This is a genomic window from Halomarina rubra (assembly GCF_023699475.1).
GTDB classification, from domain to species: domain Archaea; phylum Halobacteriota; class Halobacteria; order Halobacteriales; family Haloarculaceae; genus Halomarina; species Halomarina rubra.
Map to the genome: position 1 here is coordinate 320475 of NZ_JALXFV010000008.1, position 56128 is coordinate 376602.

A 56128-nucleotide genomic window follows, 5' to 3' on the forward strand; every position below is an offset into this window, starting at 1 on the left:
CGGGTGCGACCGGCGTCACCATCAGCGGGGCCGGCCCGACGATGCTCGCGGTCTGTCGGCCCACGACCCAGCAGGACGTCGCGCTGGCGATGGTCGACGCGTTCGACGACAACGGCGTCGAGGCGACGGCGTTCCAGACTCGCGTCGGCGAGGGAACGACCGTCTACGACGACTGACCGCCCGACCCGCCGGTCTCCGGACCAGTCAGTGGGACGAACGTTTATGCGAGGCGGCGACGACTGCCGGCTATGGCCTACGAGTTCCCGAGCGAGGAGTGGATGGCGGCGTGGCAGGAGACGGTCAACGCCGACGAGGAGTACGGCGAGAAGGCCGCCGAGTGGGGCGTAGACTTCGACGGCGACATGGTGTTCCACCTGACCGCCGACGACCGCCTCCCCGACGACCGGTTCTACTTCGTCGAGTTGGCGGGCGGAACGGCGCACGACACCTACGAGGTCGACAGCCTCGACGACGCCGACTACGGCTTCGTCTTCCGCGGGACGTACACCGACTGGGTGCGCCTCACCCAGGGCGAGGTCGGGGCCATCGACGGCCTGATGTCCGGCACCTTCGAGCTAGACGGCGACATGCAGCGAGTCCTCCAGTACAGCGACGCTGCTGCCCGACTCGTCGACCTCGCCGCCGAGATCGACAGCGACTACTCCTACTGAGGCTCAGGCGGTCGTCGTCCCGGCGTCGGTGGTCGGCTCACTGGTCGTCGGGTCTGTCGTCGTGGGTTCTGCGGTCGGTTCTGCCGTCGTGGGCTCCGTGGTCGTCGAGAGCGTCGTCGTCTGCGTGGTGGTCGGTTCCGTCGTCGGTTCCTGCGTCGTTGGCTCTTGTGTGGTTGGTTCCTGTGTGGTCGGCTGCTGAGTCGTGGGTTCTTGTGTCGTGGGTTCGGACGTCGTCGCCAGCGTCGTCGTCCGACTCGTCGTCGGCTGCGTGGTGGTCGGTTCCGTCGTGGGCTGTTGCGTGGTGGGCTGCGTGGTAGTCGGTCGCGTCGTCGTCGGCTCGGACGTGGTGGGCTGCGTGGTCGTGGGTTCTGGCGTCGGCTCGGGTGTCGGTTCTGGCGTCGGCTCGGGTGTCGGTTCTGGCGTCGGCTCGGGGGTTGGCTCCGGAGTCGGTTCCGGCTCTGGTTCTGGTTCCGGTTCGGGGTCCGGGTCCGGTGCGGGCGTGGGTTCCGGAGTCGGTTCTGGTGTCGGCTCGGGTGTCGGCTCTTGAGTCGGTTCGGGGGTCGGCTCCGGCTCCTCCGTCGGTGTGTCGGGGTCCGTCGGCTCCCCGCCGCCACCCTCGGTCGGTGCTGCAGTCGTCGGAGCCGCCGTCGGCTCGTCGGTTGCAGTGTCGGGCGGGGTCCGCTCGGGGGCCGCCGTCGGGACGACGGTGGCGTTGGTGTCGTTCGGCGCAGCGGACGCGGGTTCGTTGACGTCGACGACGTCGCCGACGAGCGTGAACCCGAAGTACGCGAGCGGGACGACCAGCAGGAGCGCACCGAGGCCTACGACGGCCAGGAAGGTGATGTCGTCAGTTTCCATTGGTGAGGGACTCGTACCTCCTACGACACCGGGGAGACGCTTAACTCAGCGGCCCTTAACTCGAAGGTACAGACTTTCAGCCCCGTGTTAGTGTACGATTTTGGAGAACGTAATCGGAGGGTCGTCCGTCGAATTGCCCCGACGGCCATGTGGTTAAACATTAATACTCTCGCTATCCGACACTGACCAGTAGTGTCTGTGGACTCTCCCCCCTCCGACCGACCGACAGTCTATATGTATCCGGACTACTCGGAGAGCAACGCCTACCAACGCCACCTCCGCGACTCGATTAACGAACGCGGCTACGACGTGCGGATGATCGGTGCGGACCGGCCGCTCCCCCTCCTCGGCGCGGTTCGCGACTACGGGCGACCGGACGTGTTCCACATCAACTGGCTCCACCGCCACTTCGTCACGGACTCGTCGGTGCTCACCACGCTCCTCGCGTTCCGCCTGCTGTTCGAACTGGTCGTGTTGCGGGCGCTCGGCGTCGAAATCGTCTGGACGGTCCACAACCTCGTCGAACACAGCCGTCGGACGCCACGGCTGGAACTCGTCGTCCGTCGAGCGGCCGCGATGCTCTGTGACCGCATCATCGTCCACTGCGAAAGCGCCCGCGAACTCGTCGTCGACACCTACCGCCTCCCCGACTCGACCGCCGACCGAATCGAAGTGGTCCCACACGGCCACTACATCGACAGCTACCCCAACGAGGTCAGCGTCGAGGCCGCTCGCGAGGACCTCGGGTACGAGGACGACCACACGGTCTACCTCTACTTCGGCCTCATCCGGCCGTACAAGAACGTCCCCGACCTCGTCCGGACGTTCTCGACCATCGACGACCCCGACGCGCGCCTGCTCGTCGTCGGCAACCCGATGGGCGACGACCTCGAGTCGGAGGTCCGCGCGCTCTGCTCGCGGGACGACCGGGTCACCTGCGAGTTACGGTTCGTCCCGGACGAGGAGATCCAGCGGTACATGAACGCCGCCGACGCCGTCGTCCTCCCGTTCGAGGAGGTGCTCACCTCCGGGACGGCCATCCTCGCGATGTCGTACGGCAAGGCGCTCATCGCCCCACGCGCGGGCTGTGTCGCCGAACTCCTCGACGGCGACGACACGCTGGGGTACGCCCCGCGAGACCCCGACGGGCTCCGGTCGTCGCTGGTCGCGGCCTCGTCGGTCGACCTCGACGCCGCCGGCCGGTACAACCACGAACTGGCGGCGACGCTCGACTGGGAGGGCATCGCCGACCGCACCGTCCGGGCGTACGCTCGGGGGGCGCGCTGAGCCGACGAGGCCACTCTTCGCACCCATAACGACCGACTACCACGTGGTAGCCGCCGTATACTGATGCCGGCTCCGCGCCGTTCGCCGACTATGGGATATCGAGTCGCTATCATCGGCACCGGTGCCAATCCGGAGAAGAAAGACCGGACGGGCTACGCCATGGCGTACCGCCACGCACCGGGGTACCTCCGCCTCGACGACTGTGACCTGGTCGCCTGCGCCGACATCGTCCCCGAGAACGCCCGGGCGTTCGCCGACCACTTCGACATCGCACAGACCAGCGTCTACGAGGACTACCAGGAGATGCTCGACGAGGAGGACCTCGACGTCGTCTCCGTCTGCGTGCCCGCCGCGTACCACGCCGACATCGTCGTCGGCTGTGCGGAACACGGCAGTCTCCAGGCCATCCACTGCGAGAAGCCCATGGCGACGACGTGGGCCGACTGCAAGCGCATGGTCGAGACCTGTGAACGCCACAACGTCCAGTTGACCATCGACAACCAGCGCCGCTTCGGAGCGCCGTTCCGCAAGGCGAAGGAGCTGCTCGACGACGGCACCGTCGGCGACCTCGTCCGCATCGAGTGGTCCGAGGACAACCTGTTCGACGCCGGCGTCCACACGTTCGACCTCTGTCGGTACTACACCGACGACGAGGAGGTCGACTGGGTGCTCTCGGGCATCGACTTCAGCGAGGAGAACGTCTGGTTCGGCACGCACAACGAGAACCACGGCCTCACCCAGTGGAAGTACAAGAACGGCGTCTACGGCCTCGCCGCCACCGGCGACGGCATGGAGATGGTCGGCGCGTACTTCCGACTCGTCGGCGAGAGCGGCGTCATCGAGTTGGGCGTCGACGACGGCCCCGCCCTCCGGTACCGGAAAGACGGCGGCAAGTGGAACACCGTCAAGACCGACGACTCCATCCACGCCCCGGCGTACAGCCTCCCCCGTGCCGGCGCGCGGAAGGTCGTCAAGAAGCTCCCCGGCGTCTCGGACCGGACGTTCGCGAAGACGACGTTCTACGAGCGCGCCATCGAGGAGGTCCTCGACGCCGTCGACGAGGGGCGCGAACCGGAGATTTCGGGCCGGAACGCCCTCGCCGGGACGGAACTCGTCTACGCCTCGTGGGAGTCCTCGCGTCGCCGTGGCCGGGTGAACATCCCGCTCGACATCGAGGACAACCCGCTCACCGAGATGATCGAGGCGCGCAACGCCGACGACGAGGAGGGCGAAGAGGTCGAAGCGGCCGACTGACCCGCGGCGACGACCGTACCCGACCGGTCGCTACGTCGACGCTCAGTCGTCGTCTTCGTCGTCTTCACCGTCGCTATCGTCGCCGCGGTCGTCCTCGTCGTCGTCCTCATCGCCGCGGTCGTCGTCACTGTCGTCGCGGTCCGAACCGGCGTCGTTCGGTGGCCCTCGGTCGGCGCTCTCCTCGCCGTCGCTCTGGCCGTCTCCAGAGCCGTTCGGCCCCTCGTCCGCTGGTCCCTCGTCGGTCGTCTCGGGAGGCTCGACGGTCTCCGTCGTCGGCCGCTCGTCGGTGTCGGTCCCCGCCGTCGGTAGTGGGGTCGCCTCCGTCTCTCCCCCGTCGGTCGGGTCGGGCGTCACCGTCGGCAGCGGTGTGCTCGTCGTCCCGTCGGTCGGTGCCGTGGTCGTGGCCCCGTCTCCGGACGTATCGCCGTCGTCTCCCGGGCCGCCGTCTCCGGCCCCGGTGGTCTCGCTCGACGCGTCCCCGGCCGGCGGTTCGCTCGTCCCGGCGGTCGCTCCGTCGTTCCCCGTCGTCGGACCGCTCGTCGCGCCGCCCACTGCGTCGGTCTGGGTGTCGTCCTCGGTGACGGCGGGTGCGGCCGGTCCAGCGGCCGGGTCCGACCCGGCGTCGAAGACGCCGAGTACCGTCAGCGCGCCGTAGCCGAGGAGCACCGCGAGGAACGCTCCACCGACGGCGACGACCGCGAGGAACGCCTTGTCGTCGGAGTCCATCTCGTCGGGTCACGACGGCGTTCACCGGCATAGTTAGCCGCGGCTGAAGGCTCACGCACGCCGACGAGAAAACGGTTCGTAGCGTTCAGACCGACGGACTCAGACGCCGCGGCCCTGCAGTTTCTCCTCCTCGGGCATCGTCTCGTTGGCCTGGCCCTTCATCCCCCGGCCGATGTCCTTCGCGATCTCCTTGAGGGCCTCGGGGTCGTCGTAGTTGTTGACCGCTTCGACGACGGCCGTGCCCATCGCTTCGGGGTCCTCCGCGCCGAAGATACCGGAGCCGACGAAGATGCCGTCACAGCCCAGTTGCATCATGAGGGCGGCGTCGGCGGGCGTCGCGATACCACCGGCGGCGAAGTTGACGACCGGGAGCCGACCGCGCTCTGCGGTCTCGTGGACGAGGTCACGCGGGGCCTCGTTCTTGCGTGCCCACTCGTCACGTTCCTCGTAGGCCATGCCCGAGAGCTGTCGGATGGCGCGCTGGATGTTGCGCTGGTGGGTGACCGCCTGATTGACGTCGCCGGTGCCGGCCTCGCCTTTCGTGCGAATCATCGCCGCCCCCTCGTCGATTCGCCGGAGCGCTTCCCCGAGGTTGCGCGCGCCACAGACGAACGGTGCGGTGAACTCGCGCTTGTCGATGTGGTAGCGCTCGTCGGCGGTCGTGAGGACCTCGCTCTCGTCGACCATGTCCGCGCCCGTCGCTTCGAGGATCTGCGCCTCGGTGGTGTGGCCGATGCGGGCCTTGCCCATCACCGGGATGGACACCTCGTCGATGATCTCTTCGAGCAGTGCGGGGTCGGCCATCCGGGCGACGCCGCCACGCTTGCGGATGTCGGCGGGCACCGCTTCGAGGCTCATCACGGCGACCGCACCGCAGTCCTCGGCGATGCGGGCCTGGTCTCGGGTCACCACGTCCATGATGACGCCGCCTTTCTGCATCTTCGCGAAGCCGCGCTTGACGAGGTCGGTGCCTCGCTTCAGGTCCTCGATGTCGGTCGCCTCGCTCATACGAATGCTCGGGACGGGACCCACTTAACCCGTGTCCTTCCGGCCCGAAGCGCCCGAGGGGAGCGACCAGCAGCGTTTTGCTCGCCGCCTCCGACCCACCCGTATGACCGCCGCCGACTCGCCGGGCGAACACCCCTCGACCAGTGTCGAGCGGTTCCTCGCGTTCGTCCGCGACGGCTCGCTTCCCCCCCGCGACGACCTCCCGTGGTACCTCGCGCCCCTCCCGAAGCTCCTCGAAGACGTCGGCCTCCGGTTCGTCTGGCTGGTCGTCGTCGTCAACCTCGCGGGCACCGCGTTCGGCTTCTACTACTACGCCGGACAGTTCGCCGCGACGCCGACGCTGATGTGGCCGTTCGTCCCCGACTCGCCGATGGGGACGCTGTTCATCGCCGTCGCGTTCGGGTTGTGGGCACTCGGCAGACCCAACGAGTACGCCAACGCGTTCGCGCTGTTCGGCTGCATCAAACTCGGCGCGTGGACGCCCTACGTCCTGCTCGCGTTCTTCCCGGCGTGGGACTACGTCGGGTGGCCGATGTTCAACTTCCTGTTCTGGAGCCACGTCGCGATGGTCGTCCAGGCGTTCGTCCTGCATCGCATCGCCGACTTCCCGGTGAAGGCCGTCGCGCTCGCCACCGCGTGGTACACCGTCGACCTCACCGTCGACTACTTCTACTCGCCGGTGGGTGAGGTGACGCACACGTTCATCCCCGTGTCCGACGATGCAGGGTGGTTCCTCGACCCGACGATGACGAACCTCCAGATTGCGGCCGCGGGCGCGGTGGTGCTCACCATCGTCCCGCTGTTCGTCGGTCTCGCGACGCGCGTGAAGAAGTTCGAGGGCGGCGCACTGACGGCCGAGTAACTCAGACCAGCGCGTCGGGGTCGCCGTCGGCGTGTGAGCGCACCCACAGCTCCCCGATGCGCGACAGCCGCGTCCGGTAGGATTTGCCCTGTTCTTCCTGCTCGATGTACCCCTTCCCGCCCGGCCCGAGTCGGTCGACGTTGTAGATGACCTTCGAGCGAAAGGAGTCGGTGTACTCCTCGCCCAACTCGCGAGCGAGCGTCTGTGCCAGTTCGGACACCGACGCGAACACGCCGTGTTCGCCCAGCGTGAACAAGATGAGCTCCTCGAACGGCTTGACGTTCGAGAACGAGGCGACGGGGAGTTCGACGACGTGGCCGCCCTCGACCTGCTTCGCGCCGATGGTCGTCCCGCGCTCGTCGAACTCCGCGAGCAGTTCGCGGGCGTCGTCGAGCCACCCGCCGATACGCTCCTCCTCGACGGAGGAGTCACGGACCTCCGCGAGCAGGTCGAGACCCTGGCGCAACTCCTCGGCCAACTCGGTCTCCAAGTACTTCTCGGGGACCGTGTAGTAGGTGCGGATGCGCTCGCGGTCGCCCTGCCGTTCGACCATGATGGAGTGGGCGGCGGTCGCGAACGCGAACGAGACGGTGCGGGGCATCGAAGAGACGTTCACCCACACCTCGCCCTCTTCGCGGCCCTCGCGGTCGAGTTCGGTGTTGATGAGCCCGTACGCCTGCTCGAAGGCGGTGTCGTAGTCGTAGACGTCCTCGACGACGAACCGCTCGGTCTCCGCGCCGAGCAGGTTCCGGAAGTCCTTCTCCAGTTTCGTCGCGAGGTTGCGCGAGTACTCGACGTTGGCCTCGCTCCCCACCGCGCCCTCGAGGAGGATGACGCGGTCGACGTCGAGTTGATCTCTGACGAGCGGGGCGATGAGCCGGTCGTAGTCGAACCCGACCGGGACGATGTGGGTTTGCATACGTGATACGGTGGTCGGGTACTTATAAAACGTACCAGACTACCGACCCTTGAACTGCACATCATCACTGTGTGCGGCTACGCCGTCACGGGCTTCTGAAGAACCATACAAGGCAATCGGCTTAGAACTTGGTGTGCGAGCAACCGGCGCGACGACTGCTGCCCGCTGCCCCCGATGAATGAACCTGTCAAGGGAGTTGAGGAACTAACGGAGTGGCCAGTTGTTCAACTCGCCTGACAGTATAGTGGAACCAGCGGGAAGGCGCGAGCGACCACCCGAGCGCGTGGCCTCTGGCCCAAGCGAAGGGTGGGAGGGAGCAACTGACCGTTACTCTTGGGTGCGTACTCAGAAAGACAACCGAAAGTTGAGAAAACGACTTTCGACACCCCCAACTTCGTTGTACTGCATATAAGTATGCTTCGTGTGGACACCACTCACTGCTTGCTATTCATGGATTCTGATACAACTCACTTGGACACCTACTCCGCAATCCCCATGTAGAGCAATTAGGACAATGGAGAGAATCACTACGGTATATCTCGTTCTGAACCAGTCTGAGCTTCAAGCGATGCGTACAACCGAATCGCACTTCTGCAACTAACCGCACATTCAGTCGCACTTCTGCGACTCAGCTGGTCGTTTGGTTCGCACTTTTGCGAATTACTAACAAGTCTTATCCCTCGCAACGATTTACAGGATAATATGGCCGCTAATTGCGACCCGAAGAACCTCGACAGAGCCGGAACACCGGGACCGGAACGCACGCTCAAGAGCCGTGAAGTGTACGACCACATGGCTGAGAGCGACCCACTGGTGACGGCGAAAGGGCTGGCCGACGAGCTTGGTGTCTGCCACGCGACGACCCGCCGACGGCTTGAGGAACTTGCTGAACACGGCTACATCGGCAAGCGACGACTCCACGCCAAGACAGTCGCGTACTGGCATCCTGAAGCTTTGACTACCGACGTGTAAATGCAGACAACAAGAACAGCCTCAGCGAACCTTTCCTTTGGCGGGTGGGGTTCGCTGGCTACTGAAACGTTGGTTCCGCACGCTCATAGCATTTCCGACACATTCCCCGACGTCCTACGCAACGACGATGGGACCGCGAAAACGTGGCGTGAGGCAACAGGCGAGTACGCAGCGATTCAGCAGCACTGGCTCAATACGGAACCGAGCAAGTCGAAGTTGAAGGACACGCGAAGACACTACAGGCGGATGCTCGACGCCGACCGGCGATTCAGGGAGGAGTACGACATGACTGCTGTATTCTTGACTCTTGAACAGTCGCCGAGCGACGACATGGGCAATCGTATCGCTCCGTGGACACTTGCCGAAAACCTCGCTCACGCAAAGCGGTCGAAAATCCCGAAGGACGTCAAGCGGGCACTTGGACACAAGGACGTTGACCGCGTGGAGTGGTTCAGCGTAATGGGCGTGACCGACAACGGAACACCGCATGAACACTATACGTTCCTCGCAGACGACCCGGACAACGTGGTGACAGCAGACGACTTCATGCCCGCGCTGAACACGCACGTCAAGCATGTACCGACTGCTAACTGGGACAAGCATATGCACGATGGCCCTGCTGTCCAAGTCCAACACGCGCCCGAGAGAGCCAAGAACGGAGCGACGGCAGCAACAACCTATACGGGCAGGAACCTCGCTCACTGGAAGCTCCGTGGCTACGCGGATGACGACGGACCGAATCCCACCAATGCCGACTACCTCAGTGGGACACTCGCGTGGGCACGCGGCAAGAAGGAGCAGTGGGTACGCTTCAGTCGGGGAATCAAAGCGGAATAAGGGACCACCATGTGCTGAAACGTCAAGCACGTCGGATGTCGTGAACGTTTCCTGCTCACTGGTACGCTATCAACTCCCTACACAACTCATTGTGTCACCAGTAGCTCACCCGTTATTCATGCTCTCTTGTATGTCGCCGGCAACCCATGCGTGCGTCCGATGGCTGGCAAGCTGGCAAGCTCACTCGCGTACCGCCGCCTTCCCGCGTGTCCAACTCTGTTGTCCCACTTGTCGGTAGGCTTCATCCCTACCAGCACCACCCACGGGGCACTGCTCGACTCCCTGCGCCATTCTATGTCTGAAGCTAATGAATCATGCTCGCAAAACCACCCCTGCTCAGACGCCATGTGACGGACTCCGTGATCAAGGCCCTGTGTCACTCCGTGCGTCGGGAGGTAGACTGGTGGACATCCATCACTGCTTGGGTGTCCATACTTGCTGGTTGCCACGACACTTTGACGCCATGCACGCTTTGCCGGATTTGTTAGACACAGAGCGTGAGTGTATCAGTCCCGAGTAAAGCGACCCAATCGGGGGACAGTGTTCAACTTCTATACTTGTCGGCAGTCTTATGTGTGTCTGACACAGACCCGTGTGTAGGAGCACTCGTTAGAACGGACAACAGGTGGAAGAGGTGGGGACGGTTGTCCGTGCCCAGAACGACCTGTTCCTGACGACCGACGCCTCAGCCAAAGGCCTCTGACATCCTTCAAAGCGGGGTGTCGTCGTCGCTGTTTCCTACGCACCCAGTCTCACTTATACCTTTATTTTGACATAGAGAGTATCACACGCTCAGAGGCAACCTCCGCCAACTCACGCGATATACACGCGGCACACGTCTACCAGCTGCGTCACACCGAGCCGGCGTGAAAGAAAGGTGGTTGTCCAACATTGTGGAGCGGGCCAGTCGGGTTGGCTTCCCGCGTGATCCCGTCCGTGTTCACCGCGTTGCTCCATCATGTGATGGGCATGCGGTCCCATCACCGCCTCACTCAACTACAGCACCAACCACGCGCACAAACCACTGGCAACCTGTTGCTCGTACTCCATGGCAACCGAACCCCCTACCCCCTTTCTGACATTGACGACCTGACAAGGTGATGCACATGGGTAAGTTTCATAGAGAATTTCCCAGTTTTCAGTTGTCTCATAGGTGCTGTTCCCCGTCTTGGTGTCCACCCAGTTGCTCAATTGCGGGATGGCGGGGGTGACTGCGGGAAGCGGTAGGCGAAAGCCCGTGCGTTGAAGGCAACAGGAACGTGAAGGATAGGGCGACGTCCAAACCCACCTTTCTTGTGTTGTTCGCGGAGTTTTTGTGGGTTCGTTTATTCTATAGACTATGCGACAACTCAGTATGGACCCGCTGAGTGAGGAAGAAGCAATGTCAAGGAGTGATTCTGGTGAACAAGCTATATTTACTCCTAATGGCTCCCCTGCTTTTTCGAGCGACCCAGCAAGTGTCGAATATATCTGCCATGACTGTCAGTGCGTTTTAGCAAAGCTGTTTCAGACCATCTACCTGAATACAATCGTCCAATGTCCCAATTGCGAGTCATATAATGAGTTTCCTCACAGTCCCTAACGGTACAGGAACTTCCCAGATATTCACTTGGACAAACCTCGAACTGGTGCTTACCTTGTGCCAAGTTGGACTCACTGCTCTGATTGGTCTTACAGCCCCCTTGCACCCACGATTCTCCCGCTACAAGAACCAAGCAATAGAGGGGATAAATACACTCGAACAACCTGTATTTGACTTCGGTTCAATTCGTGTTGGCGTTGTTGAGTCCGGTGAGCGCGGGTTTGAGGAGCTTGAAGATGCAATTTCATCACATTATCCACTGTCCGGGCCTGTACGTCGTGTCAAAGTAGCACTTGGACACCCAGAGTCGATCAAGAATCAACTGGACATGGAACTCGGGGCGATGGTTGGACCTAATGCTGTGGTGTTTGTCGAATACGATGAAGACGTGGAACGGGAGCGCGACATCATCACGTTTCACCCATTTGACCCGGCACAGACGCTCAAGCTAACCGAACTGCGGCGTTGGGTCCAGTCACGAACACAAGACAGAGGCCATGCAATCATCGTTGCGTCCACTCTCCTTTGGACCGTTGTTTCAATGACCATCGCAGTCTGGTTTTGAGACTTGACGTTTGCACAACGGTGATACAACGCAGACTTAGCCTCAGGATAGAAATACTGGGCCGTCTTGCCTCTTGGTAGATCCCCGTTTTCACAAGCTCTGTAAACGACCTAAGACGAGTATGGGCTACCTGTACGAAACCTCGCCTACAACCCCTCCAAATACCCCCGGCGTTGCTCCACCTTCACCTCCTCTGACCGCCTATCGTAGTGCGCTTCCAGTACATCAGGACTCACGTTCATGCGGTCACTCACAACCTCAACAGGCACGTCCTCCGTCAAGTGATGCGTAATCGCTCCACGTCGCCATGCATGTGGACTCCGGGCAGATGGACAGGTGGACGGCGCTTTGTTCGGTGTCGTGAGTGCTTGGCAACTGTCCATCTCTTTCCCATGCGGGCACTGTCCACCGTTGTACTGACACGGGTGTGTCCACTTGTAGCACGTCGCCCGTATCGTTGACCGGGACACTCGACCAAACTGCGTGGTGAACAGCGGTTGCCGCCCGTCGTCGTCAACTACGTCGTCACGGGTGTGGTCAACGTAGTCGTTCAACACTTGGCAGGTGTCCGAGCTTAGGGCAATCAACCGCTCACCGTTCTCCTTGTTCTTGAGCGGTGTGCCTTCCCGATGGACAGCACGTAGCCGCGCGTTCTCCCGGTCGTAGTCCTGTACGTCAAAGGCGCGTATCGTTCCGGAGCGCACGCCACACCGCCAGAGAACCGACAGCAACGTGTGGTGCATAGAGGCGAACTTGAACCGAGCGAGGTAGGTCAGCACACGCTCCGCCTGCTCTTTGTCCACCAGCACGTCACGCTCCCTATCCCCTTGATTGAGCGAGGGCGAGAGTACCTTGTTGTGAAGGTCTTGCTCCACCGCGTCTATGGACTCACAGAACCGAACAAATGACCGTAGCGTGTCCAACTGCGCCTTGAGCGAGACAGGTGCGAGGTCTTGTGCGCGGTGTTGCTTGAACGCCAGTAGCCGCCTGCCCGTCAACTCGTTGAGGTTGCCGATGCCCTCGGACTCGCACCACTCGGTAAAGTGGCTCAGTTTGTACGCATACGAGTCGAGCGTCTGGCTTGCCAGTTCCGCTCGTCGGTCGGTCAGATAGAGGTCAACTGCATCGTCCGGTGCGATTGGTTCGAGTGTGGTTTCGGAGTGTGACATCTTGGCTCCGAAGCCCGGTATTCAGGGTAGCTGAACCCCCTGTGGGGCGATGAGCCGGTCGTAGTCGAACCCGACCGGGACGATGTGGGTTTGCATACGTGGTATGGCGCGAGACGGCGTATAAAATCCAGCAGTCGCTACCGGCCCAGGCGTCGAAAGAAAGGAGACGAGCGTGGGTTGGCCGCTCAGTGCTCCGCGTCGGGGAGGTCGACGGTGAAGGTGTAGGTGCCACCGTCGAGGGTCATGGTCTCGGCGTCGACCATCGTCTGGGTCTCGTCCCAGTCGAACGTCGCGTCGGGAGTCTCGTAGCTGACCAGCGAGAGGGTCAGGGACTCGCCATCAGCGACCGTGACCGTCACCTCGGCGGTCTCACCGTCCTCGCTGATTTCGATGTCGGACGCTTCGATGGCGTCGCTGTACTCGGGGTTCAGCGAGCTAGCGGTCGCAGAGGACGTCTCACCGTCGGCGGTGGTGCCGTGGAGGTAGCTGACGAGGCGACCCTCGGGACTGTAGAAGTCCTCGGTCGTCTCGCCGAGTTTCTCGTTGGGCTCGCCGACCACGAGGTCGACCTGGTAGTAGCGCTCCTCGCTCGAATCGTCGTTGTTCTCGTCCTGATTATCGTCGCTATCGTCGTTGTTCTGCTCGTCGTCGCTGTCGTCCTGATTGTCGTCCGGCTCGGTGAACGTCACTGTCGCCGTCGTGTAGGCCGTCCCGTTCGTGTCCGGAACGTTTCGCGTCCGGAGGATGATAGTGCCGTCACCAGCATCGAACCCGGAAGTGTCGAGTGAGACGTCGATGGTCGTCGATTCGTTGTGCTCGAGGCCCACACGGGAGCCCAGTCGCTCACTGTCGATCTCGCCATCGTCGTCGTAATCTGCACCGATTTCGACGTACTGGTAGTCGGTTCCGCCATAGTTCGTCAGCGTCGCCGAAACCTGAATCTCCTCGCCAATCACGGCTGTCTCGGGAACAGAGACGTTCGAGTACTCGAACAGGCCGGGATCGACGTCGTACGGGTCGTCCGCAGTCACCGGTCGTGAGTCGCCGTTCTGGTCACCGCGGACGATGAGCGTGTGCTCGCTGTCGACGAGATTATCGGTCGACAACTCGAACGTGACGTCCTCGACGCCCTCGTATGCGAGCGTCAGGTCGCGCTCGGTACCGACGTCGATCTGGGAGTCACCGTCGGTGTCGAACCCAGCTTCGAGGGTCTCGGTACCGTCGTCGCCCACGTTCGAGACCGTCGCGTTGACGGTGTAGGTCTCGCCGACCATCACGGTCTCGTCGTAGTCCGTGATCTCGACCATGAACTCGCTGGAGCCGGCGTCGCTCTCGGTGACGGTCAGGGTCGTCCGGACCATCTCCGACGGGGTCGAGACGACGACGTCGTACTCGCCGGGTTCGAGGTCGTCGGCCGATAGCTCGAACTCGACGGTCTTGCGCTCGCTGTAGTTGAGCGTCAGGTTCTGTGTCGCACTGACGTCGGTCGCGTTGTCACCGTCGTAGACGGTCGCGCTCACGGGCAGGGTGCCGGCGTTACCGGTGTTGCTGACATTCGCCGAGACGGTGAACGTCTCACCTTCGGTCACCGTGTCGGGTGCGTCCGGTTCAGTCGGGATGAACTCGCCGGGGTACTCGTCCCCGACGATCGTCACCGTCGTCGAAGCCGTGTCCGTGTCGGACTTGACGAGAATGGTGCCTTCGCCGAGGTCGAAGCCGACGGTCTCGACGGAGAATTCGACGGTCGTCGACTCGTTGGTGGCGAGCGTCAGCGACTCGCCGTCGAGTCCGCCGAGGCCGCCTTCGATGTCGCCGTCGTCGTCGGTGTCGGCACCCGCGTACACGTCCTGCGTGTCGTTTGCACCGACGTTCGTCACGGTCGCCGTGACGATCACCTTCTCGCCGGACTCGGCGGTGTCCGGTGCGGAGACGTCCGAGATGACGAAGTCGCCCGTGTCTGTACTGTCGTCCTGGAGGGTCACCGCTCCGACACCCGCCAACCCGGCCGAGGAGACCAGAAGGAGGGCCATCAAAGCAACAGATGTCTTGTAGAGTTTCTTCATGTTGCTGCGACTGGGCCAAATCGTGTCTCCCGATTAGTTAATGGTCAAACGGACGTTTGAGCGATAGAAACCTCTAACCGCTACAGTGTCTCTCCCGTGACTGTGTTCGTTACACCGTGTTCTCCGGTGGTTGTGGGCCGATACCTCCTCTCGCGGCCGTAATCCTCGTCTTACCGGACCGTACACTCCAGTTAACTGGACGTTCACACTGCTCCGACAGGACGTTCCGTGGCACCGTGGGACAGAGTCAGTGCCGCGCTATTCGCGGCGACAGCGCGTACTCCACCTGGCCCGCACCGTCGGCCGTCGCGAACGACAGCGAGAGCGGAACTTCGGTCCCCAATCGGAGCGTCACGTCGGTCCCGGCGGGAATCGGACGCACTATCGAGCGTAGGTAGTCGACGGAGTACAGCGACTCGGCCTCCCCCACCGAGCAGTCGACCAGTTCGTCGCGACGGAGTCGGTGAGCGACGTCGTCGGTGTCACCCGATGCGCTGACGACGAACGCGTCGGTGTCCGGGTCGACCCCGACCGTGGCGTGGGTCGACACCATGTCCGCGGCCCGGACCGACCGCGAGAGCGCCCCCGAATCGAGGGTGACCGACGCCGAGTACTCGAAGTCGAGTTCGTCGAGGTCCGGCGGCGACCTGATGGCGTCGGGGTCGACCAGCGCCATCGTGTACTCCAGGCCCGCGACCGCGACGTGTAGGCGTCGCGTCTCGGGGTCGAGCGTCAACGACACGAGGTCGTCGCCGCTCGCCATCGACAGCACGTCGTCGAGGCGTTCGAGGGGGACGCCGAGGCGCTTGTCCTCGACCTCGTACGTCTCGAAGGCGCTCGGCGAGAGGTCGAGCGACACCGACGCGACGGTCGCGGGGTCCATCGCCGCGACGTGCAGACCCTCGTCGTCGAACCGGACGCGACACTCCTCGACGAGTGCACCGAGTACGTCGGTGGCGGTTCGGAGCGTCGCGGCGGGGACGACGAGTCGGAGCGTCGAGTCGGCAAGTGGAGCGGTGAGCGTGGATTCGGACATGGTGAGTCGTCCCGACCGAGCGTAACGGGAGTGAAAAGCGTTGTGTCGCATTCCTAGCTGATAATCGGAATTGCAGTATCATTATAGGCGTGCAGCGCCATGCATAACCCGATACAAAGTATGAGTGGTGACGACGACCGCGGCCGTGGCATCCTCAGTCCGGCCGACCGACGATACCTGCGCGGGGCGGCGAACCTGTCGAGTGTCCAGTCCGAGCGAAACGCTCGGGCGCGCATCCGCGACCGGGTGTACGACGGCGCGCTGGACTTCGAGTTGCTGGTCGAACGCCTCTCCGAACGCGACCGACGACTCGTGTTCGAGAAGCGGTTCGGCGGGATGGCGGGGACCGACGCGTTCGACGCGCTGGTCTCGATGCTCGCGTTCTGCTATCTCGCGGTCGGCGACACGGACGTCGAGTTCGAGCGCGCCCTCCGCGAGGCTATCAACGTGGCCGAAGCGGGCGACGAACGCGCGGCGAGCGTCGACCTCGACGTGACTTACCACTCGCTGACCGTCCCGGAACTCCGGCGAAAACTCGACCGCGAGGAGTCGCTGTCGCTGACCGAACTCTCCTTCCTCCAGTCGAGCGAGGCGGTGAGTCTGCGCGAACTGGCGCGGTACTTCGGTGACGCCGACGCCGCCAGACGTGGCATCGACGACGGTCGCATCCAGTCGAAGGTGACGGAGTTCTGAGGTGGCGCTGCGGGCTGCCCCGCGACCGTCGCGTCCGAGGGCCTTCGAGGTCGTGACCTCGCGGCCGACTCCGCCGGAGACGTCCGAGAACTTCACCACCGGAACGACTCCGCCTCAGAACCCACTACGGACGCGTCCCCGACTGACAAACCCTTTAGCCGAAACCGCCCCAGTCGCGCGTATGGAGAGTCTCAATCGGATGGCGCTGGAACTCGTCGACGAGGCCATCGAGTTCGCCGACGAACTCGCCGTCGACGCCTACGAACTCGACAACGGCGCGACGGTCGTCGACTTCGGTATCGACGCACTGGGCGGGGTCGAAGCCGGCCTGTTGCTCGCCGAGATCCAGTCGGCAGGTCTCGCGACGATGTCCGCACGCATGGGCGAGGTCGCCGGCACACCCCGTACCGTGGTCGACGTCTCGACGGACAACCCCGCGCTCGCGCTGCTCTGCTCGCAGAAGGCGGGTTGGGAGGTCACCGTCGAGGAGTTCGAGGCGCTCGGGAGCGGCCCCGCTCGCGCGCTCGTCGCCGAGGAAGAGGAGTTCCAGCGCGTCGGGTACGCAGACGCGTTCGAGTTCGCCGTGCTCGCACTGGAGACCGACGACCACCCCACAGAAGCCGTCGCCGAACACGTCGCGGACCTCGCGGACGTCGACGTAGGCAGCGTCTTCCTCCCGACGTACCCGACGGCGAGCATCGCCGGGAGTGTCGCGACGGCGGCCCGCGCGGGCGAACTCGCTACGTTCCGCCTCTCGGAACTGGGTTACGACCCGCTGGACGTCCTGTCGGTGACCGCGAACGCCCCCGTCGCCCCCGTCGCCGAGGACGAGCGGGTCGCGCTCGCCCGGACGAACGACGCGCTGGCGTACGGCGGGCGCGCCCACCTCGTCTGTGAGACGCCGTTCGACCGGTTCGAGGAGGTCGCCTCGACCGCCGGCGAGGAGTACGGCGAGTCGTTCGCCGACGTGTTCGAACGCATCGACTGGGACTTCTACGAGGTGCCGACGAGCGTGTTTGCCCCCGCACAGGTCACCGTCGACGTTGTCGGCGAGGGGGCCACCAGCTACGGCGAACTCGACGAGGACGTCCTCGCGACCTCGTTCGGGCTGTGAGGGCAGCGCGATGAAGTTCAAGGTCGTCCCCGAACCGCGGTCGCTGACGTTCGTCAGGGAGGCGACGCTCGCGCTCCCGCTGGTGCCAGGTAGCGAGGACGACTGCTGTGCGCGGCTGATGGCCGACGCCGACGTCGCCTCGCGGGACGCCGCCAAAGAGTGGCTCACGTTCCTCCGTGCGCTGGGTCTGCTCGCCGAGAGCGACGGGAAGTACTACCAGACCCGCACGGACCCCGACGACGCCGAACTGGCGCGGGCGTTCCGCGAACGCGTCCACCCCGTCGACGACCTGCTGGCGGTTCTGGACGCCGCCGAGGAGAGCGGCGCGACGCCGCTGTCGCCCGAAGCCGCCTACGAGCGCGTCCGCCAGCGCGTGCCGCAGTGGGAGCGCTCGCGACGTACCGACTGGGAGGACGTCTGGCTGACCCGCGTCGAACGGGCGCTGGCGTGGGCCGAGACGTTCGGGTTCGCCGAGCGCGTCGACGACGGCTACAGCCCCGCCACCGACCCGCCGGTATGACCCGAGCGGGCGACGCCGAGACCGGCGTCGGCACGGTTCGAGCCGTGCTGTTCGACCTCGACGGCACGCTCTGTCGCTACCGGCGCTCGCCGGGCGAGGTGCTGGCGGTCGCGTTCGAACGCGAGGGCGTCGACCCGGTGTTCACCGTCGAGGCGTACCGCGAGGCGTTCGACCGCTTCGCCGAGGACGCCGACAGGATGGCGGACCTCCGCGAGCGCTGTTTCGCGGCGCTCTGCGCCGACCGGGGCCACGACCCCGAACTCGGCCGCACGCTCGCCCGGACGTTCGCCGACGAACGCGACCAGACGGACGTCGTCCCCACGCCGGGGGCGGAGGAGACGCTCGACTCCCTCGCGGGTCGCTACCCGCTCGGCGTCGTCACCAACGGCCCACGGGACGCCCAACTGGCGAAGCTCGACGGTCTGGGCCGCCGCGAGGCGTTCGACGTCGTCGTCTGCGCGGGCGACGACACCCCCGCGAAACCCGCGCCAGCCCCGTTCGAACGGGCGTGTGCGACAGTCGGCGTCGACCCCGACTCGGCCCTGTTCGTCGGCGACTCGCCGGAGACGGACGTCGTCGGCGCGAACGCTGTCGGTCTCGTCAGCGTCCTCGTCGGGGAACGGGACGCGACCGACCCGTCGGGAGTCGCCGCGCCCGACCACCGCCTCTCCTCGCTCGCCGACCTCCCCACCCTTCTGTCGGCGCGATACGGACACTGAGACGCGGTTCAGTGGGTGGGTATAACCACTCGCCGTGGCACGTTCTGCCATGACGACGTGTTCTCCCGACCGACCGCCGGCTCACGTTCGACGGACCGACGACCGACGGACCACCGGGCGAAGCGGGGGCGGATGATTCGCGACGGCGACGATTCGACCGACGACGAACCGAACACCGGCGCACCCTCGCTCGACACCCTCTTCGACCTGCTGTCGGTCGAACGACGGCGACTCGTCCTCTATCAGCTCACCGCCGAGCACGAGCGCTCGCTCGCGGACCTGACCGACGCCGTCGTCGCGGCCGAGCGGCGACGTGGCCGTCGCGGTGCCGACCGACGAACGGTGGCGGCCTCGCTCGCCCACGTCCACCTGCCGCGCCTCGTCGCCGCCGGGGTCGTCGAGTACGACCGCGAGGCGGCGACCGTCCGCTACCGACCGGAGCGGACGCTCACGGCGTGTCTCGACTGGGTGCGGCGGTACGAGGAACCGACGCCGACGTGTGAGTGACGACGGGGTGGTGGTGCTCGTCGGGGGCCTCAGACAGCGCGCCCGGTGATGCCCGAGGTCCCGAGCGAGAGCGTGCCGACGACGATGAGCGCCACCGACATCAGACCGATGAGTATCTGGAGCGGCATGACGAGCGGCGCGAACACGAGCAACGAGATGAGGAGCGTCCCGACGACGATGAGCAACGCTCCGCCGCGTATCTTCTGGCGCTCGCTCAACGAACGGTTGTAGTCGCGTATCTGCTGGCCGACCGTTGACATACCATAGATAGGGGCCGACCGCTCGTAAATCGCTCGCCGTGTCATGATTTATCGTGACACGACGGCCGCTCAGGAGTCGACCGGCGTCACGTCGGTGATGGTCCCCACCCCCTTCGACTGGCCCTCGCGGAAGACGAAGCGCTGGCCCTCCTCGACGTGGTAGGGGCGGAACTTGAACCGGACGCGGGTCCGTCCGTTGTCGCCGGGCAGCAGGTGGCCCGTCTCGGGGAGGAACTCCGCGGCCTCGCTCACCGTCTCGACGTGGACGACGGGTTCGTACCCCGACTGGATGCGTGTCGGGTGGTTGAGCACCATCACCTCGGCCTCGAACTCGCGGACGGCCCGCACGTCGGCGTCGCGAGGTAACAGGACCATCCCCCGTTCGACCTCCTCCTCGCGGACGCCCTTCAGCGCGACGCCGACGATACGCCCGGCCTTCGCCTCGTCGACGCGGTGGTAGTGCATCTCGATGCTCCGGACCTCGACCTCGCGGAACGACCCGTCGCTCATCGGGCCGAGCAGGAGTTCGTCGCCCGCGCTGACCGTGCCCGTCCGGACCGTCCCCGACGCGACGGCCCCGACGCCGGCGACCTTGTAGCTCCGGTCGACGTACATCGAGAACTCGCCCGCGCCGTCGGCCGTCTTTGGCAGTCGCTCGAACATCTCGTCGAGCAACGAGAGGCCCTCCATCGTCACGGCGCTCGTCGAGAGGATGGGGACGACCTTCTCGCTGATCTCCTCGATGGCCGTCTCGACGCCGTAGCGGTCGATTCGCAGCGGCGTCCGGTCGGCGTTCCGGAGCAGGCCTTCGACCTCGCGTTCGACCTCGGCCAACCGCTCGTCGCTCACCACGTCCGCCTTCGTGATGGCGACGATGGTCGGTAGTTCGGTCGCGAGCAGGATGCCGAGGTGCTCGCGGGTCGTCTTCGTCGGCCCGTCGTCCGCCGCGACGACGAGCAGGCCGTAGTCGAGTTTCTGGCCGACCAACCCTCGAATCGTCGTCCGGAGCCACGGCTCGTGACCGACGGTGTCGACGAACGAGACGAGGCGGTCGGCCGACTCAACGATGCCCGCGCGGTCGGTCTTTCGGTGGGGGTTGTCCATCCGGACGGGGTCGCCCTCGCGGAAGCCGTAGACGCCGTACGAGAGGTCCGCCGAGAGGCCGCGTTCGACCTCGTGGGGCTGGACGTCGAGGAAGCCGCGGGTGCCGCCCTCGCCGTCGTCGGGTTGGCCGGTGACGAGCGAACCGACGAGCGTCGACTTCCCGTGGTCGACGTGGCCCGCCGTCCCGACGACGATGTGCTCGTCGTCGACGTCGAGCATCGCCCCCTCGCGGATGGTGGCGACGCCGACGAGGCCGTTTCCGCCTTCGGTCCCCGAGGCGTCGGGGACGCCCCACGTCTGGACCTCGTCGATGTGGGCGCTGGCCTCCTCGGCCAGCAACGAGAGCACGTCCATCGTCTCGGAGAACTCCTCGGGAGTGATGCCCGCGAGACCGCCGTCGTCGGTGACGCCGACGACGTACGTCGCCTCGCCGTCGCCCGAGAGGACGCGGTGACGCAGTTGTGCCGCGAGGCTCTCCAGTCGGCCGTCCGCGAGGTGGAGGGTCCGGGTGAGGCGTTCTTTGAACTCCACACTCCCGCCCTCCTGCTCGCCGCGTTCGAGCGCGCGCTCCAACACGGCCCGGTCAGGGCTCATTGGCAGGTGCTAGTCGTTCACCCGTGAAAAGGCTTCCCGCGGGTGGTTATCGTTGTCACAGTAGGGCTCGGCCCGCCTCAGAGCGACCGAATCGCGTCCAGGGCTTCGAGGAAGCCGTCGGCGTACGACGCCTCCGTCTCGAAGTCGGCGGTCGCCTTCGCGGCGTCGTCTGCGTTGGCGACGGCGTAGGAGTGACCGACGCGTTCGAACGCCGCGGCGTCGTTCTCGGAGTCGCCGACCATCGCGAACTCCTCGACCGAGCGGTCGAGTCGGTCGCAGATCGCCTCCAGCGCGGTCCCCTTGTCGACACCCGGACTCGTCACGTGGTAGGCGTAGCCGGTGTCGAACAGGTTCATCCCCTCGGCGGCGGCGAGTTCCCGGAGCGGTTCGAGCGGCTGGTCGAGGCTGACGGCGAGTTCGGTCTCGCGCCAGCGGTTCGTCAGGTCGACGTCGCCGTAGCCGAGGTCGTACCCCCGCTCGCGGTAGGCGTCGACGACGCGCTGGGCGGCCTCGCGGTCCCCGACGAACACCAACTCGTCGTCGTCTTCGAGGTACGCCGCGCCGCCGTTCTCGGCGACGACGCGCGTCGGGATGCCGACGAAGTGACAGAGCGCGACCGGGTACGGCAGGGCCTTCCCGGTGGCGACGACGACGGGTTCGGGCCACTCTCGGAGCGGCGTCATCACGCGCGGGTCGAGCGCCCCCGTCCCGTCGGTGAGCGTACCGTCGATGTCGACGGCCAGTGGTGGGGTCATATCGAGGGTGGACGCGCCGAGCGAATCAAGGCACCGCTTGACGAACCACCGACATGGACCCGCCCGTCCGTCCGACCCGCGTCGCCCCCGACACGTACCTCGTCGACGCGCTGTTGCTCGACACGCCCGGCGCGCTGTCGTCGTACGTTCTCGACGCCGACCGGCCGGTCCTGGTCGACGCAGGGACGACCTACGGCGCGCGGCGCATCCTCGACGCCATCGACGCGCTGGGTATCGACCCGCCGGACGTCGCGGCCATCCTCGTCACGCACGTCCACCTCGACCACGCCGCAGGCGCGGGCTTCCTCGCCGACCACTGCGAGAACGCGACCGTCTACGTCCACGACCGCGGCGTCGACTACCTCACCGACCCCGAGAAGCTGACGCGCCTCCGCGCCAGCGTCGACGCCGCGACGGGAACGACCGACGCGTACGGTGTCCCCGAGGTCGTACCGGCCGACCGGACGGTCGCGGTCTCGGGCGGTGAGACCGTCGACTGTGGCAACCACGACCTCGCACTCGCCGACGCGCCGGGCCACGCACCTCACCACTTCGCCGTCTTCGACGAGACGACCGACGCGCTGTTCTCCATCGACAGCGCGGGCCAGTTCTTCGACGAGCGACTCTACCCGACGACGCCACCGCCGTCGTTCGACCTCGAACGGAACCTCGCGACCTGCTCGCGACTGCGCGAGTTGGCCCCCTCGGTGAACCTCTACGGACACTTCGGTCCGGGCGGTGACGACGCCGTCGGTGAACTGGAGACGTACGCCGCACTCCTGCCGGAGTGGGTCGACGTCGTCGAGGAACTGGCCGCGGAACACGGCGAGGACGTGGCCGCCATCGTCGGGGCGCTCGACGACCGGTGGCACTCGCCGACGGTCGGACGGGACGTGGCGGGCGTCCTCGCCGCGCGGTAGGCACGCGCCCGTCGAGCCATCCCGCGTCCCGTCGGGCGAGACTGACCGTCCGTGCCCGACGCGGCGGTCGGAGCGGGACCTACGAGGACCCGGTGACCTCGCGCAGCAGGTCGAGCACGTCGTCCATATCGGGTTCGTCGTCGCCGTCGCCGTCGCCCTCCCTACCCTTTCCGTTTCCACCCTTCCCGTTCCCGCCCGGTCCGTGGCCCTTCCCTGGGCCGCCACCGACGGGGAACCGGTCGTGGTCGTCGGTACTCCCGGTCGAGTCCACCGTGAGCGTGGTCGTCGGCCCGTCGTCGCCGACCGTCAGTTCGTAGTCGCCCGCCTCGACGACCTTCGGTGCGAGACCGAGGAGGTCGCCCGGGACGACCGCCAGCGCCGCGAGGTCGAGCGAGAGGTCGACGGTCGCCGTCTCTCCCGGCTCCAGCGAGACGCGGTCGTACCCCAGCAGCCGACGGAGCGGCTGGAGGACCGACCCGTAGGACTGTGTGTCGAACACCTCCACGACGTGGTCGCCGGCCCGGTCGCCGACGTTCGTCACGTCGACGTTGAGCGTCACCTCGTCGGTCTCCGAGGGGTCGACGCCCGACGCGGACAGCGACGGCTCGCCGTACTCGAAGTCGGTGTAGCTCAGTCCGTGACCGAAGCGGTACAGCGGGGTGTTGTCGGTCGCTCCAGTCGACGTCGGCGGATATCGGTAGTACTGGACCGGCGTCGTCCCGACCGGCGTGCCGGGGTTGCGCGGCCAGCTGAACGCGAGCTTCCCGGAGGGGTTGTACTCGCCGACGAGCGCCTCGGCGATGGCCGCGCCGCCGTCGCTCCCCGGTTGGCCGGCGAACAACAGCGCGTCGAGCTCGTCGTACGTCTCGGCGGAGCCACGGGGACTGCCCGCGAGCACGACGCCGACGACGGGGGTCTCCCCGTCGGTCTCCTCGGCGACGACGTCGACCAGTCGCTGCTGGGACTCGTCGAGGACGAGTTCGTCCCGGTCGCCGAACCCCTCGTTGTGGCTCCCCTCGCCGAGGACGAGCACGACGACGTCCGCGTCGGGGGCGGCCGACCGCATCGCCGACTCCTGTTCGTCGGTGAACGCGAAGTCGCCGTTCTCGTCGCTCTGCTGGTTCTCGCCGGTTCCCTGCCCGGCCCACCACGTCGAGTTGTCGTAGTACGTCGGGACGTGCGTGAGGCTCCCGACACGAGCCTCGAGTTCGTCGCTCAACAGCCGCTGTCGAGGGTACGGGCCGCCGTTGCTCGGCCCCTGCCACCCGAGCGTCCAGCCGCCGTGTTGCATCAGCGCGCGGGTGTTGTTGCCGTCGCCGTCGACGCCCGGCCCAGCGAGTAGGACGCTCTCGTCGCCCGACAGCGGGAGCGTCTCCTCGGCGTTCTCCAGGAGGACGAGCGACTGGCGGGCCATCTCCTCGGACGTCTCCCGTGCGCCGCCGAGGACGCCGCCGATGCGCGACTCGTCGACCGTCGGCGCTTCGAACAGGCCGAGGTCGACCTTCAGTTCGAGGACGTTCCGCACCGCCTCGTCGATTCGCTCTTCGGGAATCTCGCCGTCCTCGACGAGGCTCACGACCGTCTCGACGAACTGGACCGGGCCGGGGGCGGAGCCACCGTTGCCGATCATGTACATGTCGACGCCGGCGTTGATGGCCTCGCGCGTGCCCGCCCGGAAGTCCGGGACGTAGTCGTGGTTGGTCACCAGCCGGTGGAGGTCGTCGTAGTCCGAGACGACCAGCCCTTCGAAGCCGTAGTGGTCGCGCAACAGGCGGGTCAGCAGCCAGTGGGAGGCGTGGGCGGGCTTGCCGTTGACCGCACCGCTGTTGACCATCACTGTCCCCGGTTCGGCCTTCAGCGCCTCCCGGTACGGTGGCAGGACGTTCGTTCGGAGGTCGCGCAGCGACGTCGACGCCGGCGCGCGGTCGTTGCCGTTGTTCGGAATCGAGTACGCCGCGAAGTGCTTGACGCAGCTGGTGAGCCGGTCGTCGTCCTCCAGGCCGCGCGTGCGGGCCCGCGAGAAGTCGCCCTCCAGTTTCGGGTCCTCGCTGATACCCTCGAAGAACCGGCCCCAGCGGGGGTCGCGCTGGAGGTCTGTCGTCGGTGCGAACGTCCAGTGTGCACCCATCGACGCCGTCGAGTCGGAGGTGTGGCGCTCGGCCTCCTCAACGAGCGCCGGGTTCCGGGTCGCACCCATGTTCATCCGCTGTGGGAAGACGGTCGCTCCCTCCAGCAACCCGTTGCCGTGGGTGGCGTCGACGCCGTAGAGAAACGGGATGCCGTGGTCGCTCTGTTCGACGTTGTACTCCTGGAGCGCGTTGACGCCCTCGACGACCGTCTGGGCGTCGAACGACGGCGGGGCGGCACCACCGGACAGTATCGACCCGACGCCGAGTTCGCTGAAGTACTCGCCGACGGTGTCGACGCCGAAGCTGTCGGGCACGTTCGACCCGTCGGGCTCGGGGTCGAACGACCCGACGGCGACCTGAGTCATCTGCCCGACCTTCTGTTCGAGCGTGAGGTCGTCGAGCAACGCCTCGACGCGGTCGTCTCGGCCGTCCTCGTCACCGTCATCGTCGTCGTCGTCCGCCGCGGCAGCACCCGTACCGGCTCCCACCGCACTCGCCGTCGTGGCGACACCGGCCGCCTTCATGAACGTTCGTCTGGAGGTGTCCGATGCGTCACCGTCGTTCTCGTCTGAGTGCTCAGACATTGTGACAACTCACAATCGAGTTAACTTAATATCCATTCACGAAGTGGTGAACAATCTCATCGGCGATACTGTCGAAGCGCCGTGGTCAGGGGGGACGGTGTTCGAGGGTGGAGAATTCGCCGCTCGCCGGCGGCCTCGTCACTCCGAGAGTCGCTCGTAGGCCGCGGTCACGCGCTTGAACGCCTCCTCGCTCCCGCCGCGGTCGGGGTGGGTCTCCTTCACTCGCTCGCGGTAGGCGCGCTTGACCGCCGACTGGTCGGCCGACGGGTCCAGACCGAGGACGTCGTACGCCTCCGTCGCCGTCGGACCCGAGTCGGGTTTGGGCGGTCGTCGCCGCCGCTGGCGCGTGCGCTGGCGACCGGTCGCCTCTGCGCGTGCTCGTCGTCCCGCCGCCGTCCGACTGCGCGACTGTCGAGGGCCGGCCCCGAACCCGCCCCGGCCGCCGTCGGCTTCGGCGGTCCGGCGGGTCCGACGACCCGTCGCGCGGGCACGCTCGTCGACGCGTGCCTGTCGCTCGACGCTGGCGTAGACGCGCCGCAGGAGGCGACCCGACGCCTGGTACCACAGCAGGTACGCGACGACGGCGAACGGCACGGCGAGCACGAGCGCCAGCGGTTCGAGGAGGACGGCGAACAGCGTGAGGAGGACTGCCATCCCCCCGAACGTCGCGGCGAGCGCCGTCACGATGCGTGAACGGTCCACGGACACACTAACGGCCGGGCGTGCCTAAACCCCTCGGCGTGGCAGGCCGTACCGTTAACCGACGGTAGCCGGTACGGCCGGGTATGAGCGTCACCGGACTGTGCGAACTCTGTACGACGAACGAGGTCGTCGACGGCTGTGACCGCTGTGGCCGACTCGTCTGCGAGACCCACTACGACGAGCAGACCGGCCTCTGCACGGACTGTCTCAAGGAGGCCGGCGGCAGACCCGCTGGCGAGGAGGACGTCCAACCCGACGGTCCGGACGGGGTCGACACCTACCAGTTCTGAGCCGTCGTCGCCGCGACTATGGCCGCCGGCGAGACTCGTCGTATGGCCGCCTCTCCGACCCACACTCGCTCGTCTCGACGCACGGGTCCCGGTCGGTCCTAATCTATTAGGTGGAACCATCAGGTGTCACCCCGGCGTCTCCCGAGACGAAGCAGGCGGGGTCAATTCCGTTCGTGGGCACGAATATGGAAGGCTCACCTGCCTGCTTCTTCCTCACACCGTCAGTTCGCCGAGCGACGCCGCTCGGCACGACGCGCTATCACACTCATTGCGTGATACGACGGTCCGCGAAACACGACCAGCGACGACGCCGACCGGTCCGAGTCGGTCAGCGGTGACGATTCAGCCGTCCCGCGAGACGCTTCGCGGCCCGGCCCGCGGCCTTGTCGAACGTCTCACCCTCGCCCGCGAAGATGATGCCGCGCGAGGAGTTGACGAGGCCGACGCCGTCCGCGAGGCCGAACTCCACGGCCGCCTCCGCGTCGCCGCCTTGCGCACCGACGCCGGGGACGAGGAAGGGGAGGTCCGGCACCAGTTCGCGGACGCGTTCGAGTTCGTCGGGCGTCGTCGCACCGACGACCAGTCCGACGTTGCCTTCGACGTTCCACTCGCTCGCGCGCTGGGCGACGTACTCGTAGAGGTGCTTGCCGTTGCCGACTTCGAGGTTCTGGAAGTCCGAACCGCCGGGGTTCGACGTGCGACAGAGGACGAACACACCCTTCTCCGAGCGCGAGAGGAACGGTTCGAGCGCGTCGCGACCGAGGTAGGGGTTGACCGTGATGGCGTCGGCGTGGTCGAGCAGTTTCGCGTACTGGCGGGCGGTGTTACCGATGTCGGCGCGCTTGGCGTCGAGGAGGACGGGGACCCCCTTCCCCTCGGCGTAGGCGATGGTCTCACGCAGCGCACGCCAGCCGTCGGCGTCCTCGTAGAACGCGACGTTCGGCTTGTAGCAGGCGGCGTACTCGTGGGTCGCGTCGACGATGCGCCGGTTGAACGCCCACCGCGGTAGGTCGTGGTCCGCGAGGTGGTCGGGGAGTCGCTTCGGGTCGGGGTCGAGGCCGACGCTGACGACGCTGTCGACGGCGTCGATGCGCGCGCCGAGTCGCTCGAAGAAGCTCATTGCGAGCGGTGATGCGCCCACCGAATAGAGTGTTGCTATCTCCGCGCAGTTACAGCTAAGTGACCTGTCTTCTTTCGTGAGTGTATGTCGTCACGCCGTGCGGTCTGCTGGCGAGTCGTGAGCGATGTGGTTGTGTCCGTCCTGCGCGAGCGCGACCGCACGTGACGCGACCACACCTCCACCGGGCGCTGGTCGCTGCCTGGGTGCTCGCGTGGGCGTTCGGGGTCGCGATGGTGCTGGCGGTCCCACGCTGCGGTCACGTCTGTCCTGCACCCACGCTCGCCGTCGTCGCGTTCGTCGTCGGGACCGTGGCCATCCTCCTCGACGACGTGGTCGGCTGACCGAACCGTGACACCCGTCGACGTGACTCGTTTTCGCGAGGCTCAGTGTGTAGCCGGAACCCCTCTATACGGACAGGCCTCCAGTACCGACAGTCATGGGCCGCGAGGTATCCGTCGCGCTCGACCCACACGTCCACTCGGAGGGGTCGTACGACGGCCACGAACCGGTGGAACGGCTGCTCGAACGGGCGGTCGAGGTCGGACTGGACGGCATCGTCGTCACCGACCACGACACCATCGAGGAGTCGCTTCGCGCGGCCGAGTTGGCCCCCGAGTACGGCCTCGTCGGCATCCCCGGCGTCGAGGTGTCGACCGCGGACGGCCACCTGCTCGCCATCGGCGTCGAGCAGTGTCCCGCCGCGGGCGAACCGTTCGCAGACACCGTCGACCGCGTCCGGGAACTGGGCGGCGTCGCCGTCGTCCCCCACCCGTTCCAGCGGACCCGCCACGGTGTCGGCAAGGGCGTCGTCGAGGACTGCGACGCTGTCGAGGTGTACAACGCCTGGGTGTTCACGGGCTATCGGAACCACCGTGCCAAACACTTCGCCGACGCGAACGGCTACCCCGGCGTCGCCGCCAGCGACGCCCACTCTGCGGCGTACGTCGGGCGGGCGTACACCGAGATGCTACTCGAGGTCGACTCGTTCGACGAGTTGACCGCGGACCGTATCGTCACGGAGCTCGCGGGCGACGGCGCGTCTATCGCGGGTCATCGCCAACCGCTGTGGCGCAGCGCGAGCCACTACGCCGCCTGTACGGGGCGGAAGGCACGCGGCGTCGACCCGCGACGACCGTCGCTCCGGACGCTCGGCGCGCTGGCTGGTGGCGTCGTCGCCGGCAGCGTCGCCCGTCGCGGCGTCGGCCAGTTCCGCTCGTAGTAAGACGCGGCGTGGGGCGGAACTCGGAGTCCGACCCCCGACTCGTTCTCTCCTCTCGGTCGTAGTCAGTCGCGGTCGTACGCGCCCGCCCGCTCCAGTTCACCACGTTCGCGGAGCACCGACGGCGTCCGGCACATCCCCGGCGCACCGGTCGCCTGCGGGACGATGCAGTTGTTGCAGTCCGCACAGAGCGCCGCGCTCTCGGCGTCGGCCAGCAGTCGCGCCGGCAGTTCCGGTTCCGCGTAGAACGGTCGGCCGAGACCGACCGCGTCGGCGGCCGCCGGTGCCCCGCCGTTCCCGAGCAGGCGGTCGATCTGCCCGCGCTCGCGGACGCCACCCTCACAGAGCACGGGGACGTCGACGCGCTGGCGGACGCGCCGGCAGAGGTCGGCGTTCCACCCACGTGCGGGCGGGTTGCGGACCGCCTCGACGCGCGTGGCGGCGGCGACGAGACGCGCTCGCAGGCGACTCCCGAACGCCGCCTCGTAGCCCGACTGGAACTGGCTGGCGGCCCACCCGCGCCGTGGGTACTCCCCCCGAATCAGGCTCATGTCCCAGAACGTCGAGCCGTGGACGGGGACGAGCGCGTCGTAGCCGTACTCGGCGAGGCGGACCGCGAGGGCGACCGCGTCGTCGGTCGACAGCCCCGTCCGGACGAACGGCGGGCGGTGTTCTTCCGTCGGGACCTTCGTGAACAGCGGCACGTCGCCCGCCCGTTCGCGAATCTCGTCGTGGACCAGTTCGAGGAAGCGCCCGCCGTCCGCGAACTCGTCCTCGCGGCGGTTGTAGTACGGCGAGCAGAACTGCTGGACGATGCCCATGTTGGCACTGGAGAGGTGGACGCCGTCGTAGCCCACGTCGACGGCGCGACGGGCCGCACGACCGAAGTCGGCCGCCAGTTCGTACACCTCCGCCGTGGAGAGGACGTGTGCGTCGTACTCCAGAAAGCCGGTCTTCGCGGCGGCCCGGAGGTGGAACGGGACGGGCGAGACGGCCAACTGCTCGCGGTCGGCCGCGGCGCGGTACTCCCGGTGCCAGGTCTCCAGGCTCCGCAGGCCGCCGTGGTCGAGTTGGACGACGATGCGACCGCCCGCCTCGTGGACGGCCTCGGTGACGGCTCGCAGGCGTTCGGCCTTCTCGGCCGTGTCGATTCGCGTCATGTTCGGCGCGACGGCCCCTCCCTCGCCGCGGACGAGCGTCGCGCCCTGGAAGACGAGCCCCGCCCCGGCGCGCGCCGCGGGGACGAGTTCCTCGGCGAGACGTTCGCCGGCGTCGGCGTCGTCGCCCGCACACTCCAGCAGGGGCGCGCGATACAGTCGGTTCTGGAGGGTGAGACCGCCGATATCGAGCGGTTCGTCCAACGCCGCGGTCATGGCCGGAGCGAGGCGACCGCCGGGGAAAAGGGTGCGGACTACGACGGTAGCCGGTCGCTCGAGGAGCGCCCGGCGTCAGTCGTGGGCCGCGTCGTCGCTGGCCTCGACGGCCGCGTGGACGGCCGCGAGGACTCGCTTCACCTCGCCGCCGTCCTCGACGAACACGAGGGTGCGCGGCGGGTCGACGGCCTTCGGCCGGACACGGAGGTCGGCGTCCTGGGCGGCCGCGGCAACCGCGTCGACGCCGGCGCGGAACTCGACGCGGGCGCGGTCGTCGTGGGCGTACACGTCGGCGAGTCGGGTCCGCTCGCCGGTCCCGTCGCCTTTGCTCTCCGTCTCCTCGTCGGCAGCCACCGACTCGTGGAGGACGACGCCGTAGGCCAACTCGCCGAGTTCGTCCGGGTCGAGCGCGTCCGAGTCGGCGACGTCGACCAGTTCGAGACGGGCGAGCGGGCCGTCGGTCCGGGCGACGAGTTCGCTGGCGAGCAGTTGGGCGAGGCGGACGCCGAACGGCGGCGCGTCGTCGCTCATGCGGTCAGGTCCTCGCGCGCCCGCTCCGCGAACGTGGTCACGTCCAGACCCTGGCGGTGGGCGTAGAGCACGGCCGCGGCCTCGATGGTCAGGCCCGCCTCCGACTGGAGCGCGTTGATGGCCGCGACGGCCTCCTGTTTCTCCGTGCCCGCGTCGACGACGGCGTCGAGGATTCGCTGGAACGTCGAGCGCTCCTGGATGATGGACTCGTCGGGGGCGAACTCCTCGGGAATCCGCTCGTCGGTCGCGGGGAACTGCGCGATGAGGTCGCCCTCTTCGCGTGCGACGAGGCCCTCGCTGACGGCCACGTCGATGAGACGCTTTGCCTGGTCGGGGGAGAACCAGTCGCGGTCGAGACTCAACGCGACGACGAACTCGCTTTCGGCGATGCGCTCGCGCCCCTTCGCTCGGAACGGCGCGGCGACGGCCTGCCGGAGACTCATCGGCGGATGGGGGGTCGCGGGGGGCTAAAGCCCTCCGGACCGGGGCGCGGCCGCATCGAAGCCTTCTTGTCCGTCTCGGGGCTGGTTCACCGTATGAAATTCCAAGGGCGCTCGGAGACGAAGCGGACCGGGGGACGACGCCGTCCCATCCGGAAGAAGCGTAAACACCAGCTCGGCCACGCGGCGACGGAGACCCGCGTCGGCGACCAGAAGCTGAAGACCGTCGAGTCGTGGGGCGGCAACACGAAGGTCCGCGCCATCCAGACCGACGTCGCCAACGTCGCCACCGACGACGGCGTCGTCCACGCGACCATCGAGACCGTCGTCGAGAACGGCGCGGACCCGAACTACGCCCGCCGAAACATCATCACCCGCGGTGCGCTCATCGAGACCTCCGAAGGGAAGGCGCGCGTCACCTCGCGACCCGGCCAGGACGGGCAGGTCAACGCCGTCCTCGAAGAGTAACGACCGCGACCCGACCAGTTTTCTCACCCCGACCGCCGAGCGACGGCAGCGGTCGGGACCGATAGCTCGCCGCACCGACGCCGACGGACGGAGCGTTCGCTGTGGCGGTGGTACGTCCGGAAAACGGTGGTCGGGGGTCGGAGTCGAGGTGCAGGGTGGTGTTACGGTTTCGGTGCGGCCTTCTGCAGGGCGGTCTCGGCGATGTTGCCGCCGTAGTCGGCGGCCCGCGACAGCGAGTCGACGACGAGACCGAGCAGTTGGGCCTGCTGGGGGTCGAGGTCGCGGACCTCCTTGTCCACCTGGCGGGCGTAGTCGTCGACCTCGTCGACCTGTCTCCGTGTCGTGTTCGCCTGCCGGGTAGCGGTTTCGCTGTCGTCTTCGAGGAGCGCGTCCATCGACGTCTCGATGACGTCGTTGGCCTGCACCTGGAGCTCTTGGAGACTCTCGGCGGGCGTGTCGGGGACGTCCTCGAGGTCGAGGGCGAGTTCCGCGATCTTCGTCGCGTGGTCGGCGACGCGTTCGAGTTGCCGGGCGCTGGTGTGGTAGTCGAAACACACCTCCCGCGGGAGGCCGACCTCCGTCGCCGTCGACGGGTCACGGAGGACGCCGCGGAACACGCGCGAGGTCATGTACCAGAGGCGGTCGACGTCGTCGTCGCGCTCGACCACGTCGCTCGCGAGGTCGTCGTCGTTCTCGACGAGCGCCGTGATGGAGTCGGCGAGCATCGACAGCGCGACCAGTCGCATCCGGGTGATGGCGTTGACGATCGAGAGCTCCGAGGAGTCGAGGAGGTCCTGGAGCATGACCGTCTCACCGGTCTCACCGATGACCTCCAGGCCGACGAGGCGCTGGGCGGCCTCACGGATGGCGCGGCGCTGAGCGGCGGTGACGCGCGCCGTCTCCAGGTTGATGATGTCGAACCCGCTGACGTACATCGTCACGACCGCACGCATCAACTGCTCGCCGTCCAGGTCGGTGATGTCGAGCGTCCCCTCCGTCCGGTCTTCCTCGCTCTGGGGCGTCAACAGCAACGAGTCCTCCTCCGGGTAGAACTCGACGACGCTCCCGGCGCTGATGCCGTTGTCCGTCGCCCACGTCTTTGGTAGCGATACGGTGTACGTCGACCCGCCGGTCACCTGCACCTTCCGGGTTTCCATGGCAGAAGTTGTCCAGCGATAGCATATAAATCGATTCATCTCTATATACCGAATGCGAGGAGACCGGTCTCTCACCCACTCGACGCCACGAGACCCAATACGGACCCTGGGGTTCGGACTGCCATCGCGCCGGCCGCCAGCTCCACCGAGCGGCCATGACAGCGGTCCGCTCCGCACCGAACGTACTTCTATATATGCAAATTGTGCTAAATTGTACCATACGTTCGCATGAGTTAGTTATATGAATCTCCGTGGACACCGAACGAGTATGAACGCAGACGAGGTGAGCCACTGATGGCTCGACGGGGGTTCCAGGACCAACTCGTCTCGCTCGAAGAGGACGTCCTCTACATGAGCGAGTTGGTCTCGGAGCGACTCCGTATGGGGTTGAGCGCGCTCGAACAGAAAGACCGGGAGCTCGCGATGGAGGTCATCGAGGGAGACGACGAGATCAACAGCCTCTACCTCAAACTGGAGGGCGACTGCATCGACCTGCTGGCGCTCCAACAGCCAGTGGCGGGTGACCTCCGGTTCGTCGCGTCCTCGTTCAAGGTGATCACCGACCTCGAACGCATCGGCGACCTCGCGACGAACCTCGGGACCTACACGCTCGACGCCGAGCGCGACGTCTACCCCGACGTCGACGTCCAAGCCATCGGCGACATGACCGTCGAGATGATCGAGGACGCGATGACGGCCTACGAGAACGAGGACCCCGAGGCGTGTTTCGCCATCGCCGACCGCGACGACGAGCTGGACCGTCTCTGTGAACGAGCCTCCGAGATCGTCGTCCGTGACCTCATCGAGTCCGAGATAGAGGACGGCGAGGACGTCGAGAGTACGATGGCCGACGTCTCGCGACTGCTCCTGACGATTCGGGACCTCGAACGCGTCGGCGACCACGCGGTCAACATCGCCGCTCGAACCCTCTACATGGTCGAGAACAGCGACGAACTGATCTACTAGAACACCCAGGTTTTGCTGCGCTCACTCGCTCGCTGGCAAAACCTGGACTAAAAGCGCTCCCTCACTCCCTCACTCCCTCAGTCGCTACGCTCCTTCGAGGGTTCGGCCGGCCCGCTCGCTCGTTGCACTCGCTCGCGGTACTACAGAGAGCAACCGCTCGTCGGTGAGCGCGCGAGAACGAAGTCCGAGCGGGGGTGCCGCTCGTCGTGGTCGAGTGCGTTACTGGAAGCCGATGCGACCGGTCGACTGCTCCGGGCCGCGCGTGCCGCCGCGGAACTGGTCGGCGATCTCCTCGTAGTACGCCCGGATGTCGTCGTTGATGGTCGGGCGGACCGACTCCATGGCGGTGCGGAAGTGCCGCATCTCGACCTCGTCGGCGTCGTGGTCCTCGCGGAGCGCCTCGATGGCGGACTCACGCGCGATGGACTCGAGGTCCGACCCGACGTAGCCCGAGGTGACCTCCGCGAGTTCGCGCAGGCTCACGTCGGGAGCGAGCGGCGTCTTCTGCGTGTGGATACGCAGGATCTGCTCGCGACCCTCCAACTCGGGTTCGCCGATGAACACGAGGCGGTCGAACCGACCCGAACGGATGAGCGCCGGGTCGATCATGTCCGGACGGTTGGTCGCACCGATGACCATCACGTTCTCCATCTCCTCGAGGCCGTCCAACTCGGTCAGCAGCTGGTTGACGACCCGCTCGGAGACGTTCGACCCGACGTCGCCGCCCCGACCGGGCGCGAGCGAGTCGAGTTCGTCGAAGAAGATGACCGTCGGGGCCACCTGGCGGGCCTTCCGGAACGTCTGCCGGATGGCCTTCTCGGACTCGCCGACCCACTTCGACAGCAGTTGCGGGCCACGCACCGAGATGAAGTTCGCGTTCGTCTCGTTGGCGACGGCCTTCGCCATCAGGGTCTTCCCGGTGCCGGGCGGGCCGTAGAGGAGCACCCCGGACGGCGGGCTGACACCCATCCGTTCGAAGCGCTCGGGGGAGTTCATCGGCCACTCGACGGACTCCTGGACCTGCTGTTTGGCGTCGTCGAGGCCGCCGACGTCGTCCCAGGTGACCTTCGGGAGTTCGACGAGCACCTCGCGCATCGCCGAGGGGTCGACCTCGGAGAGCGCGCCGCGGAAGTCCCCCTTCTTGATGATCATCTTGTCGATGAGGCTCGGGGGGATGTCCTCCTGGTCGAGGTCGATCTCGGGGAGGTAGCGCCGCAGCGCCTTCATCGCGGCCTCCTTGGTCAGGGACTCGATGTCCGCACCGACGAAGCCGTGGGTCTCGTCGGCGAGGTGGTCGAGACTGACGTTGTCCGACAGCGGCATCCCGCGGGTGTGGATCTGGAGGATCTCCTTGCGACCCACCTCGTCGGGGACGCCGATCTCGATCTCGCGGTCGAACCGGCCCGGACGACGCAGGGCGGGGTCGACGGAGTCGACGCGGTTCGTCGCCGCGATGACGATGACCTGGCCACGCGATTCGAGGCCGTCCATCATCGTCAGCAGTTGGGCGACGACACGACGCTCGACCTCGCCGGTGACGTCCTCGCGCTTCGGGGCGATGGAGTCGAGTTCGTCGATGAAGATGATGCTCGGGGACTCCTCGCTGGCGTCCTCGAATATCTCGCGTAACTGCTGTTCGGACTCGCCGTAGTACTTCGAGATGATCTCCGGGCCGGCGATGGAGAAGAAACTCGCCGAGGTCTCGTTGGCGACGGCCTTGGCGAGCAGCGTCTTCCCGGTGCCCGGCGGCCCGTGGAGCAACACCCCCTGTGGCGGCTCGATGCCGAGTTTCTTGAATATCTGAGGGTGTTTCATCGGCAGTTCGACCATCTCGCGGACCCGCTGGATCTCACCCTGGAGGCCGCCGATGTCCTCGTAGGTGATGCCGCCGCCGGTCTTCTCGAAGCCCGAGATCGGCTCCTCGCGGAGTTCGACCTCGGTGTCCTCGGTGATGAGACAGACGCCCTCGGGTTCGGTCTCGACGGCGATGAGCGGAATCGCCTGTCCCGGGGAGCGCATGAACGGGTGGTTCGTAGAGGACATCACGGGCACGATGTCGCGCTCGACGACCGGCCGTTTGAGGATCTGGCGTTTGACCATGCCGGCGGCGTCAGAGCCGAACTGGACCGACGCCTCCTCGGGTGGCGCGAGGACGAGTTTCTCGGCTTTCGTGGCCTCGGCCTTCCGAATCGTCACGCGCTCGCCGATGCCCACGTCGGCGTTCTGCCGAGTGAACCCGTCGATGCGGACGGTGTCGGTGTTCCAGTCCTGTCGGTCGGCGCGCCAGACCTTCGCCGCGGTCGTGTCGCCGCCCTCGATCTCGATGATGTCTCCAGGACTCAGCTTCAGGTGCAACAGCGTATCCGGGTCGAGGCGTGCGATGCCGCGCCCCGAGTCGTTGGGGTACGCCTTCGCCACCTCTAGTTGGACTTCGTTCATTACGGGGGTATGGTGTGTCGTCCGGTACGGCCGGACATATCCCTTTTGCTCATGTGTCACACACGTACGCGAGTGCGACGGGCGATACCACGACCGACGGCCTCCGTCGCCCTTGTAATACGCCTGCTACTTCAAGTAGCTTGCCGGGTCGAACGGTTCCGACCGGTGGTAGGCCCATGCTACCGCGGAACATGACAGGTCGGCGCGGTCGCGGGGGCAGGTCCCGGACCGTTTTAGCCCACGCCGCGCCGAGCGATGCGCATGAAGACGCTCGCGTTCGACGGCCGGATGGGTGCCAGCGGCGACATGCTCCTCGGCGCACTGCTCGCCGCCGGTGCGGACTCGTCAGTCCTCGACCCGGTCGAGGCGGCACTGCCGGTCCACTACGACGTCGGCGAGGCCGAGAAGAACGGTATCGTCGCGACCCGGGTCGTCGTTCGACTGGACGACGCCGACGGTCACGGCGCGGACCACAAGAGCCACGACTCGTCCACCGACCACCCCCACGACGGCGACGGTCACTCACACCCCCACGACCACGACGACCACGGACACCAGCACCACCACGGCGACGAGAACGGCGGGCACGACCACCAGCACGACGACCACCAGCACGACGACCACCACCCCGACGACCACGCCGAGGGCCACGGCCACCTCCGGACGTACCCCGAAGTCGTCGAACTGGTCGAGGGGATGGGCCTCCCGCCGGCGGTCGAACGCGACGCGCTCGCCACCTTCGAACTGCTCGGGGAGGCCGAGGCGCGGGTCCACGGCACCGACCTCGGCGAGACGCACTTCCACGAGGTCGGCGCGGACGACGCAATCGCCGACGTCGTCGGCGTCTGTCTCCTCCTCGAGGACCTCGGCGTCGAACGTGTGGTGACGACGCCGCTCGCCACGGGCGGCGGCGAGGTGTCGATGAGTCACGGCACCTACCCCGTGCCCACGCCCGCGACGACGAACCTCGCCGCCGAGGCGTCGTGGTCGCTGCGCGGCGGCCCCGTCGAGATGGAACTGCTCACCCCGACCGGTGCGGCGCTGCTCGCTCACTTCGCCGAGGGCGTCGAGTCGCTGCCGACGCTCGGAGTCGAGCGCTCGGGCTACGGTGCGGGCGGCTACGACGTGTCCGAGTACCCGAACGCCCTCCGAGCAATCGTCGGCGAGTCGGTGGACAGCCTGCGCCGCGACCCCGTCCGAGTGCTGGAGACGAACGTCGACGACGTCGCTCCCGAAGTGCTCGGCAGCCTCCACGAGACGCTCGCCGAGGTCGGCGCACGGGACGTGTCGGTCCTCCCGACGACGATGAAGAAGTCCCGACCCGGTCACCTCGTGAAGGTCGTCGTGAGTGCCGAGGACGCAGACCGCGTCGCCCGGCGACTCGCCGAGGAGACCGGGACGCTCGGCGTCCGCGAGACGGGCGTCCGCCACCGGTTCGTCGCCGACCGTGCCTTCGAGACGGCGCGGGTCGAGGTCGACGGTGAGACCTACGAGGTGGCGGTGAAACTCGCCAGCGCGGGCGAGGAGCGCTTCGACGTGAGCGCGGAGTTCGACGACGCGCAGGCGGTCGCTCGCGAGACGGGCCTGCCCGTCCGCGAGGTGATGCGCCGCGCCGAGGAGTCCGTTCGGAGCGAGTAGTCTCCCGACTCACTCCTCGGTCGTCTCTCCGGCCTCGTCACCGCCGTTCTCGCGGTGTTCGGCGAGCGCCTCGTCCATCGTCAACTCCCCGCGGGCGACCCGGCGGGCGAGTCCCTCGGTGATGGTCCGGTCGCCCTCGCTGTGCTCTCTGGAGCGACGCTTGATGACCTGCAGTTCGCCCTTCGTGGGCGTGATGTCGCGTCCCTCGATGCGTTCGCCCGACCGGCGAGCGATGTTGACCGCCGCGAGGACGTCGCCCATCCCGCGTGCGCCGGTGCCGAGGTACGGGGTGGTGCCCGTCTCGTCGACGAGTTCCAGCGGTATCTCGGGGAGGTCGTCGACGATGCGCGACCCGTCGAGGCGTGCGCCGTCGCCGATGCGAATCGTGGGGTCGACGGCGTCCTCCAACTCCCGCCGGACGACGTCGCCGACGTCCGCACGCGGCACCTGGAACGCGGCGACGACGGTGTCGCCGACGACGACGGCGATGCCGGGGCGGTCGCCGGGGTCGATACCGACGACGGTCCGGGCGTCGCCGTCCCGGATGAGCGCCAGCGCCTCCTCGACCGCCGCTCGGGGGTCTTCGGGGTCCGCCCGGACCACGTCGACCGAGAGCTGTTCGGGGTACACCTCGTCGTCGGGGCCGGTGACGAGCAGCGTCGTCCCGTCGGGGAGCTCCTCGTCCACCTCCAGGGTGGTGAACTCGACGCTCCGCTCGCGGAGCTCGTTGACGACGCCGTGGTACACCTCGAAGTCCTCGGTGGCGACGACTATCACGAGCGACGTTGCCCCCCGATTCCCAAAAAACTCTCCCGACGTCCGCGTTCGACGTGACGGTCGCCGCGTCGTATCGATTCCACCCGTGTGACCCGCCAGCGCCGGGTCTAGGGTTCGTCCCCGGCGACGAGGCCGTCGTCGGTGATGCGGAACCGAACGTTGCCGCCCGCGGGTTTCGAGCGGTGTTTCTCCAGAGTCGCCCGGCGGTTGCCCCCCCGGAACCGTTCGAGGCGGACGACGGCCGCCGACCAGTGACTCAGCGTGTGTCCCCCCAGGCCGCGCGAGCGGTCGCTGTCGGGGTCGGTGAACACCTGGTTCGTGATGAGCACCGCGACGTCGTGGCGACGCGCGAGGCTCAGCAGGTGGGTGATCTGGCGGACGACCTTCCGGAGCGCCGCGCCCTCGTCGTCGTTGTCGCGTTCGAGGCGGTAGAACCCGGTCGCGCTGTCGAGGACGACGAGGTCGACCTGCGAGGCGACCTCCGCGGCGTCCTTGACGGCTTCCTCCTGTTCGGCGAAGTCGAGTGCCTCGCTGACGATGACCCGGGAGGCGATGTCCTCGACCTCGTCGTCGCCACTCGCCGCCCGCGCTAACTGTTCGAAGCGGTCGGGCGAGATGCCTTCGGTGTCGATGTAGAGGGCGCTCCCGCCTCGGGCGGCGACGCCGACGGCCGCCGAGAGGGCGAGGTTCGTCTTCCCGGCCGCGGGTGCCCCGTACACCTGGGTCACTGCACTCCGTTCGAGGCCACCGTCCAGCAGGTCGTCGAGGGGGGCACACCCGGTCGAGATGTGGTCGCTCACTGCGCGAGCGTTCGTGTGGCCGCAGTAAAACGTCCCCGGTACGCCGCGCCGTGACCGGTCGCGCTCGTCGCCGACCGCCGACCGAGACGCCGTCGACGGCGGAGACGCCACCCATATGAGCGTCGCGTGCGCGGGTCGCGCATGGAACCCCGACACACCCTCGCCCAGCAGATGGCCGGCGAGGTGGTGATGAGCGACGACCCCGGCGGCACGCTCCGGAAGTGGCGGACGGACTTCGACGTCCCCCAGACCGACCTCGCGGGCCACCTCGACGTCTCGCCGTCGGTCGTCTCGGACTACGAGTCCGGCCGCCGTCAGAACCCCGGCATCGGCGTCGTCCGTCGTCTCGTCGAGGGACTGCTCGACATCGACGAGTCCCGCGGTGGAGGGCGCATCCGCCAGCACGCCCGCGTCCTCTCGGCGGGGTTCGACAGCGACGCCGTCCTCGACCTCCGGGAGTACCCGACTGCCGTGCCGCTGTCGCGGTTCTACGACGCCATCGACGCGACCGAACTCGTCGAAGGGACGGCGACGACCATCGCCGGCCACACGGTCATCGACTCCATCGAGGCCATCACGCGCCTCTCGTCGGAGGAGTTCTACCGACTGTACGGCCAGTCGACGAACCGCGCGCTCGTGTTCACGAACGTGACGCGCGGGGAGTCGCCGCTGGTGGCACTGCGGGTCGTGACACCGACGCCGACGGCCGTCGTCCTCCACGGCATCGACCCCGAGGAGACGTGGGAGCACGCCGCCGACCTCGCGCGAGCGGAGGGCTACTCACTGGCGGTGACGGGTCTGGAGACGAACGCGATGCTCGACGCGACGCGCGAAGTCGCCTGAGAATTCCGCTACAGTGCGTCGAGGGCCGTCTCCTCGACGTCGAGCACGAGGCCGTCGGCGTCGGCGCGGACGTACCCCTCGTGGAGCAGTTTCGGCAGGTGGACGTGGTGGAGTGCGATCGCGACGGGCTTGGTCGCGTCCTCGGCGAGCGTGTCCGGTGCGCTCTGGGTCTCGCTGGCGGCGATGGCCACGACGAGTTCGTCGAACGAGACGGGTGCGTCACACTCCGCGAGATACGCCAACGCCCGACGACGCCGCCCGTCCGCGAACACGTCCAGGCGGCCGCCGCTTTCGGTCTCACTACTGAGCGGGCTGACTGGTGCCGCCGGGACTCCGGCGTGCTTCTCTATCTCCGACATCACAGTCCTGCCTTACGAGTAGAGGCCCCTGAACGCAAGGGCTAGACAGTTAATCACTGCTATTTTACATATCTGGTCTGTCGAGTAGCGCGCCGAAGATGCTACCCTGTGCACGTCTGAGGTGCTTGTGGACGGTCGGCGAGGAGACGCCGAGCGACTCGGCTATCTCCTCGGCCGTCGAGTCGCGAGGCCACTCGAAGTAGCCGGCGTAGTACGCTACCTCCAGGGTGGCCTGCTGGCGGTCGCTCAGCGTCTCCTCGACGGAGACGCGGGCACGGTCGGGGTGGTCGGAACGGGGTACGGTCCGCTGGGCGACGAGTTCGATGTCCTCGCGGCGCTCGCGGAGGCCGTCGACCAGCGCCCGAACGTCGGTGTTGTGGGGGAGTTCGGCGAGGATGCGGATGGCACCGTCCTCGACGACGGCCGACCGCACGCGCCCGCCGAACGTCGCGAGGTGGGCCGTGATGCTCGGACGGACGGCACGCAGTTCGTACACCGCCGGGTCGCCGTCGCGGATACGCCGGACCCCGTCACACCACGGGTAACGTTCGAGGATGGTCTCGAACCGTTCCGGCGAGATGTTCTCGACCTGGACGTACTGCAGGTAGTCGTCGCCGGTCGGGATGGTCCGCTCGAAGGTCACTCGCCCGTCCTCGCCGACCTCCTCGATGAGCGCCGGGACGTGCTCGCTGGTCTGTAACTCGACTTCGAGGACGGTGTCGCTCATCAGCGCGGTCTTCCGTTCGAGGGCGTTGAGCGCGTGGCCGACCGCGCGCCCGAGGTCCGCCAGCACCGCCCGCTCGCGCCCGTCGAACACGTCGCCCTCGTCGGCGTACAGCGTGAGAACGCCGTACGGACGGCCGTCGTGGACGACCGGGACGGCCGCACACGAGCGGAACGACTCCTCGAGCGCCTCCTCGCGCCACGTCGCCTCTGCCGTCGTCGCCTCGATGTCCTCGACGACCTGCACCTCGTGGGTCTCCAGCGCCCTGGCGGTCGGACAGTCCTCGTCGTCGGCGTCGACGGTCGTCCCCACGTCGACGAACCCCCCGCCGTCGCCAGCGTGCGCACGCTCGCGGACGACCGACCGACCCGGCGCGAGTTCGCCCACCCACGCGAACACGTAGGGTTCGGCGTCAACGAGTCGCGCACAGACGGTCCGTTCGACCTCCTCCCGGGTCTCGGCGTCGACGAGCGTCTGGACGATCTCGCGGATGACGCGGTTGACGCGGTTGAGTCGCGCGAGTTCGTCGCGGTGGGCGGCCAGTTCACGCTCGCGACGGCGGCGCTCGCTGACGTCCCGGAAGATGCCCTGGACGACGCTCCCGTCGGGGAGGTCGGTCACCCCGGCGTTGATGTCGACGGGGACTCGTTCGCCGTCGCTGCGGACGATCTCGACCTCGTCCTCCGCGAGGACGCCGCCCGTCTCGGCGTGGTCGGCGAAGAGAGCCCGGTACTGCTCGACGTTCTCTTCGGGGTGGAGGTCGGTCTGGTGGCGACCGATGAGGTCCTCTCGCGTGCGTCCGAACAGGTCCGTAGCCGCCCGGTTGACGTCGAGCACCTCCCCGGTCTCCGCGTCGGCGGCGACGATGGCGTCCGGTGCCGCGTCGAGGAGACGACGGTACCGCTCGCGGGGGGCACGGAGCGCCCTCGACTCGTGCTCGCCGTCCTCATCGTCCGAATCGCCGCCAGGGGCGGTTTCCTCGTCGTCTTCGACCGCGTCCGGCCCGTCGACGACGGACCGAACGGTCACGGTCGACAGTCGCTCGCCCTCTCGTTCGACCGTCCGGACGGTGAGTCGGACGGCCCGGCCGTCCCCGACGGCCGCTTCGCACTCGCCGGTCTCGGGGAGGTCCTCGACGTCGACGAGTCCCCTCAACGACTCGCCGACGACGGTCGCCGTCGACAGGCCGAGGAGGTCGCGGAAGGCGTCGTTGGCGAAGACGACCCGGCCCTCGTCGTCGAGGGCAGCGAGCGGGTCGCTCGCCGTCTCCGCGACGGTCCGGAAGAAGGTCGCCTCGTCGAGCGCGCCCGGCGGTGACCCCTCGGACCCCGACTCGTCGTCCGACGTCTCGCTGCTCACAGCGGGGTCTTGGCCTACTCTGGATTAAACGCGTTGGCCGCGGTGGGTCACAGTTCGCCACCTTCCACCCACGGCATTCGCGCACGCGGCCCGCGAGCGGACCTCTCTGCGAACTTTGTTATCGCAGTATACGATTTATATAGCGGCGGACGGCGTGGGCGCTCACCGATACGCGGGGCGTAAAAGAAGGTTCGGCGGGTGGTTCAGTCGATCTGTTCGGCGTAGGCGTCGGCGTCGAGCAGCGCGTCGAGTTCGTCCTCGTCGACGTCTTCGAGTTCGAGCATCCAGCCCTCGTCGTAGGGGTCCTCGTTGACGAGTTCGGGTTCGTCGAACAGCGTCTCGTTGACCGCGCTGACGGTGCCCGATATCGGGGCGTACAGGTCTGAGACGGCCTTGATGGACTCGATGACGCCGAACTGTTCGTCCTGGGTGACGTCGTCGCCCTCCGCGGGGAGTTCGACGAAGACGACGTCGCCCAGTTCGTCCTGCGCGAAGTCGGAGATGCCGATTCGAGCGGTGCCGTCGTCTACGCGGGCCCACTCGTGCGTTTCGAGGTATCGTCGGTCGTCGGGAGTTTCGAAGCTCATTGGAACGGTGTCTCGGTGATGCGGGCTTGTTTCTGTCGACCTCGGACGACCACCTGCACGTCGGTGCCGGGGGTCGCGTAGTCCGCCTGGACGTAGCCCAGGCCGACCGGTTTGTCGAGGGTCGGGCTCATCGTCCCGCTGGTGAGGTGGCCGACGACCTCACCGTCGTCGTTCTCGACGTCGTAGCCGTGACGGGGGACGCCACGGTCGAGCAGTTCGAGGCCGACGAACCGCTCGCCCGGGTCGGTCGCGTCGACCAGCGCGTCGCGGCCGACGAACGCCGGTTCGACGTCCAGTTTCACGACGAAGCCGATTCCCGCCTCGAACGGCGTCCGTGGCTCGTCGTCGGGGTCGAAGTCCTGCCCGGAGAGCAAGAACCCCTGTTCGATACGGAGCGTGTCGCGCGCGCCGAGCCCACAGGGCTGGCAGTCGAACGCCCCCCAGACTGTCTCGGCGTCCTCACTGGGACAGAGCAGTTCGAAGCCGTCCTCGCCGGTGTAGCCCGAACGGGCGGCGAGCGTCGGGACGCCCGCGATGGTCGTCTCGACCACGTCGAAGTTCGCGACGTCGCGGACGGACTCGTCGGCCGCCTCGGCGACGACGTCCTCGGCGTCGGGACCCTGGACCGCGAACATCGCGTAGCGCTCGGTGGCGTCCTCGACCGTACAGTCCAGACCCCACTCGTCGCGGTGGTCGGTCCAGCGCTCGTACATCTGGACGTCGTGACCTGCGTTCGGGACGAACAGGTAGCCGTCCTCGCCCGGCAGGTCGTAGACGACGGTGTCGTCTAGCACGACCCCTCGGTCGTCGAGGATGGCCGAGTAGTGGCCCTCGCCCGGCGACAGCCGCGAGACGTCGTTGGTCGTCAGCCGTTGCATCAGTTCGAGCGCGTCGGGTCCCGTGACGTGAATCTCGCCCATGTGCGAGACGTCGAAGATGCCCGCGCCCTCTCGAACGGCGGTGTGTTCGGTGCGGATGGAGTCGAACTCCACCGGCATGTCCCACCCGCCGAACTCCGTGAATGTCGCGCCACGCTCGGCGTGCACCTCGCGTAACGGCGGCGTCCGAAGGGCCATGTCGGCACCCTCGCGGCGAGCGACGTAATGATTTGGCAATTCCCTCTCGACCCGGAATGAACTCCATGCGACGATACAGAAGCGGGCGGTAGTTCGACGGCTCTCACCGACAGTCACGGAACGAGTTCGGTCACGGAAACCGGTCGTAACCGTCCGTGGCACACTCACGAAAACTATCTAAAATTTGGGAGGAAGGTTGGTGTCAATTCGGAATACGGTTTTGTCCGGGACGGCACACCGGACGGTCGGTGGAACAAGCATGACCAACCACGACGCCATCGAACGGCGTATCGAGGCCGGTGAGAGCTTCGCCGACCTCGTCGAGACCGACGGGACCGAGGCGGCGAGACGAGACGAGCGGTCGGCGGAGTCGCCAGTAGAGCTTCTGGAGCGAGTCGGTGGGGCACTCGACAGACGGGCGTTCATGCGTCGTGCCGGTGCGGTCGGGGTCGGCGCGTTCGCGCTGTCCGTCGGAGGTAGTGGCGTCGCGGCGGCGGACCACGAACCGCCGATCTACGGGCTGACACTCGTCCCGACCGACCGCGGCAAGGGCGAGGGGTCGGGGAAGGAGGTCGGGTACGCACTGCTGGCGACCGACGACGGGAACGCGCTCGTCCCGGTCGACCTCGCGTCGGGGGCCATCGGGACCGACCACGCCGTCCACGTCTCTGGCGTCGGCGACCGACTCCTGCTCGGCGTCGACTACCGGCCCTCCGACGGGATGCTGTACTCGCTCGCGGCGGACGGCCAACTGTACCGCTTCGAGGTCCCTCGCGGGAACCGAAAGCGCGTCTCGGCGCACGCCGTGGGGTCGCCCAGCGACTACCCCGACACGACGCTCTCGGACGGCATCGGCTTCGACTTCAACCCGGTCGCGGACGCCATCCGCGTCGTCACGACCGACAGCGACAGTTTCGTCACGAGCGCCGACGACGGCAGCATCGTCAGGCAGGACCCCGACACGTTCTACGCCGACGGCGACGCGAACGCCGGGACTCACCCGAGACTCAGCGCCGCGGGGTACACGAACAGCGTCCGCGACCCGGAGACGACCACGCTCTACGACATCGACAGCGACCTCGACGTGCTCGTCCAGCAGAACGCGAACCCGGACTCGCCCGACACCAGCGCGCTCATGACGGTCGGGTCGCTCGGCGTCGACGTCGGCGCGGTCAACGGGTTCGACGTCTCCGGTCGGGACTCGACGGCCTACGCCCTGCTCGTCGTCGACGGGACGAGTCGCCTCTACACCGTCGACCTCGCCACTGGGGCGGCGTCTCCCGTCGGAGAGTCGACGGACGGCGGGATGGACGACGTGACGGACGTCGACGTCCTCAACTACGCGCTGACGCTCGAACACCTCGAAGCGACGTACTACACGGAGGCGCTCGACCACTTCAGCGAGCGGGACTTCGAGGGCTTCGACAGCCCCGGCATGGCTACGTTCGCGAGCAACCTACCGCGCTACGAGACCTACCAGAACTACGAGAAGATTCGTGACCACGAGATCGCTCACGTCGAGGCCCTGCGAGCGACCATCGAGGACCTCGGCGGGACGCCCGTCGAGGCTGCCGAGTACGAGTTCTCCTACTCCAGCGTCGAGGAGTTCGTCGTGCTGTCGGCGACCATCGAGGACCTCGGCGTCTCGGCGTACGCTGGCGCGGCACCGCTCATCGATAACGACGACCTGCTCGCGGCGGCGCTCTCGATCCACAGCGTCGAGGCCCGTCACGCCACCTACATCCGCCTCCAGCGCCCCGGGTTCTCCCGACCGTTCGAGGGCCAGGAGGGCGCGTTCGACCCCGCCCGGTCGATGGAGGAGGTCGTCGACATCGTCGGCCAGTTCATCGTCTCCTGAGACCCGCGCGGTCGGTGCCGGGCGACGGGCGGTGGTTCCGACATCGACCGACGACGACGACCGGCGGTCGGTCACACCACGGTCGCACCGTAGTCGGTCGCGTTGCGGTCGCACTGCGGTGGCGCGACCCCGGTATCGTCGTGGCGTGGTGACCCGACTGTGGCCCATCGGAGACACGTCGGAGGAATGTCGAGCGGTTTCGGCGGCAACGTTTTTAGTTCGATGTCCGTTATCTGGTGACGATGGACGACGTCTTCGTCGGCAGCCTGATGTCTTCGCCAGTTCACACCGTCGGAACCGACACGTCCCTGCGCGAGGCGGGACGCACCATGCTCGACCAGGGTATCGGGTCCGTCGTCGTCGTCGACGACGATGACGGCCTCGAGGGAATCCTGACCGCGACCGACTTCGTACGGGTCATCGCCGAGTCGGGTACCGACCCCGAGGCGAACGTCACGACGGCGATGAGCACGGACATCGTCACGACCACCGCGAGCGACTCCATCCAGGCGGTCGCGGACCTCATCGTGGAACACGGTTTCCACCACGTCCCGGTGGTCGACGACGGGACGGTCATCGGCGTCATCACCACGACCGACCTCACCGCCTACCTCTCGAACAAGGAAGCACCGAGTCCCGCCTGAGTCGGCCGCCCGCCGTCGTCACAATCGACGGCGAGGCGGCGAACCGCCGCTCCGTGACGACGTTCTCACCACGACCCCCGTCGGCCCAGTCGTCACTCGGGGTGTCGTGGTCTCAAAATCGAAAGTAGAGCCGGCGTCACTCGCTGTGACGGTCGGTGGAGTTACTGACGGACGACGTTCGTCGCGCGCGGACCCTTGTCTGCCTGTTCGATGTCGAACTCGAGTTCGGTCCCCTCGGTGAGGTCCTCGCCGCCGACGTCCTCCATGTGGAAGAAGACGTCCTCGTCAGCGTCGTCCGTCTCGATGAAACCGTAGCCGCCCGTGTCGTTGAAGAAGTCAACCGTACCGTTTGCCATTACGACCAGTCGTCAGGACCCCCCACTGATAGCTGTTGCGAGGGTGAAGGTACCACGACCCGTCGGGTGGGAGCGTCACGGATTCGACAGAAGGGCGCGAGCGTGCCCCGGCCGCACACCACCGGAACGGGTTCGCCACGGTCGGAGGGGCACTCCGGAACGGTCTTCGGGTCGGTCGACCACGGCGTCGCCACTGGGAGACACGTGGGTTCGGCGAGAAGGTCGGGGGGTCACGCCCCGACTCGGCAGCGGTCGACCGTCGGCGTCGGACCGACTCAGCTCTCGAACGGTTCGTCGTCGCGGTGGTTGTCGATGTTCTCCTGGTCGGCGGCCTCCTCCTCGCGGACCTCGGACTTGCGCTCGACCTCCTCCTCGATCTCCTCGTTGCGCTGTTCGCGGGCGGCCTCCTTGGCCTCGGCTTCGGCCTCTTCGATGTCCTCGGCCTCCACTTCTTCGTCTTTCTCCTTCGCCATCGTTCGGTCGCGGTCGTGTTCGTCGGCCATATCCCGTCGTTCGCCAGCCACCAAGATATGCTTGGGGGCGGCCTCGGCAAGCCGTTCCGGAACTCGGTGGCACACGGGCGGTCACCGTTCGGGGAGGGACCCCGTGGACGGTCAGTCGTTCACTCTGGCGTCGCCCTTCGGTTCGACGTCGAGGCCGAACTCGCTGGCGCGGGTCCGCCAGAACTCCGCGTAGCCCTCCTCGCCGGTCTCGACGGTCGAGTCGCCGCCCTGGACCTGGTCGAGTTTCAGGTCGACCTCGTCCATCAGGCGGTCGCCGACGTCGTCGGTGATGACTCCCGACCGGACCGCGTCGAGGATGGCGCTCTTCTCGCGTCTGAGCACCTGCCGTTCGCCGACCAGCAGTCGCTCGTGGCGCAACTCGGGGTTCTTCGAGAGCAGGCTGGCGATGGTCTCTTGCAGTTCGGTCTGTTCCTGTTCGTACTCGTTCGTGAAGTCCTGGTACACCTCTCGGGGGAGGTCGCCCTGGTTCTTGAGCCGTTCTGCGGCCTCCAGAGCGGCGGTGACGGCCCGTCGCCGACCGACGAGCAGTTCGTACAGCTCCTCGGCGTCGGACCGGGTGATGATGCCGAGACCGTCGAGCAGTCGCTCCATCGTCAGCCCCTGGACGACGAGCGAGAACGCGGCGACACCGAACACCATCGCGCGCAGCTCCTCGCGGTAGGGGAACGGGCCGCCCCCCTCGATAGTCGCGGGCAACCCGAGGACGAGCGCGATGGGGATGGAGCCGTGGAGCCCGCCCCACAGCATCACGTGCTGGTAGGACCGCGAGACGGTGGGTTGGTTGAACCGGTTGACGACGGCGGTGATCGGGTAGACGACGGCCGCGCGCGCGGCCAGCACCAGCGGGATGGCGAGCAGGATGAGCGGTGCGTGACGGACGAGTTGGTTGACGGGCGTCGTCACACCGATCATCAGGAAGATGAACGTGTTGACGAGGAAGGCGAGCGTCTCCAGTGAGTTGAACACCGATATCTTCGTCCGGGGACTCATCGCGTACTCCGCGCCGCGGTTGCCGATGAACAGGCCGGCGACGACGGTGGCGATGACTCCCGAGACGTGGAGGTAGTGCTCGGCGACCAGGAACGACCCGTACGCGAGGATGAGCGTCAGGACGATTTCCGTCATGTGGTCGTCGAGGTTGTACATCACGCTGTAGACGGCGTAGCCGAGCAGGAGGCCGACCGCGAGTCCGCCGAGGCTCACGACGACGATGTCGACGGCGAGGGTGCCGAGGCCGGCGGGGGTGAACAGCTCCTCGGAGGCGGCGTCGGCCTCGACGAGCGCGAGCAGCGCCGAGAACAGGACGACGCCCACACCGTCGTTGATGAGGCTCTCCCCCTCGACAAGCACCGAGAGGCGGTCCGGCGCGCCCAACTCCTTGAACAGCGCGAGGACGCTCACGGGGTCCGTCGGGAGGATCATCGACGCGAACAGCAGCGAGACGAGCAACGGGAAGCCGAAGACGTAGTTGCCCGCGACGCCCAGCAGGACGACCGAGACGATGAGGCCGACGACCGCCAGCGCCAGTACGGGGGTCAGGTTCCGACGCAGGCGCTCGAAGTCCGTCGTCGCCGCGCCCTCGAACAGCAACGGCGGGAGGAGGACGAGCAGGATGAGATCGTGAGAGAGCGCGATGTCGATAGCGAACGCGTCGGTGGCGAACCGGCCGATGGAGACGAGGATGCCGGCGAGCAGTAGTGCGATAGTGTAGGGGAACCGCCCGACTTTGGCGACGAAGACGCCGACCGCCGCCGCGATGATGGCGATAGGGAGGAGGTCGACGAGGAGGCCCTCGATGGTCGGCCCCTGTTCGCCCGCGTGCTGGAGCAGTGGGACGGCCACCGACACGAAACCGAGTTCCATACCGACTCCCACACGCGGGTGTCTCATAAGCGGGCGGCCCGCGAGACACGGAGAGCGCCGTAGCTATCGGTTCAGTGGCACGAAAAAAGGTTCACGCTATCGAACGGGTGCGTCGTTACTGGTACTCGGTGATGGTCACCGTGTAGGAACCACCGCCGCTGTAGGAGTCGACGAGGATGGTGAGGTCCGTCGACGTGTCCGGGTTGTCGATGGTGATAGTCTCCTGGCTGTCGGCGGTCCACGAGCGGTAGTCGTAGCTCGACGTGCTCGGGCAGGTTCCCGTCCCGTCGCTGACGTAGAGGTCGAAGTCGGCGCTCGACGGGCCGTCGAGTTCGACGACGACCTGGCTCGGGGCCGAGTAGCTGAAGCCGTAGTTGTAACACTGGCTGTCGTAGTAGCCGGCGAGCGAGCCGCTGGCGCTGGCGGACGTGGAGTCGCCGCTACCGCCGTCGCCACCGTCGTCGCCACCACCACCGCCGCTCCCGGGCGTCGTGGTGACCGCGTTGCCGGCGTCGACGCGACCGCTCCCCTGCTGGTCGGCGGGGAGGCCGACGTCGACGGCCGTCGCCTTGAGGTGGCTGCGCAGTTCGCTGTTCGTGAGGTCGTGGGCCGCGAGCGTCAGGCCCGCGACGCCGGCGACGACGGGCGTCGCCATCGACGTCCCCGAGATGGAGTTGTAGCCGTCGTCGGTCCACGTCGAGAGGACGTTCGTCCCCGGCGCGGCGAGTTCGATGTCGCTGCCGTAGTTCGAGTAGCTCGCGAGCGACTCGTCGGGGTCCAGCGCGGACACCGCGAGGCACTCGGAGTACGCGGCGGGGTACGAGACGCTCCCCTGACCGTCGTTACCGGCCGCGGCGACGACGAGCGACCCGTTGTTCGTCGCGTAGCCGACGGCGTTCTTCATCGTGTTCGTGTACCCACCGCCACCGAGCGAGAGGTTGATGACGTCGGCACCCTGGTCGGCCGCCCACTGGATCGCGTCGGCGATGTCGGCGGTGGACCCGGACCCGGCCTCGGACAGCGCGCGCCCGGAGATGATGCTGGAGTTGCCGATACCGGAGACGCCCTCGCCGTTGTTCGTCTCGGCGGCGGCGATGCCGGCGACGTGCGTACCGTGGTACTCGTCCGCCATCGAGTCGGGGTACGGGTCGGAGTCGCTGTCGACGAAGTCGTAGCCCGCGTCGGCGGCCATGTTCCCGTCGAGGTCGGGGTGGTCGTACTTCACACCCTGGTCGACGACGGCGACGGTGACACCCGAGTCACCGAACGTCGTGTCCCACGCGGTCGGCGCGTTGACCATCTGGTCGGCGTACTGGTCGCCGAACCGGGGGTCGTTGGGAACTGCGAGCGACTCGAACGTCGCGTTCTCCTCGACGTACTTCACGTCGGTCTTCTTCGCCATCGCGTCCGCGAAGTTCTGACGGGCCGTCTCGTTGCCCTTCCCGGGGAACTCGATAGCCGCGTAGCCGAGCGTCTCGTTGACGTGGACCATCTTCGCCTGCGCGGGCAGGTCGATGGCCGCCTTCACGTCTTTCGTCCCGGTGACGCCGACGAGCAGCTCGCCTTCTTTCGGCCCCGGTGAACGACCCGGAGTCGCACTCGCCATTCCAGTCAGCCCTGCCGCGCCCGCGAGCCCCGTGAGGCGCAGGAACATGCGACGGTCGAACGTGTTATTTTCTCCCATGCGACAGTACGTGACCGGGGAGAGTATTTCAACCTTACTATCCGGTAATTAAGTCAAAAAATTACACGTACGATTCAGTTACGGAACTTTCGGCGCGTTGTCACGCACCGGTCCGAACCAGTACCGCTTTCGGGCGTGCTCTCCCAGGAGTGGCAATGAGCGGGTTGTTCCAGCGGTTCACGTCCGACGGCACTCGCGGCGAGGGCTCGGTCGGACTGTTCGTGGACGGGCCGAACGTGTTCCGTGAAGAGTTCGACGTCGACCTCGCGGACCTGCGGTCGGTCGCCGAGGAGCGCGGTCGGGTCGCGGTCGCACGCCTCTACGTCAACGAGCAGGCTCCCGCCGGGTTGATTCGGGCGGGCGAGGCTCACGGCTTCGAGGTCGTCACCACGAGCGGCGACGTGGACGTGAAACTCGCCGTCGACGCCGTCGCGGGTGCGGTCGCCGGCGAGTTCGACGTGCTCGCGGTCGCCTCCCGCGACATGGACTTCAAACCCGCCCTCGAAGTCGCCGCACGCAACGGCGTCACGACGCTCGCCATCGCGCCGGGCACTCACGGCCGCTCTGACGCCCTCCAGCGAACCGCCCACGAGGCCGTCACGCTCGGGGACTGAGCGCACGTCGAGGCGACCCCACCCGTCACATCTCCGAACCGGCCCCGTTTTGGCCCGCGCGCTCGCACGCTCGCACATGAGCGACACCGACCCCGTCCTCGACGACCACCTCCACCTCGACCCGGTGAACGGTCGCGGCGTCGAGGCCGCCGAGGAGTTCGCCGATAACGGCGGCACGCACCTGCTCGTCCTCAACAAACCCTCGTGGCACTACGACGTCGACGTGAGCGACGCGGACGACTTCCGGGTCGCCTACGACCACACCCTCGACGTCGTCGCGGACTCCGACGACGTGCTCCCGGGGAAGGCGTGGCCCGTCCTCGGCGTCCACCCGGCGCTCGTCTCCCAGCTCGTCGACCGGGGGTTCTCGCCCGAGGAGGCCCGAGACCTCATGCAGACGGGACTGGACGTCGCCGCCGGGTACGTCGCGGCGGGCGACGCGCTCGCCCTCAAGTCCGGGCGGCCCCACTACGACGTGGACGACGCGGTGTGGGACGCCTCCAACGACGTAATGCGTCACGCGTTCGCGCTGGGCGCGCGCGAGGACTGCGCCGTCCAACTCCACACCGAGGGTGGCGAGGACTTCGAGGACGTCGCACGGTGGGCCGAGGCGGAGGGGATGGACCGCCAGCAGGTCGTCAAACACTACTCGACCGGCGGGGTCCACGGCCCGACGCCGAGCGTGCTCGCCGACAAGGACGAACTCGTCCGCGCCATCGAGCGCGACGTCCCGTTCATGATGGAGACGGACTTCATCGACGACCCGGACCGACCGGGGGCCGTGCTGGGGCCGAAGACGGTCCCCCGCCGGACGCGCTGGCTCCGCGAGGAGGGGTACGACGCCGCGCTGGAGCGCGCACACGTCGAGACGCCGCGATTGGTGTACGGTATCGACACCCGTGAGACGCTGTCGTAAGGCGACCGGACCGGAGCAACGAAAAGGAATATCAGCGGTCGGTCGTACCTCAGTGGTATGAGCACCCCCGAAGGCGAGTACTACACAGACGAACGGTGGCAGAACTGGCTCGACAGACTCGACGAGGAGGGCGTCGACCTCGAAGACGAGGACTCCGCCCGCCTGCGTCTGAACATGCAAGACGACGTCGTCATCGCCGTCGCGAAGATCGTCTCCTCGTACGACGAGGGTGACCTCTCTCAGGAGGAGGCGATGGGCGAACTCGAGGACGTGAGCGCCATCGTCCTCGGCGAGGTCGACCGGTTCGACGACGAGGACACGCTGATGCTCGTCGACGCCGTCCAGACCGCGATGGTCTGTGTGTTCCACGCCTCCCAGGAGTACGTCGCTGCCGGCCCCGCCGAGGAGGGGAGCGTCGAACAGCACGTGGAGGCCGCCCGCGCCGCCGAGGCCGAGGAGGACCTCGACACCGCCCACGTCCACTGCGTCCAGGCGGGGACGCGCATCCTCGACGGCGAGGAGTTCGACATGGACAGCCTCGAAGAGATGGAGTACGGTCTGGTCGCCGAGTGGGTCAACGGACTCGACAGCCTCTACGAGGCCATGCGCGACCCCGAAGTCATCGAAGAAGACGAGTAACGTCTCGGGGCCCTTCTCCGCCGGCACGACGGTCGACGAGCGACCGCGACTTCGACAGTTGACGAACTCGTCGTCGTCAAACACTTATACCAGACGGTCCACCCCCCAGCAATGACAGCCGTCGGCATCGACGCCATCGAGATTCACACAGGGAAGCTCAAACTGGACCTCGCGGAGACGCTCGCGCCGGTCAAAGACAAGGACCCCGAGTACTACACGAAGGGCATCGGCCTCGCGGCCTCCTCGTTCCCCGACACCTACGAGGACATCGTCACGATGGGCGCGAACGCCGCCTACAAACTGATGGACCGCCGCGGGCTGACGCCCCAGGACATCGGCCGCATCGACGTCGCCACCGAGAGCGCGTTCGACAACTCCAAGCCCGTCTCGACGTACGTCGCGGGCTGTCTCGAACAGGTGTTCGACGGCGACTTCCACCACGCGAACAAGGGCGAGCGCAAGTTCGCGTGTATCTCGGGCACCCAGAGCCTCGACGACGCGTACAACTGGATTCGCGCGGGCCGCAACCGCGGGCGGTCGGCGCTCGTCATCGCCACCGACACCGCGCTGTACGCCCGCGGCGACGCCGGCGAGGCGACCCAGGGTGCGGGCGCGGTCGCCATGCTCATCAGCGAGGAGCCGGACCTCGTCGAACTCTCCACGGAGCAGGGCTACGGGAGCGCCGACGAGACGGACTTCCTCAAGCCCAACCAGCAGTTCCCGAGCGTCGACGGCAAGCGCTCGGTGCAGGTGTACCTCGCACGCATGCGCGAGGCGCTGGAGGACTTCGAGAGCGTCGCGGGCGACACCCACCCCGACGACTTCGTCCTCGGGCCGTTCCACACGCCGTTCCCCGGCATGGTCCGGAAGGCAGCACTGCTGGCGTATCGCCACATGATTCGCGACACCGAAATCGAGGAGCAGTTGGCCGACGAGGTCGGTCGCCAGCCACGCCCCGAGGCGTTCGACTCCGACGAGGACTACGTCGAGGCGATGGGCGACTACACGGACCTCCTGAAGGGCACCGACACCTACCAGGAGTGGTACGACAGCACCATCGCGCCCACCCTCGAGATCTCCCGCGAGGTCGGTAACTGGTACACCGGGTCGGTCCACATCGCCCGCGCCAGCGGCCTCAAGGCCATGCTCGAAGCCGGCGAGGACATCACCGGCGACCGCCTGCTCGTCGGGTCGTACGGCTCTGGCGCACAGGCCGAGATTCACGCCGAGACCGTCCGGGAGGGCTGGAAAGAGGAGATAGCGGCGCTCACCATCGACGAGCAGATAGCGGCCCGCAGGGACATCTCCTTCGAGGAGTACGAGCGCGTCCACGACGTCCACAACCACGACAAGCAGGCCGACGACGTCGAGGAGTTCACCTCGCCCGAAGACGAGTTCGTCTTCGACGGCTGGGGGCGCATGGGCGAGCGGAAGTACCGCTACGTCGAGTAACGACACACCGTCGCGCGCCCGCCGCGCTTCTCTCGCTCGCCGCACCACGGACGCGTAGTCACTGGCTCGCCTTCCGGGGGAGATGTCCACGAACGTGCATCGTTTCGAGTCCGTCGGACGGTAACCGAGAGTATGATATGCACCGTCCCGGTACTGTCGAGTATCAGATGTCCAGCCGACGGACGCCCGATTCTACCCCACCATGAGCAGTGAATACACCCCAGACGGCAGTCCCTTCGCCCCGCACACGCCCGACGAGACGGCCGCGATGCTCGACGTCCTCGGCGTCGACAGCGAGGAGGACCTGTTCGACATCCCCGAGGCGGTCCGCTTCGACGGGTCGTTCGACATCACCGAACGCAGCGAGCGGACGACGCGTCGCCACCTCGACGCGCTAGTCTCGCGCAACGACGACGTCGTCGAGTTCCTCGGTCGCGGTCACTACGACCACTACGTCCCCTCGCTGGTCGACGCGCTGTCGCTCCGTTCGGAGTTCATCACCAGCTACACGCAGTACCAACCGGAGGTCGCACAGGGCTTCCTGCAGGCGCTGTTCGAGTACCAGTCGATGCTCGTCGAACTGACGGGTCTCGACGTGGCGAACTGTTCGATGTACGACGCCGCCACCGCCCTCGGCGAGGCGGCGACGCTCGCGACCCGCGTTCGGAGCGTCTCCGGGTCGGTCGTGCTCGTCCCCGAGCTGCTCCACGAGGGCCGCCGCGGGACGCTGGAGAACTACGTCGCCGGCACCGACCTCACCGTCGAGTCCTACCCGATGGACGACGCGAACGTCGACCTCGACGCCGTCCGTTCCCGGATGGACGAGGACGTCGTGATGGTGTACGCCGAGAACCCGACCGTCGCCGGGACCGTCGAGGAGAACCTCGCGGCCCTCGGCGACCTCACCGACGACCACGACTCGCTGTTCTGTCTCGGGACGGACGTCGTCGCACTCGCGCTCCTCCAGGAACCCGCGAGCGTCGGTGCGGACGTCGTCGTGGG

The 56128-nt window shown here is 67.0% G+C and carries 55 protein-coding genes and 1 pseudogene (1 of these 56 running past the window's edge); 28 read left to right on the forward strand and 28 right to left on the reverse strand.

Going from position 1 to position 56128, the window contains the following annotated elements:
• Both M1L36_RS16545 and M1L36_RS16550 read left to right on the forward strand, forming a co-directional pair.
• A pseudogene (locus M1L36_RS16545) lies at nt 1-176 on the forward strand (homoserine kinase); the annotation flags it as partial.
• A gap of 72 nt (nt 177-248) precedes the next feature.
• Nucleotides 249-671, forward strand: coding sequence for an SCP2 sterol-binding domain-containing protein (locus M1L36_RS16550; RefSeq protein WP_250874839.1), 423 nt, complete (start codon nt 249-251; stop codon nt 669-671).
• A gap of 3 nt (nt 672-674) precedes the next feature.
• Here the strand turns inward: M1L36_RS16550 and M1L36_RS16555 are convergent, their stop codons facing one another.
• Nucleotides 675-1529 carry a hypothetical protein gene (locus M1L36_RS16555; protein ID WP_250874840.1) on the reverse strand — a complete coding sequence of 285 codons (855 nt, stop codon included), beginning with the start codon at nt 1527-1529 and terminating at the stop codon, nt 675-677.
• Nucleotides 1530-1763: 234 nt separating this feature from the next.
• Here M1L36_RS16555 and M1L36_RS16560 point away from each other — a divergent pair, with 234 nt between their 5' ends.
• Together M1L36_RS16560 and M1L36_RS16565 are read left to right on the forward strand one after the other, a co-directional pair.
• Complete coding sequence (locus M1L36_RS16560; protein WP_250874841.1) at nt 1764-2816, forward strand: glycosyltransferase; 1053 nt, start codon at nt 1764-1766, stop codon at nt 2814-2816.
• A gap of 90 nt (nt 2817-2906) precedes the next feature.
• Entirely contained in the window at nt 2907-4070 is a 1164-nt protein-coding gene (locus tag M1L36_RS16565; protein WP_250874842.1) for a Gfo/Idh/MocA family protein, read from the forward strand.
• 42 nt (nt 4071-4112) lie between these two features.
• Here M1L36_RS16565 and M1L36_RS16570 read toward each other — a convergent pair whose 3' ends face one another.
• A complete protein-coding gene (locus M1L36_RS16570; RefSeq protein WP_250874843.1) occupies nt 4113-4796 on the reverse strand; it encodes a hypothetical protein in 684 nt (227 codons plus the stop codon).
• Between the two features lie 99 nt (nt 4797-4895).
• A complete protein-coding gene (pdxS, locus tag M1L36_RS16575) occupies nt 4896-5804 on the reverse strand; it encodes a pyridoxal 5'-phosphate synthase lyase subunit PdxS (RefSeq protein WP_250874844.1) in 909 nt (302 codons plus the stop codon).
• 103 nt (nt 5805-5907) lie between these two features.
• On the opposite strand from pdxS, the gene M1L36_RS16580 reads away from it, so the two are divergent.
• The gene (locus M1L36_RS16580; protein ID WP_250874845.1) at nt 5908-6666 is read left to right on the forward strand and encodes a DUF1405 domain-containing protein; all 759 of its coding nucleotides are present in this window, start codon (nt 5908-5910) and stop codon (nt 6664-6666) included.
• 1 nt (nt 6667) lies between these two features.
• On the opposite strand, the gene M1L36_RS16585 is transcribed toward M1L36_RS16580, so the two are convergent.
• A complete protein-coding gene (locus M1L36_RS16585) occupies nt 6668-7585 on the reverse strand; it encodes an HFX_2341 family transcriptional regulator (protein ID WP_250874846.1) in 918 nt (305 codons plus the stop codon).
• A gap of 702 nt (nt 7586-8287) precedes the next feature.
• On the opposite strand from M1L36_RS16585, the gene M1L36_RS16590 reads away from it, so the two are divergent.
• The 3 genes from M1L36_RS16590 to M1L36_RS16600 all read left to right on the forward strand — a co-directional run bounded on the left by M1L36_RS16590 (nt 8288) and on the right by M1L36_RS16600 (nt 11541).
• On the forward strand, nt 8288-8557 hold the full coding sequence (locus M1L36_RS16590) for a helix-turn-helix domain-containing protein (RefSeq protein ID WP_250874847.1): 270 nt from the start codon (nt 8288-8290) through the stop codon (nt 8555-8557).
• Between the two features lie 246 nt (nt 8558-8803).
• Nucleotides 8804-9394 (forward strand): hypothetical protein, encoded by a 591-nt coding sequence (locus tag M1L36_RS16595; RefSeq protein WP_250874848.1) that lies wholly within the window; start codon nt 8804-8806, stop codon nt 9392-9394.
• A gap of 1559 nt (nt 9395-10953) precedes the next feature.
• A complete protein-coding gene (locus tag M1L36_RS16600) occupies nt 10954-11541 on the forward strand; it encodes a hypothetical protein (protein ID WP_250874849.1) in 588 nt (195 codons plus the stop codon).
• Nucleotides 11542-11687: 146 nt separating this feature from the next.
• On the opposite strand, the gene M1L36_RS16605 is transcribed toward M1L36_RS16600, so the two are convergent.
• From M1L36_RS16605 to M1L36_RS16615, 3 genes are all read right to left on the reverse strand, one after another.
• Nucleotides 11688-12710, reverse strand: coding sequence for a tyrosine-type recombinase/integrase (locus M1L36_RS16605; RefSeq protein ID WP_250874850.1), 1023 nt, complete (start codon nt 12708-12710; stop codon nt 11688-11690).
• Nucleotides 12711-12895: 185 nt separating this feature from the next.
• A complete protein-coding gene (locus M1L36_RS16610; RefSeq protein WP_250874851.1) occupies nt 12896-14740 on the reverse strand; it encodes a CARDB domain-containing protein in 1845 nt (614 codons plus the stop codon).
• Nucleotides 14741-15020: 280 nt separating this feature from the next.
• Nucleotides 15021-15809: a DNA polymerase sliding clamp gene (locus M1L36_RS16615; protein WP_250874852.1), complete on the reverse strand. Its 789-nt coding sequence runs from the start codon at nt 15807-15809 to the stop codon at nt 15021-15023.
• 120 nt (nt 15810-15929) lie between these two features.
• Here M1L36_RS16615 and M1L36_RS16620 point away from each other — a divergent pair, with 120 nt between their 5' ends.
• From M1L36_RS16620 to M1L36_RS16640, 5 genes are all read left to right on the forward strand, one after another.
• Entirely contained in the window at nt 15930-16502 is a 573-nt protein-coding gene (locus M1L36_RS16620; RefSeq protein ID WP_250874853.1) for a DUF8102 family protein, read from the forward strand.
• A gap of 181 nt (nt 16503-16683) precedes the next feature.
• On the forward strand, nt 16684-17616 hold the full coding sequence (mch, locus tag M1L36_RS16625; protein WP_250874854.1) for a methenyltetrahydromethanopterin cyclohydrolase: 933 nt from the start codon (nt 16684-16686) through the stop codon (nt 17614-17616).
• 10 nt (nt 17617-17626) lie between these two features.
• Nucleotides 17627-18136: a double winged helix-containing putative transcriptional regulator gene (locus M1L36_RS16630; protein ID WP_250874855.1), complete on the forward strand. Its 510-nt coding sequence runs from the start codon at nt 17627-17629 to the stop codon at nt 18134-18136.
• Nucleotides 18133-18855: an HAD family hydrolase gene (locus M1L36_RS16635; RefSeq protein ID WP_250874856.1), complete on the forward strand. Its 723-nt coding sequence runs from the start codon at nt 18133-18135 to the stop codon at nt 18853-18855. The genes M1L36_RS16630 and M1L36_RS16635 overlap by 4 nt, the downstream gene beginning before the upstream one ends.
• 132 nt (nt 18856-18987) lie before the next feature.
• Nucleotides 18988-19362 carry a DUF7344 domain-containing protein gene (locus tag M1L36_RS16640; protein WP_250874857.1) on the forward strand — a complete coding sequence of 125 codons (375 nt, stop codon included), beginning with the start codon at nt 18988-18990 and terminating at the stop codon, nt 19360-19362.
• 29 nt (nt 19363-19391) lie between these two features.
• Here the strand turns inward: M1L36_RS16640 and M1L36_RS16645 are convergent, their stop codons facing one another.
• The 3 genes from M1L36_RS16645 to M1L36_RS16655 all read right to left on the reverse strand — a co-directional run bounded on the left by M1L36_RS16645 (nt 19392) and on the right by M1L36_RS16655 (nt 22075).
• Nucleotides 19392-19622, reverse strand: coding sequence for a hypothetical protein (locus M1L36_RS16645; protein ID WP_250874858.1), 231 nt, complete (start codon nt 19620-19622; stop codon nt 19392-19394).
• Between the two features lie 69 nt (nt 19623-19691).
• Nucleotides 19692-21320, reverse strand: a complete 1629-nt coding sequence (locus M1L36_RS16650; RefSeq protein ID WP_250874859.1) for a GTPBP1 family GTP-binding protein — start codon at nt 21318-21320, stop codon at nt 19692-19694.
• Nucleotides 21321-21397: 77 nt separating this feature from the next.
• Complete coding sequence (locus tag M1L36_RS16655) at nt 21398-22075, reverse strand: phosphoglycolate phosphatase (protein WP_250874860.1); 678 nt, start codon at nt 22073-22075, stop codon at nt 21398-21400.
• Between the two features lie 53 nt (nt 22076-22128).
• Between M1L36_RS16655 and M1L36_RS16660 the strand changes: the two genes are divergently transcribed.
• Nucleotides 22129-22995 carry an MBL fold metallo-hydrolase gene (locus M1L36_RS16660; RefSeq protein ID WP_250874861.1) on the forward strand — a complete coding sequence of 289 codons (867 nt, stop codon included), beginning with the start codon at nt 22129-22131 and terminating at the stop codon, nt 22993-22995.
• Between the two features lie 79 nt (nt 22996-23074).
• On the opposite strand, the gene M1L36_RS16665 is transcribed toward M1L36_RS16660, so the two are convergent.
• Both M1L36_RS16665 and M1L36_RS16670 read right to left on the reverse strand, forming a co-directional pair.
• Nucleotides 23075-25708 carry a beta-glucosidase family protein gene (locus tag M1L36_RS16665; protein WP_250874862.1) on the reverse strand — a complete coding sequence of 878 codons (2634 nt, stop codon included), beginning with the start codon at nt 25706-25708 and terminating at the stop codon, nt 23075-23077.
• Between the two features lie 138 nt (nt 25709-25846).
• Nucleotides 25847-26410, reverse strand: a complete 564-nt coding sequence (locus tag M1L36_RS16670; RefSeq protein WP_250874863.1) for a J domain-containing protein — start codon at nt 26408-26410, stop codon at nt 25847-25849.
• Nucleotides 26411-26493: 83 nt separating this feature from the next.
• On the opposite strand from M1L36_RS16670, the gene M1L36_RS16675 reads away from it, so the two are divergent.
• Nucleotides 26494-26700 (forward strand): hypothetical protein, encoded by a 207-nt coding sequence (locus M1L36_RS16675; RefSeq protein WP_250874864.1) that lies wholly within the window; start codon nt 26494-26496, stop codon nt 26698-26700.
• A 328-nt stretch (nt 26701-27028) separates the two neighbouring features.
• On the opposite strand, the gene pyrF is transcribed toward M1L36_RS16675, so the two are convergent.
• A complete protein-coding gene (pyrF, locus tag M1L36_RS16680; protein WP_250874865.1) occupies nt 27029-27820 on the reverse strand; it encodes an orotidine-5'-phosphate decarboxylase in 792 nt (263 codons plus the stop codon).
• Between the two features lie 161 nt (nt 27821-27981).
• Here pyrF and M1L36_RS16685 point away from each other — a divergent pair, with 161 nt between their 5' ends.
• Complete coding sequence (locus tag M1L36_RS16685) at nt 27982-28161, forward strand: hypothetical protein (protein ID WP_250874866.1); 180 nt, start codon at nt 27982-27984, stop codon at nt 28159-28161.
• A gap of 95 nt (nt 28162-28256) precedes the next feature.
• Complete coding sequence (locus tag M1L36_RS16690; RefSeq protein ID WP_250874867.1) at nt 28257-29039, forward strand: PHP domain-containing protein; 783 nt, start codon at nt 28257-28259, stop codon at nt 29037-29039.
• Nucleotides 29040-29104: 65 nt separating this feature from the next.
• Here the strand turns inward: M1L36_RS16690 and M1L36_RS16695 are convergent, their stop codons facing one another.
• From M1L36_RS16695 to M1L36_RS16705, 3 genes are all read right to left on the reverse strand, one after another.
• Nucleotides 29105-30412 (reverse strand): oxidoreductase, encoded by a 1308-nt coding sequence (locus tag M1L36_RS16695; RefSeq protein WP_250874868.1) that lies wholly within the window; start codon nt 30410-30412, stop codon nt 29105-29107.
• Nucleotides 30413-30487: 75 nt separating this feature from the next.
• Complete coding sequence (locus M1L36_RS16700) at nt 30488-30943, reverse strand: DUF7993 family protein (RefSeq protein ID WP_250874869.1); 456 nt, start codon at nt 30941-30943, stop codon at nt 30488-30490.
• On the reverse strand, nt 30940-31386 hold the full coding sequence (locus M1L36_RS16705) for a DUF2240 family protein (protein WP_250874870.1): 447 nt from the start codon (nt 31384-31386) through the stop codon (nt 30940-30942). The genes M1L36_RS16700 and M1L36_RS16705 overlap by 4 nt, the downstream gene beginning before the upstream one ends.
• A 93-nt stretch (nt 31387-31479) precedes the next feature.
• On the opposite strand from M1L36_RS16705, the gene M1L36_RS16710 reads away from it, so the two are divergent.
• Nucleotides 31480-31851 (forward strand): 30S ribosomal protein S8e, encoded by a 372-nt coding sequence (locus M1L36_RS16710; protein WP_250874871.1) that lies wholly within the window; start codon nt 31480-31482, stop codon nt 31849-31851.
• Between the two features lie 161 nt (nt 31852-32012).
• Here the strand turns inward: M1L36_RS16710 and M1L36_RS16715 are convergent, their stop codons facing one another.
• Nucleotides 32013-33008 (reverse strand): phosphate uptake regulator PhoU, encoded by a 996-nt coding sequence (locus tag M1L36_RS16715; RefSeq protein WP_250874872.1) that lies wholly within the window; start codon nt 33006-33008, stop codon nt 32013-32015.
• Nucleotides 33009-33302: 294 nt separating this feature from the next.
• Here M1L36_RS16715 and phoU point away from each other — a divergent pair, with 294 nt between their 5' ends.
• Nucleotides 33303-33974, forward strand: a complete 672-nt coding sequence (gene phoU, locus M1L36_RS16720) for a phosphate signaling complex protein PhoU (protein ID WP_250874873.1) — start codon at nt 33303-33305, stop codon at nt 33972-33974.
• A 219-nt stretch (nt 33975-34193) separates the two neighbouring features.
• Here the strand turns inward: phoU and M1L36_RS16725 are convergent, their stop codons facing one another.
• Entirely contained in the window at nt 34194-36413 is a 2220-nt protein-coding gene (locus M1L36_RS16725) for a CDC48 family AAA ATPase (protein ID WP_250874874.1), read from the reverse strand.
• Nucleotides 36414-36674: 261 nt separating this feature from the next.
• On the opposite strand from M1L36_RS16725, the gene larC reads away from it, so the two are divergent.
• A complete protein-coding gene (gene larC, locus M1L36_RS16730; RefSeq protein WP_250874875.1) occupies nt 36675-38051 on the forward strand; it encodes a nickel pincer cofactor biosynthesis protein LarC in 1377 nt (458 codons plus the stop codon).
• Between the two features lie 9 nt (nt 38052-38060).
• On the opposite strand, the gene M1L36_RS16735 is transcribed toward larC, so the two are convergent.
• Both M1L36_RS16735 and radB read right to left on the reverse strand, forming a co-directional pair.
• Nucleotides 38061-38828, reverse strand: a complete 768-nt coding sequence (locus M1L36_RS16735) for a hypothetical protein (RefSeq protein ID WP_250874876.1) — start codon at nt 38826-38828, stop codon at nt 38061-38063.
• 107 nt (nt 38829-38935) lie between these two features.
• A complete protein-coding gene (gene radB, locus M1L36_RS16740; protein WP_250874877.1) occupies nt 38936-39628 on the reverse strand; it encodes a DNA repair and recombination protein RadB in 693 nt (230 codons plus the stop codon).
• Nucleotides 39629-39769: 141 nt separating this feature from the next.
• On the opposite strand from radB, the gene M1L36_RS16745 reads away from it, so the two are divergent.
• The gene (locus M1L36_RS16745; RefSeq protein ID WP_250874878.1) at nt 39770-40471 is read left to right on the forward strand and encodes a helix-turn-helix domain-containing protein; all 702 of its coding nucleotides are present in this window, start codon (nt 39770-39772) and stop codon (nt 40469-40471) included.
• A gap of 8 nt (nt 40472-40479) precedes the next feature.
• Here the strand turns inward: M1L36_RS16745 and M1L36_RS16750 are convergent, their stop codons facing one another.
• The 4 genes from M1L36_RS16750 to gcvT form a co-directional block, all read right to left on the reverse strand.
• Complete coding sequence (locus tag M1L36_RS16750) at nt 40480-40830, reverse strand: DUF7344 domain-containing protein (RefSeq protein WP_250874879.1); 351 nt, start codon at nt 40828-40830, stop codon at nt 40480-40482.
• Nucleotides 40831-40894: 64 nt separating this feature from the next.
• On the reverse strand, nt 40895-42913 hold the full coding sequence (locus tag M1L36_RS21700) for a PAS domain S-box protein (protein WP_250874880.1): 2019 nt from the start codon (nt 42911-42913) through the stop codon (nt 40895-40897).
• A gap of 203 nt (nt 42914-43116) precedes the next feature.
• Nucleotides 43117-43500, reverse strand: a complete 384-nt coding sequence (gcvH, locus tag M1L36_RS16760; RefSeq protein ID WP_250874881.1) for a glycine cleavage system protein GcvH — start codon at nt 43498-43500, stop codon at nt 43117-43119.
• Nucleotides 43497-44576, reverse strand: a complete 1080-nt coding sequence (gene gcvT, locus M1L36_RS16765) for a glycine cleavage system aminomethyltransferase GcvT (protein WP_250874882.1) — start codon at nt 44574-44576, stop codon at nt 43497-43499. The genes gcvH and gcvT overlap by 4 nt, the downstream gene beginning before the upstream one ends.
• 259 nt (nt 44577-44835) lie before the next feature.
• Here gcvT and M1L36_RS16770 point away from each other — a divergent pair, with 259 nt between their 5' ends.
• Both M1L36_RS16770 and M1L36_RS16775 read left to right on the forward strand, forming a co-directional pair.
• On the forward strand, nt 44836-46434 hold the full coding sequence (locus M1L36_RS16770; protein WP_250874883.1) for a DUF4394 domain-containing protein: 1599 nt from the start codon (nt 44836-44838) through the stop codon (nt 46432-46434).
• A 242-nt stretch (nt 46435-46676) separates the two neighbouring features.
• Nucleotides 46677-47078 carry a CBS domain-containing protein gene (locus M1L36_RS16775; protein WP_250874884.1) on the forward strand — a complete coding sequence of 134 codons (402 nt, stop codon included), beginning with the start codon at nt 46677-46679 and terminating at the stop codon, nt 47076-47078.
• 161 nt (nt 47079-47239) lie between these two features.
• On the opposite strand, the gene M1L36_RS16780 is transcribed toward M1L36_RS16775, so the two are convergent.
• The 4 genes from M1L36_RS16780 to M1L36_RS16795 form a co-directional block, all read right to left on the reverse strand.
• The gene (locus tag M1L36_RS16780) at nt 47240-47434 is read right to left on the reverse strand and encodes a cold-shock protein (RefSeq protein WP_250874885.1); all 195 of its coding nucleotides are present in this window, start codon (nt 47432-47434) and stop codon (nt 47240-47242) included.
• A 275-nt stretch (nt 47435-47709) separates the two neighbouring features.
• A complete protein-coding gene (locus tag M1L36_RS16785) occupies nt 47710-47937 on the reverse strand; it encodes a hypothetical protein (RefSeq protein ID WP_250874886.1) in 228 nt (75 codons plus the stop codon).
• 111 nt (nt 47938-48048) lie between these two features.
• Nucleotides 48049-49821 carry a Na+/H+ antiporter gene (locus M1L36_RS16790; protein WP_250874887.1) on the reverse strand — a complete coding sequence of 591 codons (1773 nt, stop codon included), beginning with the start codon at nt 49819-49821 and terminating at the stop codon, nt 48049-48051.
• Nucleotides 49822-49936: 115 nt separating this feature from the next.
• Nucleotides 49937-51505, reverse strand: a complete 1569-nt coding sequence (locus tag M1L36_RS16795; protein ID WP_250874888.1) for a S8 family serine peptidase — start codon at nt 51503-51505, stop codon at nt 49937-49939.
• Between the two features lie 155 nt (nt 51506-51660).
• Here M1L36_RS16795 and M1L36_RS16800 point away from each other — a divergent pair, with 155 nt between their 5' ends.
• The 5 genes from M1L36_RS16800 to gcvPA all read left to right on the forward strand — a co-directional run.
• On the forward strand, nt 51661-52119 hold the full coding sequence (locus M1L36_RS16800; RefSeq protein WP_250874889.1) for an NYN domain-containing protein: 459 nt from the start codon (nt 51661-51663) through the stop codon (nt 52117-52119).
• Between the two features lie 76 nt (nt 52120-52195).
• Nucleotides 52196-53035: a TatD family hydrolase gene (locus M1L36_RS16805; RefSeq protein WP_250874890.1), complete on the forward strand. Its 840-nt coding sequence runs from the start codon at nt 52196-52198 to the stop codon at nt 53033-53035.
• Between the two features lie 57 nt (nt 53036-53092).
• A complete protein-coding gene (locus tag M1L36_RS16810; RefSeq protein WP_250874891.1) occupies nt 53093-53674 on the forward strand; it encodes a DUF2150 family protein in 582 nt (193 codons plus the stop codon).
• 111 nt (nt 53675-53785) lie between these two features.
• Nucleotides 53786-55126, forward strand: a complete 1341-nt coding sequence (hmgB, locus tag M1L36_RS16815; protein ID WP_250874892.1) for a hydroxymethylglutaryl-CoA synthase — start codon at nt 53786-53788, stop codon at nt 55124-55126.
• 202 nt (nt 55127-55328) lie between these two features.
• Nucleotides 55329-56128, forward strand: the 5' portion of a protein-coding gene (gene gcvPA, locus M1L36_RS16820) for an aminomethyl-transferring glycine dehydrogenase subunit GcvPA (RefSeq protein ID WP_250874893.1). The gene runs 538 nt beyond the window's last position; only the first 800 of its 1338 coding nucleotides appear in the window; its start codon is at nt 55329-55331; its stop codon lies off the right edge, out of view.

Coding starts and splice junctions, on each gene's coding strand:
- M1L36_RS16550 (WP_250874839.1), top strand. CDS start 249: ATGGCCTACGAGTTCCCGAGCGAGGAGTGGATGGCGGCGTGGCAGGAG.
- M1L36_RS16555 (WP_250874840.1), bottom strand. CDS start 1,529: ATGGAAACTGACGACATCACCTTCCTGGCCGTCGTAGGCCTCGGTGCG.
- M1L36_RS16560 (WP_250874841.1), top strand. CDS start 1,764: ATGTATCCGGACTACTCGGAGAGCAACGCCTACCAACGCCACCTCCGC.
- M1L36_RS16565 (WP_250874842.1), top strand. CDS start 2,907: ATGGGATATCGAGTCGCTATCATCGGCACCGGTGCCAATCCGGAGAAG.
- M1L36_RS16570 (WP_250874843.1), bottom strand. CDS start 4,796: ATGGACTCCGACGACAAGGCGTTCCTCGCGGTCGTCGCCGTCGGTGGA.
- pdxS (WP_250874844.1), bottom strand. CDS start 5,804: ATGAGCGAGGCGACCGACATCGAGGACCTGAAGCGAGGCACCGACCTC.
- M1L36_RS16580 (WP_250874845.1), top strand. CDS start 5,908: ATGACCGCCGCCGACTCGCCGGGCGAACACCCCTCGACCAGTGTCGAG.
- M1L36_RS16585 (WP_250874846.1), bottom strand. CDS start 7,585: ATGCAAACCCACATCGTCCCGGTCGGGTTCGACTACGACCGGCTCATC.
- M1L36_RS16590 (WP_250874847.1), top strand. CDS start 8,288: ATGGCCGCTAATTGCGACCCGAAGAACCTCGACAGAGCCGGAACACCG.
- M1L36_RS16595 (WP_250874848.1), top strand. CDS start 8,804: ATGCTCGACGCCGACCGGCGATTCAGGGAGGAGTACGACATGACTGCT.
- M1L36_RS16600 (WP_250874849.1), top strand. CDS start 10,954: ATGAGTTTCCTCACAGTCCCTAACGGTACAGGAACTTCCCAGATATTC.
- M1L36_RS16605 (WP_250874850.1), bottom strand. CDS start 12,710: ATGTCACACTCCGAAACCACACTCGAACCAATCGCACCGGACGATGCA.
- M1L36_RS16610 (WP_250874851.1), bottom strand. CDS start 14,740: ATGGCCCTCCTTCTGGTCTCCTCGGCCGGGTTGGCGGGTGTCGGAGCG.
- M1L36_RS16615 (WP_250874852.1), bottom strand. CDS start 15,809: ATGTCCGAATCCACGCTCACCGCTCCACTTGCCGACTCGACGCTCCGA.
- M1L36_RS16620 (WP_250874853.1), top strand. CDS start 15,930: ATGAGTGGTGACGACGACCGCGGCCGTGGCATCCTCAGTCCGGCCGAC.
- mch (WP_250874854.1), top strand. CDS start 16,684: ATGGAGAGTCTCAATCGGATGGCGCTGGAACTCGTCGACGAGGCCATC.
- M1L36_RS16630 (WP_250874855.1), top strand. CDS start 17,627: ATGAAGTTCAAGGTCGTCCCCGAACCGCGGTCGCTGACGTTCGTCAGG.
- M1L36_RS16635 (WP_250874856.1), top strand. CDS start 18,133: ATGACCCGAGCGGGCGACGCCGAGACCGGCGTCGGCACGGTTCGAGCC.
- M1L36_RS16640 (WP_250874857.1), top strand. CDS start 18,988: ATGATTCGCGACGGCGACGATTCGACCGACGACGAACCGAACACCGGC.
- M1L36_RS16645 (WP_250874858.1), bottom strand. CDS start 19,622: ATGTCAACGGTCGGCCAGCAGATACGCGACTACAACCGTTCGTTGAGC.
- M1L36_RS16650 (WP_250874859.1), bottom strand. CDS start 21,320: ATGAGCCCTGACCGGGCCGTGTTGGAGCGCGCGCTCGAACGCGGCGAG.
- M1L36_RS16655 (WP_250874860.1), bottom strand. CDS start 22,075: ATGACCCCACCACTGGCCGTCGACATCGACGGTACGCTCACCGACGGG.
- M1L36_RS16660 (WP_250874861.1), top strand. CDS start 22,129: ATGGACCCGCCCGTCCGTCCGACCCGCGTCGCCCCCGACACGTACCTC.
- M1L36_RS16665 (WP_250874862.1), bottom strand. CDS start 25,708: ATGTCTGAGCACTCAGACGAGAACGACGGTGACGCATCGGACACCTCC.
- M1L36_RS16675 (WP_250874864.1), top strand. CDS start 26,494: ATGAGCGTCACCGGACTGTGCGAACTCTGTACGACGAACGAGGTCGTC.
- pyrF (WP_250874865.1), bottom strand. CDS start 27,820: ATGAGCTTCTTCGAGCGACTCGGCGCGCGCATCGACGCCGTCGACAGC.
- M1L36_RS16690 (WP_250874867.1), top strand. CDS start 28,257: ATGGGCCGCGAGGTATCCGTCGCGCTCGACCCACACGTCCACTCGGAG.
- M1L36_RS16695 (WP_250874868.1), bottom strand. CDS start 30,412: ATGACCGCGGCGTTGGACGAACCGCTCGATATCGGCGGTCTCACCCTC.
- M1L36_RS16700 (WP_250874869.1), bottom strand. CDS start 30,943: ATGAGCGACGACGCGCCGCCGTTCGGCGTCCGCCTCGCCCAACTGCTC.
- M1L36_RS16705 (WP_250874870.1), bottom strand. CDS start 31,386: ATGAGTCTCCGGCAGGCCGTCGCCGCGCCGTTCCGAGCGAAGGGGCGC.
- M1L36_RS16710 (WP_250874871.1), top strand. CDS start 31,480: ATGAAATTCCAAGGGCGCTCGGAGACGAAGCGGACCGGGGGACGACGC.
- M1L36_RS16715 (WP_250874872.1), bottom strand. CDS start 33,008: ATGGAAACCCGGAAGGTGCAGGTGACCGGCGGGTCGACGTACACCGTA.
- phoU (WP_250874873.1), top strand. CDS start 33,303: ATGGCTCGACGGGGGTTCCAGGACCAACTCGTCTCGCTCGAAGAGGAC.
- M1L36_RS16725 (WP_250874874.1), bottom strand. CDS start 36,413: ATGAACGAAGTCCAACTAGAGGTGGCGAAGGCGTACCCCAACGACTCG.
- larC (WP_250874875.1), top strand. CDS start 36,675: ATGAAGACGCTCGCGTTCGACGGCCGGATGGGTGCCAGCGGCGACATG.
- M1L36_RS16745 (WP_250874878.1), top strand. CDS start 39,770: ATGGAACCCCGACACACCCTCGCCCAGCAGATGGCCGGCGAGGTGGTG.
- M1L36_RS16750 (WP_250874879.1), bottom strand. CDS start 40,830: ATGTCGGAGATAGAGAAGCACGCCGGAGTCCCGGCGGCACCAGTCAGC.
- gcvH (WP_250874881.1), bottom strand. CDS start 43,500: ATGAGCTTCGAAACTCCCGACGACCGACGATACCTCGAAACGCACGAG.
- gcvT (WP_250874882.1), bottom strand. CDS start 44,576: ATGGCCCTTCGGACGCCGCCGTTACGCGAGGTGCACGCCGAGCGTGGC.
- M1L36_RS16770 (WP_250874883.1), top strand. CDS start 44,836: ATGACCAACCACGACGCCATCGAACGGCGTATCGAGGCCGGTGAGAGC.
- M1L36_RS16775 (WP_250874884.1), top strand. CDS start 46,677: ATGGACGACGTCTTCGTCGGCAGCCTGATGTCTTCGCCAGTTCACACC.
- M1L36_RS16780 (WP_250874885.1), bottom strand. CDS start 47,434: ATGGCAAACGGTACGGTTGACTTCTTCAACGACACGGGCGGCTACGGT.
- M1L36_RS16785 (WP_250874886.1), bottom strand. CDS start 47,937: ATGGCCGACGAACACGACCGCGACCGAACGATGGCGAAGGAGAAAGAC.
- M1L36_RS16790 (WP_250874887.1), bottom strand. CDS start 49,821: ATGGAACTCGGTTTCGTGTCGGTGGCCGTCCCACTGCTCCAGCACGCG.
- M1L36_RS16795 (WP_250874888.1), bottom strand. CDS start 51,505: ATGGGAGAAAATAACACGTTCGACCGTCGCATGTTCCTGCGCCTCACG.
- M1L36_RS16800 (WP_250874889.1), top strand. CDS start 51,661: ATGAGCGGGTTGTTCCAGCGGTTCACGTCCGACGGCACTCGCGGCGAG.
- M1L36_RS16805 (WP_250874890.1), top strand. CDS start 52,196: ATGAGCGACACCGACCCCGTCCTCGACGACCACCTCCACCTCGACCCG.
- M1L36_RS16810 (WP_250874891.1), top strand. CDS start 53,093: ATGAGCACCCCCGAAGGCGAGTACTACACAGACGAACGGTGGCAGAAC.
- hmgB (WP_250874892.1), top strand. CDS start 53,786: ATGACAGCCGTCGGCATCGACGCCATCGAGATTCACACAGGGAAGCTC.